The sequence below is a fragment of the Halorientalis brevis genome (assembly GCF_023077655.1).
Map to the genome: position 1 here is coordinate 1 of NZ_JALLGV010000014.1, position 56573 is coordinate 56573.

Genomic DNA, 56573 nt, shown 5'->3' on the forward strand with positions numbered 1-56573 from the left:
ACGGTGCGACGGGCGTCGCGCTGGCCGAGAAGATCGGCTACGAGTGGGGCGCGGTCGTCAACGACCTCGAGCTCGACATCGACGGGGGCGTCGCGAGCGTCCACCGCGAACTCGAAGGCGGCGTCGAAGAACTCACCGACATCGAAACCCCCGCTGTGCTGACGATCCAGTCGGGGATCAACGAGCCCCGCTACGCGAGCCTGCGCGGCATCCGCCAGGCTCAGCAGAAGCCGCTGGACGTCCAGACGCTGGAGGATCTCGGTCTGGACGCCGACGTCGTCGAGAGTCCGCTGGCCCAGACGTCGATGTACGAGCCCGAATCCGAGGGCGACGCCACCATCTGGAGCGGCGACCCCGAGGAGGAGGCCGCACAGCTTGCTGAATTCCTGCGGGACAAGGGGGTCGTTGACGCATGAGCGACGTTCTGGCAGTTACGGAACACCGCCGTGGCGAACTGCGCGACGTAAGTCTCGAGATGATCTCTGCCGGCCGAGAACTGGCCGACGAGACCGGCGGCGACCTGCACCTCGCCGTCATCAGCGGCGACGTCGATACGTACGCCGACGAGGTCAACCGCGAGGGCGTCGACGCCATCCACACCGTCGAGTACGGTGAGGAGTTCAACCACGACGTCTACGCCCAGGCGCTCGAACAGCTCGCCGACGAGCTGGACGCTGCGTACCTCCTGATGCCGAACTCGGTCAACGGCCTGGACTATGCGCCGGCCGTCGCCGAAGGACTCAACCTGCCGCTGGTGACCGACGCCGTCGACTTCTCCGCCGACGGTAGCCTCGAAGTCACGCGCGAACAGTACGGTGGGAAGGTCGAGACCACCATCGAAGTCGAAGAGGACCGCGCAGCCGTCACCGTCCGCCCAGCCGAGTGGCCCCAGGCCGAAGGCACGGGCGACGCCGACGTCTCGGCGTTCGACGCCGACATCGACGAGAGCGCGATCAAGTCGACCGTCACCGGCTTCGAGGAAGTCGCCGGCGGCGACGTGGACATCGCCGAAGCGGAGTTCCTCGTCTCCATCGGTCGCGGGATCGAAGAGGAAGAGAACCTCCCGCTGATCGAGGCGCTCGTCGAAGCGACCGACGCGACGCTGTCCTCGTCGCGTCCGATCGTCGACAACGGCTGGCTGCCGGCGAACCGCCAGGTCGGCCAGTCCGGGAAGGTCGTCACGCCGGATGTCTACATCGCGATCGGCATCTCCGGCGCCGTCCAGCACGTCGCTGGCATGAAGGGTGCTGACACGATCGTGGCGATCAACACGGACCCGAACGCGCCGATCTACGACCTCGCGGACTACGGCATCGAAGACGACCTCTTCGACGTGGTGCCGGCGCTGATCGAAGAGTTCGGCGGCGACGTGCCAGACGTCTAAACTCGGCAATTTTCTTTCGTTTTTCTAGCATCCGTGCGAGCGGAGCAAGCCCAGTTCACGCGGCCGAGTAACGCGAGGCCGCGCCTTTTTGGTCCATCGGAAGAGCAAGCTCTTCCGAGCTCCCGCTCGCAAGCTCGCGGGAACAGATTTTTTCGGTTCGGGTCGCTCTGCGACCCACTCACCGAAAAAGGTGGGAGTCCGACGGCTTATATACGAGTAGTGAAATATACCACCCTACTGTGGGTTCACTCGCCGCCCTCTTCGGGAGAGACGCTGCCGTCCTCCGCGACAGGAGTTTCCAGTTGCTCTTGCTGACGAATCTCACACCGCCGCTCGGCGTGGCGCTCATCTCGCCGCTGTTGAACACGCTCACAGGGCCCTTCGCCGTCTCCGGTGCGGAGATCGGGTTGCTCATCACCGCCTTTTCCGCACCGAGCATCGTTTCGATCCCGCTCGTCGGGACCCTCGCGGACCGCTACGGTCGGAAACCGGTGTTAGTGGCTGGATTGCTGGTGTTCGGCGGGGCCGGTGCGGCCGTCGGATTGACGACGGAGTTCCGCGTCGCACTGGCGCTCCGGTTCGTCCAGGGGATCGGGTTCGCCGGGTTGACGCCAGTTATCGTCACCAGTACCGGCGATCTCTTCAGAGACAGCGCTGAGGCGACGGCACAGGGCATCCGGTTTGCCACGTCCGGGGTGACGATGATGGTCTTTCCCCTCGTGGCCGGCGTGCTGGTGGCGGTCGCGTGGCAGCTCCCGTTTTTCTTCTACGGGATCTCGATCCCCATCGCAGTCGTGTTGCTCCTGTTTCTCGACGAGCCACGAGAGCGAGGGGTGTCGAAGGAAGTCGCCGACCGGCCGACCGTTCGCGACCTCGTCGCCTATCTCGACGCTCGCATCACGGCACTGTTGATCGCGCGAGCGCTCCCGAACGCGTTTTACACGGCGTTTTTGACCTACAACTCGCTGGTCATCGTGCGCGTCCTCGATGGCTCGCCCAGGCAAGCCGGGCTGTTAGTCGCGGCAGCGAGTCTGGCACACGCGGCCGCAGCGACTCAAAGCGGTCGCATGACCGCTTACTTCAGCACTCGGTTCCAGCCGCTCTTCGGCGCGACGCTCGGAATGGGCGTCGGCCTCTCGTTCGTGGGGTTCGCACCGTCGTTCCCCGTGGTCCTCCTCGGCAGCGTGCTCGTCGGCTTCGGGTTCGGAACGACGCTTTCGCTGTACAGAAGCGTCATCACGAGCATCTCGGAGACGTTCCGCGGCAGTCTCGTGAGCCTCGGCTCGTCACTCGGTCGCGTCGGATCGACGTTCACGCCAGTGCTCCTCGGCGCCGCGATCCATCGGTTGCGGCCGATCGTCGGGGCCACAGGAGCCATCAAGACCGCAATCGTCGTATTGAGTATCGTCGGGGGAGCGCTCGGAGTGCTCTGTTTGGTCGCCGCTGGTCTCCACCGCCAGCCGCACCGCTCTGTGAACGAAACTGGCGCCTAAGTCTCCGTACCGAACGCAAGGGTAACGGGTTCTCTCCCCTGAATGGGGCGAACACGTGTGCCAGAACCGCCGTCTGTTCCACCGTCTGACGATTCTGTTCGCGGCACCGTCGGATTCGAAGGTAGTAGTCCCGTCGCTCCCTCCCTTTTCGGTATTGCCACAGTTTGATAGTTAAACAACAACGAATGAAAGTTGTATTTGGTACCTTCCACATTTGACGTGAGCGTGCAGTGGAAATATCAACACTCCGGGTCCGTTATACAGCATCGAATCACCGCCGTAGTCTCCCCGGCCTGGGGAGCCGTTCGGACCCCCTAACGGTGAGTGTTCGAATAACTGTCTCCGGGGCGCTGGGAAAATCGAGCCGAGAGAGCCATCGTCGCCAGTTCTGTGGCAGGTTGCCGGCTACTCCTCGTCGATAAACTGCCTGCCACGGTACGAGAGCCACCACACGCGCGATGCACCTTTCATCGCAGTGTTGATGAGGCCATCTTCTGCGAGTTCTCGGAGCCGCTTGTCGACGCCCTGTTGACTCATCCCGACCCGTTCGCCGACTTCAGTCGCCGTGAACACGGGCTCTGGGACGTCTCTCCCGGCAACGAGGAGTTCGTGGTCAGAGACTTCCCGATCTCTCCCTGATCGACTCATCAGCAAACAGTCGTCGTTCGACGTGTAAAATACACCACCACTGATTTTCGTTGTTGTGTCACACCTTTTTGTTGCTTCACAACCGATTGCTATCGGCGACTCGGATGCCAGAACGACTTCGGTGCGCTGGCCGTGGTACACACTGCCAGGGCGATTGCAAGCGACTGGGTCGACGGTCGGATAGCATACCGGACGCAGACGACGGCCGGGCTGTGCAAGTCGATCGGGTGCAGTGACGGGAGCTAGCTCTGCTCGGCGCGAAGGGTTTCGAGATCAGCCTGCAACTGCTTCGATTTCGGACCGTCACCGGTGTAAGCGCGCTCGACGACGCCCTGCTCGTTCGCCAGCACGACGAGGCCGAGATGGTTGAACATGTATTCCTCCGCGCTGGACTGCTGGGTTCGCTCGAAGGTCACGCCGTAAGTTCCCTGCACCACGTCTTTCGCCCGATCGCGACCGTCGGGCCGGAGGAAGTACCAGTTCCCCGCGTCGCGGTCGACGTTCATCGTGTCCGCGTACTGTCGCAGTCGCTCGGCGTCGTCGCGTTGCGGGTCGAACGTGACCGCCAGGAACGCGACGTCGTCGGCGAACCCGTTCTCCGATGCGAAATCCTGGACTCGCTTGAGCGAGGAGATGAGAATCGGACAGACCGTGTTACAGTTACTGTAGAAGAACGTCATCACCACGTTTCGGTCGTCGAACTCGGTCGTCGTGACGTCGCGCTCCGCCAGCGGTGCGCGCAGCGTCACCTCGGGCAGTTGCTGGCCGTACGCGGGGTACGGGAGGTCGGAACTACTGAACTGTCGGCCCTCCGGTTCCTCGAGGATCGTCTGTCCGTTCCCGCCGTCGCCGAGAACCGAGCCGAGACAGCCAGCGGTCCCGATGACGCCTGCCGTCGCGGCCGCCGTGAGATACGTGCGTCGGTGCATTAGCGTGCGCTTCGAGCGAGAGCTACGAAAACCCCGTAGTACACCTCTCGAAACCCATCACTCCTGCCAGACCGACCGCGTCGCGACGGCGAAGCCGCCGCCGATCCAGGCGAGGAGTCCGGCGACGCTCGCGAGCGGCGCGGCCGCCTGCAGGGTACCGCCCGTGGCGACGTCGACGACGGTCTGTAACACCAGTCCGCGGTACGCGCCGCTCGGCGAGAGAGCCAGCAGCGCCAGCACGCCCTGCGTTCCGACGAGGTCAGCGCCGAGCGCCTCGACGAGGCCAAGGTCGACGACTGCCGTCAGTGCGATCCAGAGTCCCACGAGGGCTCCTGCAGCGTGGCGCGTGCCGCTCGCGACGGCCGACACGGCGATGGCCACCGACAGCGCGGCCAGTCCGAAGAGGGTCGTCGCCGAGAGCAACCGCATGAACAGGACCACGGAGTCGGTACTGCTGTGGGTGGCCACGAGGAGCGTCGTCGGCTCGCCGAGGACCCACACCAGCGCCATCGTCGGGAGCAGCGCCGCGACGATGCCGACCGCTAGCGCGATCCCACGGCCGACCAGGACGCTCGCGACGACCGTCGCCCGCGAGACGGGAAACGTCGAGAGCACGGCGAGTTCGCCGCGCCGGCGGTCGTCGAGCAACGCGCGATAGCCGACGGTAAAGGAAAGGAGCGGCACGAGCAGTTCGAGCGCTGGCAGGAGGTCGACGGCCGTCGGCAGATACCCACTGGCGGCGGCCCCGCTCACCCAGACCAGTCCCGCCAGGAGTCCCGCGAGCGAGACGACGAACAGGCCGAACGCGCGCGTCGACACCACCGTCGCAATCTCGCGCCGGGCGAGTGCCTGCAGTCGCGTCAGCGGATGCTGTGCCATCGAACTCACACCCCGTGGCGAACGGTGACGCCTGCATCGTCGGCCACTGTCGTCTCGAACGCGTCGCTCAGCGATCGCACGTCCAGATCAGCGAGAACTGTCGCAGCCGGCCCCTGTGCCTGGACCGTCCCCTGGTCGAGGAGGACGACCCGGTCGGCGTTGGTGCCGACGGCGTCGAGATCGTGTGAGGCGACCAGCACACCCCGGCCAGCGGCGGCCAGGTCGGACAGCACGTCGAACACTCTGGCGGTCATCGCAGGGTCAAGCCCGCTCGTCGGTTCGTCCAGGACGAGCACCGGCGGATCGCCGACGAGCGCGATGGCGACGCCGAGCAGCCGGCGCATCCCCCCGGACAGTGCGTCGACCCGCTCGTCGGTGACCTCGTCGAGCCCGACCGTCGACAGCACGTCGTCCGTCCCCGGCCCGCCGTCGACGAGCGCCGCGTACGTCTCGACGGTTTGTCGAACGGTGAAGCCGTCACGGGGACGGAGCGACTGCGGGAGGTAGCCGACAGTCCGCGGTGCGTCCGCGTCCGGAAGCGTGATCGTCCCGGACTGTGGCGCCTGGACGCCGGTGACGAGCCGCAACAGCGTCGATTTGCCGCTACCGTTCGGCCCGACCAGTGCCGTCACTGCGTCCGTGGGGACCGACAGGGAGACGCCGTCGAGCACGCACAGCCCGTCGTAGCCGTGTTCGAGGTCCGTGACAGTCACTACGGGTGTCGATTCCGCTGCTCGCCGTCGGGTGTCGTCGGTCGCAGTCATGAATGAGAATCCTCCTGTCTCGCATCGGCGTAACCTGCCTGGCCGAGGCGCACCGGGTTCAGCGGGGTCGTCGCCGGGTGCCGGTCGACGATGCCCTGTGCTCGCATCCCGGGCACGAGCTGCTGGAGCAGCCGCCGGCCGATGTGAATCGGCGAGTGCGCCAGCGTGAGCCGCCCCGGTTCACGCAAGGTCGCATCGACGGGGTCGAGCGGGGCGTACGGCCGCATCGACTGGTTCGAGCCGACGGAGATCGCACCGTCCCAGTAGTTCCCGCGCCCGGGCGTCGACCACACGCGTGCCATCCCGGCCGTCGCGTGCACCTGTTCTCGATTGTCGACGAAATCGTTGCCGACCACTCGGTTCGAGGCGACGTAGTTCTCGGCGCGCACGCCCAGGTCGTTGCCGGCGACGACGTTGCCGACGTACCGCGAGGTGCGCGAGCCGATCGTGAGCCCGACGCCGTTGTCGACGAGGACGTTGTCGGCGACGTACGACCGCGTGCCGGCCGTGACGATCCCGTGGCGACTGGCGCGCACGTCGTTGCCGACCAGGGCGTTCCCCGTAGGACGCGTCATGATCACGAGCCCGGTCTGGGCGTCCCGGACGGTGTTGTCCGCCAGAAGCGTCTCTGAGGTGAACATGACGTGGACGCCGAACCGGACGTTCGACATCGCGGAGTCGCGGACGACCATGCCGTCCGACCGATGGGCGTAGACGCCGTCGAGCCCGCCGCGGAACGTCGAATGCTGGACCACGACCGGCGACCCCATCGCCATTACGCCCATGTACCCCTGGTTCGGCGTGGGGTTCCCGCGGACGGTGACGTCGCTGGCGACGGCTCGCGAACTGTTGCGATAGAGCAGGCCGTTGGACGGCGTCTCGACGGTGACCGACTGGACGAGCGTTCGCGTCCCGCCGAGCACCGCGACGCCGGCGTCACCGCGGCCGTACGTCTGCTCGACCTTGCTGTCCCACTCGCGCGTCCGGTCGGAGTCGTCGCTCAGGTTGATGCGGGTCGTCCCGACCCCGGAAATCCGGAGGTCGGCGACGGCGGCGTCCGACGACGCGACCGTGACGACCGTGCCGTTGCCCTCGCCCGCGAGATGCGTCCCTCGACCCGCCCCCTGGAGCGTGATAGGCTTCGCGATGCGAACTTGCTCCTCGTACCGGCCGGGCGGCACGCGAACCGTCGTGTTCGGGGGCGCGTCGCGGATGGCCGCCTGAATCGTCGGGGCGTCCCGCCCGACGACGGTCGACACTGGCCGATCGAGGAGCGGCCTGACCGCTGCGACGGTCTCGTTCGCGCGCTCGCTCCGGCGCGTCGGCCACTCGGGACGATCCACAGCCGCCCGCTCGTCGAACTCGTCGCGTACCGCCTGCCACGAACGGACCTGCCCGTCGTGCCGAGCGGCGAACGACCGGGCCGCGGTCGCGTCGGTAAAGGGGACGACGGCCGTGCTCGTTGGCGTGGGGACGACTGCGTACTGGGCCGCGGTCGCGCGAACCCACGTCGCCCGGGTGTCGATGGACGCGTTGACGAACCCGTCGGACGTCAAGCGGGGACTGGCGTCCGGGAACGCGGACACGTAGATCGCGACCGGCGGCCCGAACCGCTGGGTCCGTCCGTCTCGATTCGCCGACCGCGCGAACGACGAGACGCCGTAGTAGCCGACGACGAACTCGGACTGGGCGTAGAACACCTGGACCTTCGGAATCGTGTGTCCCTTCGCCTGTGCGACCCGCACGGTCTCGCTCGACAGGCCCGTCTGGATGGTTTCGCCGAACCGCACCGGGTCCGGCGTCGTCCCGCTCGGACCGATCGCGAACGGAACGAGAAACGCGCTCACGGCGAACACACCGACGAGGATGACTGTGCCAGTACGCATCGGGAGTTTCGACCAATCGTCCGTATCGTCAGCGTCGGACCGCCTTCACTCCCGTAGTATAATTCTCGAACGCGGGAACGGCCTGGTTGTCACGGCGTGCGATCGACTCCCGCCCCGCCACTGACGCGAGACCGACCGCTCGTCTCGTCGGCGTCGCGTGGGTCCGTCAGCGCGGCGTGAGGCCGACGCCGTCGGCCAGCAGTTCGTGTGAGCGCAGCGCGTCGTCGTGGTCGGGGGCGATGTGCTGGATCATCACCTCGTCGACGCCGACGCGCTCCGTGAGCTGCTCGAAGAGTCCGGCGAGCGTCTCCGGGCTGCCGGAGATCGCACGGGGCCACTCGTCGGCGTCGAGGGTTTCGGGAGTCGGATCGGGCACGCCACCCAGTTCGTCGATGGCCGCGTCGATGGACGGTCGCGTGCCGATTTCGCCTCGCTGCATGCGTTTGTACGTCGCCTCGGCCACGGCGCGGAGCCGCGCAGCGTCGGCGTCCGTCTCGGCACAGATCGCGTTCACCGCGACGATTCCCTCCGGTTCGTCGACGCCGCCGGCCAGCCGCGACGGCTGGAACTGCTCGCGGTACGTCTCGAACGAGCGGGTGGCGAGCTGCGGGCGGATGAACGCCGCAAAGCAGTACGGGAGGCCGAGTTCGCCAGCGATCGCCGCGCTCGACGGACTCGATCCCAGCACCCACGGCTCGGGCGTCGCCTGATCCGAGCGTGGGAGCGTGAGGTCGCTGTACGGATGCTCCGCGGGATAGTCGTCGTACAGGTGCGTGACGACGGCCTCGATCTTCTCTTCGTGGTCCGCGTCGGGGTTCTGGACCCGCCGTTCCGTCCCGAGGGCGCGATCCGCGGCCGGCGAGCCGTTCGCCCGCCCGAGACCCACATCCATACGCCCCGGGGCAAGCGCGTCGAGCGCGCCGAACTGTTCAGCGACCTTGAACGGGCTGTAGTGGTTGAGCAACACGGCTCCAGACCCCAGCCGGATCGAGTCGGTCTTCCCCGCGAGGTGGCCGAGCAGGACCTCGGGCGTGGTTCCGGCGATGGTGTCCGCCATGCCGTGATGTTCGGCCACCCAGAACCGGGAGTAGCCGAGCCGTTCGGCTTGGCGTGCCGTTTCGACTGTGTTGGCGTACGCGTCACGTGCGGTACCGTCGTCGGGAACTGGAGAGAGGTCGACGACAGAGAGATCCATACCCGGGTTCAGAGGGAGCGAAAGATAACCGTTGGGCTAGCGGAATCCACGTGTGCCGCTCGCAGTTGCCACTTCCAGTGCGGTCGCTGTCACGCGATCAATGCGGTCGCTGTCGACGATCAGAGCGGTCACTGCCACGCGGTCAGTGCGGACGCTGCCAGCGATCGTTCGGCCAGAAGCGCGTCGGTCGTGGCGCCGCCCTGGGCCGGCTCGTCCAACTCAGTTCAGCGACGACGTCACTCCGAGGCTCACGCCCATCAGTACCGAACCCACCGTGATCACGGTTCCAGTCACGCCGAGAAGGACCTGCGTTACCTCCGGAGCGAGCGCCGCGAGCTCGACGAACATCCGCACGTCCAGGGCCACGACGATGATCGCCCCGACGAGATCGAACGCGAGGTCGAACGCGGTGTCCCGCCACCCATAGTGAACGAGCATCGGTTCGATGTCGTAGCGCTCGCCCACGGCTCGTGCGACCAGTTCGACGAGTTCCCAGAAGACGCCGATGACGAACGTGTAGATGATCGTCGCCCCGGCGATCGCGGCTGGGGAGAGCGCCCGCGTCGTCCCGGTGCTGACGGCGACGATGAGTCCAGCGTACACCAGTGCTGCGACGATCGTGGCAGAGACGGTGTGGGTGAGGTGATCCCACCACCAGCACGAGTCGTAGGGGCCTAACATCCCCACCGAATGCAGGAGCCCGGCGGCAGTGACCCACACTGGGAGTTCTGGCGTGAGGAACGGCCCCCGCAACGGCGACAGTGAGCCGGTCGCAAGCGAGAGCGAGAGCAGGGCGAGGACCAGAGAGACCAGCGCGTTCACGGACGCAGAGACGTCTCGGCGGTGCAGCGCGACGAGCAACGTGCACGCCAGCGCGCCGAGAAGCGCTGTGAGGACCGCTGTCAGTATCCAGGCCATCGGTGGTAACGGTTGTTGTCAGGGAGTCGAAACCGCATCGGCATGACTCTTGGGCTTGCTCCGCGGCAGTGCATCGCGGCGGGAACGGAGCGGCAACGGAATCCGGCTACCGCTCGATGTTGGTGCCTGCCAGAGTCATCGCGAGTGGGATTGCAGGTACCGGTCCGGCACTCGTTCGTGCAGACGGCGTGGAAGAACCGGGAGGAGAGTGCCGAAGAGGACCTCGGCGAGGTCGGGCAGGAACCGTCGAACAGCGGTGTACAGCACGCCCACGGCCACGCTCGCGACGACGGCGTCGCGGAACACGCCGTCAACTCTGAGTAACAGCGGGCCGGCCAGCGCCATCGACAGGACGAGATCGCCCGGAGAGCCATCGTAGCCGACCCAGCGGCGGGGGGCGATCCACTGGCTGCGGTAGTGATCGTACACCGCGCGGTCCGACGTCCCTTCCCAGGGGCGCAGTTCCAGCCCGCCACCGAAGACGTCAGCGAGGCTGTGCGTGGCTGCACCAAGAAGGAACACGGCACTCCCGACCGTAGCGGGAGACGGGACCAGCAGTGCAGGCACCAGGGCACCGAGAGCGAGCACGGAGTAGTACACTGGGAAATGGAGGGTTTGGCGGTGCCCAGCGTACATATCGAGATCCGGGAGGATTCCGCCGAACAACCCCGCCACGAGGGCAATACCAGCGAACTCCGGCACGACGGCACCCACGACGAGCCCGAGTGCCATTCCGCCCAGCGCATGGGTTGGCAGCATCATCGTGTCGCATCGTAAGACACAGAATTAATTGAACCTGTCGGTCACTACTGATGTGGTCGTACGGGTGTATTCGTGCTGCTCGACTCCCGATTCAGCAGTGGTTCGGAGCTGATGAGAAGCATTCGCGACGTTGCCGAGCGAATCCAACAGGAAACCCGCTGTCTGTCGAGTAGTCGTGGCCCTCCACGGTTGCCCACGCAAGCGAGAAACCCCGAAAGGATCCCGGAACTGCGTCTCGTGTCCTCGGGACTCGGGAGTGCTGGCGATCGAGAATGAGAGACTACTCGGCGTCGAGTTCTGTTCCGCATTCGGGGCAGACGAGTGTGAACCCGTCGTCACCCGGCACCGCTCGCATGTTGTCGTTCCCGCAGTCCGGACAGTCCTGTGGCACGCGAACGTCTTCGCTGTCACGCGGGGCACCCATAGCGTAGGCAACCACTGGCTCGTCGGTTTCGTTCGCCCCAGTCTGGTATTCCCCGGGCGCGAACCGGATCGCCTCACCCTCGCCGACGACGACCTCGTCGTCCATCGTCGTGAACGTGGCTTCGCCCTCGACGACGACGAACACCTCTTCTTGGTCCAGATGGGTGTGCATCGCGTTGGAGAACCCCTCGCCGGGTTCCAGCCGGAAGTAGTTGATCGAGAAGTCGGTCGTTCCCAGCGGTTCTGAAAGTCCACGACAGTCGACGTCTCGGCCGAACGCGTTCGGTTCCACGTCGTCGATGGATGCTTTCTCCATATTGCTCCGTTCGGACACGACCGCGATATATTTGTATACTGCCGCCCGCACTGGGGCGTGTTACTACATCTCGTGTCCATTTTGGGAGTATGCCTTCGTGCCCGTGTTTTGAGTCCTCGAGAGGTGTGAAGATGGGGCAAGATCGTCGAATGGGGTGTCGCGTTCGTCGGAGTGAGAAGTGTGCAACTCCGACCAGAGTGGAGTCCCTTCGACGTCGGAGTCAGAATCACCACCGATCGACGGAAGGTGGTCAGGGCAGACGAGCATCGCTTAACCAACACACAGCAGCCAAACGGAGGTGTTGGTTAAGCCGTTAACCGAACGTGTCCCGTCGAACGCCGAAACATCACGGGGAGCTATCGAAGTGAGTGGTTCTAGGGAGGTCTGAGGCGGCTACCGAACGCCAGTAGCAAAACTGGCCTTTTATGCGGGAAAGACCGCTATACAGCCGATTTTGTATCAGTCATCGTCACGATACTAGACGAACACATCGAGACAGAGTAACGACGATGCCGTGTGTTAGGTGGGTGAGAGAAAGAACAGGGACACACACACCTAGTTTCGAGTTATAGCCGCTGCGGAGGTGGGGAGAATCTCTCTGTGCTGTGAGAATGGCTGTTTCGTTCGGAAACCAGCAAACTATAACTCGAAACTAGGTGTGTTGCCACTAGTCTAGCTAGTCTAGTAGTACTAGAAGAAGAGCTAGAAGAACTAGAAAGAAGAAAAGAAAGAGAGAGAAACAGCCTCTAGTAAGGAAAGCACAGCCCACAGCGGGGGGACCCCCTCTCGAAACCCTATAACTCGAAACTAGGTGTGTGTCCCCCCTTTCCTGTGGTGATTCCGCTTGACTCTCGTCAGCCACAACATTTCTTGCCACCTTTCGAGACCCCGATCCGACAGATCCTGTCAGTCTCCCGTCCTGATTCACCAGTGGCTTTCAGCCCATCGTCGACTGTCGCACCTAGGGTCTGGAAACAATCAGCCAGCTCGCGACGATTTCCCTCCTCGACCAGATCCCGATAACCGCGTTGTATATGTGTGATCACACATCCATCTCCCTCCGCACAGGGATGTCACTCCGACTGATTCCGGACCCCTCGGTTCGCAGGGTTTCGATGACTGCTGATCGCCGTCGCTTCCCGACGACGCTACACGCCCTGTCGTGAGTAAAACTCGAAACCGGGTGTGTTTCGATATCCAGTCCTCACTCGTACTGCCAGTGTATAACTCGAAACTGGGTGTGTGCCCTCGAGATCTTCCGAAACGAACCGTCGAAATATAACTCGAAACCAGGTGTGTGACCGTCGGGGCGCCAACACGACTCGTCACCCTATAACTCGAAACTGGGTGTGTTCGTCGCTCTCCCACCGGATACGAACCCAGATATAACTCGAAATCAGGTGTGTCCGTCGCCGCTTCTCCCCCGGCGAGAGTATATTCTGAGTAACACCTCATCTGCGATTAACGAACGATAGAGGCGATATAACTCGAAATCAGGGGGGTGTGTACACCATTTCGAGTTAACCCTAACTGTGTATATTTCCGTCTTTCAAGCGCTCTAGAAATGAACATAACTCGAAACCCGGTCCCAATTCTTTTATGTGATGCACGAACAGGTGTACGTATGGCCCCCCAAGACGGGCTGGACACCGAGCCAGACCCGCTTTTCGATTCCGTCGAGCTCACCGGCGGTGATCCTATCTTCGAGCGGCGGGAACTCGTTACGATCGACCACCTCCCGACCGAGGACCGGATCGTTGGCCGTGACGATCAGATCAAGATGATCGCCAACGAGATCGGCCCGGCCGTCTCCGGTGCTCCCCCCAACTCGGTGATGATCTACGGGAAAACCGGGTCCGGAAAGTCGCTCGTCGCGAAACACGTGATGAAACGGAGTGAACAGGAAGCAGAGCGACGCGAAAACGATCTCGCGGTCGCGTACGCGAACTGCTCACAGGCAAAGGGCAACGCCGATGCCCTGCAGCAACTCGGCCAGCAGATCAACCCCTCCGAGAGCAGCATCTCGTTCCCCGAGCGTGGGATCTCCGAAAACGAGTATTTCAATCGCGTGTGGGACGTCCTCGACGAATTTTACGACGCTGCGATCTTCACGCTCGACGAGATCGACCGCTTGAAAAACGACGACCTCCTGATGATCCTCTCGCGTGCGGGCGAGACCGGCAGCGTCGAAACGCCGATCGGCGTGATCGCCATCTCGAACAAGATCAACTACCGTGACCAGATGAGCGAACGAACGAAGAGTTCGTTCGGTCACAACGAGTACATCTTCGATCCGTACGACGCGACCCAACTGCGGGAAATCCTGGACAATCGGAAGGACGCGTTCAAAGACGGCAAACTGGGGGACGCCGTCATTCCACGCGCAGCGGCGCTCGGTGCGAAAGAACACGGTGACGCCCGGAAAGCGATGCGCCTCCTCCGATACGCCGGTGACTACGCCAAGAACAACGGCGCGGAGATGGTCAAAGAAGACCACCTGCTCGAGGTTCGGGCCTCGGCCGAAGCCGAACGCCTCCGAGATCTCGTCTCCGGGCTCCCGAGCCACACCAGGCACGTTCTCAGTGGCCTGGCTGCCCTGACGAGACAGAACAACGACCAGGAGTGGTTCAGAACCACCCAGATCATCGACGCGTACGAACGAGTGTGTGAGAAAGAGGGGACGGATTCGCTCACGAAAGACCGGATTCGACAGCTGCTCAAAGAACTCGCGTTCCTTGAAGTGACGGAAAACCGCTCGAACCACGGCGGCAAAGGGACCGGCTCGTACAAGGAACACCGGCTGATGTGGGACGCCGAAACCGTCTCTCGGATGCACACCCGGCAGTGAGCGCACACACCCGATTTCGAGTTATAGCGCGACCATCACGTTTCCGGTGCGCGCGACTCCCTGAGTTACCGACCAGTCGATTCAGTCGGCGCTCGTCGATACCTTCTTGGGGGCAGCCGTCACGCAAACTGTTTCCGGGCGACCTCAGTCGAGACGCCGTCGACGGTCACTGTCACGACGACTTCGTCGCCGTCGGACGCGAGATACACCGTCAGATACGAGACGACTCCCGGTGTCGTCGTCGACGTCTCGCTGCCGGAGTTGACTGCGCGAACCGTCACTTCGTCCGCCTCGACCGCTTTCACGAAATTGACCCGAACGGTGCCTTTCTCCTCCTTGTAGGAGAACTCGAAGGCGTTGTCGGGAATCGCATCCGGTTTCGAGCGAGACCCCGGGGGTCGCTCGGGCGCTGTGGTCTCCTCCGGGGTGGCAGTCTGTCTGACGAAGTCGATATCGAGGTCACTGTCGGCGTACGTACTCGTTGCAGACAGTCGATCGCCGTCGGTGGACAGCGAGGCGTCTGCCCCCGCAATCCCGAGTTGCGTCTTCAGGCGGCCCGTGGTCGACTGACTGACGGTGTCACTTCGGAGCGCGAGGTCGGCCGTGATCCGTTTGTCCTCGGGGGAAAACGTCACCGACGAGCACACGTCGTCGCGTTGTGAGACGACCGCTGTTGGTGGGTCGGCGTCACTGCTTCGCCAGTAGTACCCGTCGAGATCCGCTGGCCCGAGCCAGCCGACCACGACATCGCCTGTGCCAGCAGTGTCGACCAACCACTCGACGGTGTTTTGCTGCTCGACGGCTCGATCGTGATCGCCCTGCCCGGTATCGATGACCGTCTCGACGTTCGTCCGTGACTCGGACAGCACCACGGACGATTCGCTGACGGCAACGAACTGTGAGACATCCGGTTTCGGCTCGTAGAGCGTGTACTCGTCACCGTCAGTCACGACCTCGAATCTGATCTCCCCGAGGAAGTCCGTGCCGCCAGCGCGAAGCGACTCGTCGGCCTTGGTCACGTCGATGTCACCGGTGCCGACGACAGTGTCGTTCACTCTGAACAACTCCGTCACTCCCTGCGTCGGCTGTGCGGCATCGATGAGATAGGTGAGGCCGGACGCGGCGAACGAGATGGCCGAGACGCCGATGACCTGTCCACCGGTTTGAAGCGGGAGTTTGAGCAGGGGTTCGTCGATACGATCGAGCGCCGAGAGGTCCGGGGCGATTCCGGGCGGGTTCGAGTCGTCGCTGGACGGGAGAATCAAGGGCAGCAACGGATCGATCTTCGACGTCTTCTGCGAGAACGTCAGGTCGATGTACGCGGTCAGCATCGGGTCGTCCGTCGCCGGGAGCCAGTCGGCATACGTGGCCGTCTCCGTCGTGCCCCAACAGCCTGCGAGAGCGCCAACTGTCGTTGCGGCACCGAGCGCGAGGAATCGACGGCGGGTGTGAGGGGACATGGTGGGGGACGGCGGGCACTCGCACCGAACGTGTGATGCGATTTATTGTATACTGAGTGCCAGGATTTTTAAAATCCACCGGCTTGGATCGTGATCCGACGGGGTACGCGATCGCTGACGGGACACAGTGCTGTCACGGGATCTCCTGGCAGGAAGCGCCGCTCACACCAGAAACCGGTGTCTCAGTCCGATTTCGCAGGGTGGCGCTTGGCGGCCGTCGCTTTCCGACTCCCCGTCGCCCGGAGGGTACACCACACGAGGATGGCGAGGAGTCCACCGAGTGGCAGCGAGACCACCGTCAGTACGACTCGGACGGCAGCGACGACGGCACTGGCGATCGGGACCGGAACGGCTCCCAGTGACAGGACTGCGCTGACCTGTGCAGGCTGCACGGGGAACGTAATCAGAACGGTCCCGAACAGCAGCAAGGAGTGGCCGCGACTTGGGACACCGACGTACAGCAGACAGAGCAGCGGGAAGTACACGTACACCACGTACAGCGCGTTCGAAGCAGGCGAGACGAGTAACATCGCCGTGAGCGCAACGAGGTACGTCGTCAATCGATCGGTGAAACGCCGCCTGCGAGGAGCGACGAGTATCACCGTGGGTGCGAGCGCGAGCAGTGACAGCGGTGCGTACAGGGACGGATCGAGATTCGGGAGCAACTGGGAGAACGGGCGATACAGCGACATCGCAAAGAAGTTTGGCGAGACCGTCCCGGCAAACTCGGCGAGCCGACTGCGGCCAGCCAGGACGTCGAGGTATCGGCGGTAGGCGTCGAGGCCGAACAGCAACGCACCCAGCACGAGGCCGCTCACGCCCGTCAGGACGGCGGCGACGAGCGCGCGCCAGGCCCGGCGCCAGACGAGCCAGAGGCCGAGGACGACCGGAAAGACCTTGATCAACGCCGCGCCCGCGAGGGCGACGCCAGCGAGCACCTGGCGACCGCGTTCGACGGCCAGGAACGCCCCGGCGAGTGCGACTGCGATCAACACGTCCAGTTGTCCCTGTCCGAAGATAGCCATGATGGGGGCAGTCCCGAGACAGAAGCCGGTGACGAGAACGCGATCGACTGGCGGTAGCCGACCGCTGTGGCGCTCGATCGTCCAGACAGTGAGTCCAGCGAGGAAGAGGGCACACACGACGTTCAGGATCGTCTGCACCGCGAAGGCACGCTGCCAGCTTCCTGCCGCTGTGTGCGGCAGAAACAGCGTAATGGAGACTGGGGGATACACGTACGACACTCCGGGGAGGCCAGGAGACAGTCCGATGAAGGGGTCGCCGTGCAGCGCAGCCTGAGCGGCGGTGTAGTAGGCGCGGAAGTCCCACGCGAAATGCGAGACGTCGGCGATCCCGAGGAAGTACGTCGGCACGAGGAGACCGCCGGCGAGACAGAACACCAACGTTCTGCGCCGTGTGCGGGCGTCCTTCGCCGACCGCTCCCACGTTTGGAGGGAAAGTGAGGGAATGGGCGACATCGAACGACGTGTTCACTGGTCCGGCACTTAAGGGGGTACTGCGAGTTTCGGACCCAGAAACTGCTCACTTGCTGTCATCGTCGGTCCCTTCAGCGCGATCGGGGACGGTGAGACGGACCTCGCTCCCGGCGTCAGCGACGTCCTCGAACGAGAGGTCGCCGCCGAGACGCGTGATGGCCCACGAGACGAACCACAGTCCGACACCCTTCCCGTGTCGGAGTGGCGTTTCTTCACCGTCCAGCAAGACGGCCTGCTCGCGGTCCGGAATGCCGGGACCGTCGTCACGCACGGCGATCTGCCCGCTGTCACCGGCCCGCGAGATCTCGATCGTCACTGTCGGGACGTCCGCGTCGCTGTGTTCCACGGCGTTCTCGACCACCTCGAAGAGCGGCATCCGGAGGACCGCACGGTCAGTCCGAACGAGAGGGTCGGTGGCGGTTGTCACAACCGTGATCTGACAGTCGTAGCGCTCCCTGATAGCAGCGGCCACCGCGTCACACAGGGTTTCGAGATCGACCTGCTGGAGCGTGAGGGTGTCCTGGGTCATGACCCGGTCGGCCCGCTCGACCGTCTCACCGATCTCAGCCAGGTCGGTGGCGGTTCGCTGGATGCGAGAAGCGACGTCAGTCGGATCGTCGAGTGAGCCGTCGGACAGGACTTCAGCGAATCCGCGAACCGCGTCCAAGTTGTTCCGAAGGTTGTGTCGCAGGACCCTGTTGAACACTTCGAGGCGTTGTTTTTGGGTCTGCTCGTCGGTGACGTCCTGCAGGAGATACGACGTTCCGACCGTCTCGTGGTGCTGGTTCGTCAGCAGGGACTCACTCACGTCGAACTGACGCCGTCCATCGGGCGTCGGAACCGTCGTCGTCCCAGTGTCGATGCCATCGAGGGACAGTCCGAGAATCGCCGCTATCGGGCGGCCTGCGTCACGGGTGGGATCGATTCCGAGCGTCGCTTCGGCAGCCTCGTTTGCGTCAACGAGACGGTCCTCGCGATCGACGACGACGACCGATTCGCTCATCGCCTCGAGCACAGACCGTCGTGCGAGTGGTCCCGTTCCGGGAGTGTCACTGAAGAGGCGATACCGGAACACGCCGACGGCGAATCCGCCGGCGATGACGCCGAGGAAGCCCGTGACGACTGGCGGGAGCGTCGTCGGCTCCGCCGGGTCGACGGTGCCCAGGGAGAACAGCAACAGTGAGACGCCGGTCCCGCTGAGCGAGAGGACGCTCGCCTGTGCGTTCGGAAGGTCGTCGTACGTGACCGCGGATTGCACGAGCAGGAACACGCCGAACAGTCCGACGCCGACGAGTCCGGTCTGGAGGAGCGAGGACCCAACGCGAAGCAACTGCGCGACGAGGCCGTCGAGCGCACCTGCAAATTCCGTCGTCGCTCCGGTGACGATCACGTACCCGGTGCCGAGGCCAAGCCACCGACGGGTCACAGCTGGCCCGAGACCGGTGTACTCGAAGACGAACCCGGCCCACAGCGGAACGAGTACCAGCCAGCCGATGACGAGCGCAGCCACGACTGTTTGCCGAGACAGGATCGCCGCACGACTGGCGGCGAGCAGACAGGTGAGCAGCGCGAACACGAGCCAGAGCAGCCCGGCACTGAGTGCACCGGGCCGATCCCGATTCTGGACTGCCACGACAGACAGCCCCACGAACACCACAGTCACAACCAGTTCGACGCCGAGGAGGGCCGTCGTCATGCCTGTTCCTCCGGCGGTTGCGGGCCGCCCGAGCGACGGGTAGCCGTGGGGAGGCGCACGATGACTGACGGGTCCCCAGCGTCGGTGGGCTGTCGAACGCTCCACTCGGTCTGTTCAGTTGCGAGACGGGCGATCCGGAGTGACACGTCGGCAACTGTCCCGTCGGGCCCAGGAGCAAACGGGGAGAGCGTCACTGTCACCGCGTCGTTCCGATCCTCGACTCGCAGGGTGGCCGGCTCGTCCGGTGTCCCCGCGGCTGTGGTCAGTGTGTGAAGTGTGGCCGTCAGGAGATCCGTGTCACCTCCCACCACCGGCGATACCTGCGCTGGCGTCGTCACGACGTCGACAGCCGTTGCCTCCCGCAGCTCGGACAGGACCGCTTCCAGATCGGCCGACGTACTCGTGTTCGGGTGCGCGGCCAGCGCCTGCTCGATCTCGCGCACGCGAGCGACCAACGTCGCCACGTCCGTCGCCGTTTCGTGGATGTCCTGCCCACTGTGTTCCGGACTCTCTTCGCCATTGGCGACCGCGTCTGCACGGTGTGCAACATCGGTCATCTCCGCCTGGAGCGCCCCGACGAGCAACTGCGTGAGGACACCGAGTCTGCGTTCCCGTTGCCGCGCTTCGGTGACGTCCCGACAGACGAGCAAGGCGCCGAGTTCCCGACCGTGGTCGTCGGTGACCGTCTCTGCGCTGATGGCGGCAATCCGGCCCGAATCGAGGCGGACGTCGGTCGGTTCGGTCGCCGCGACGGCTGGCTGTGGGACGGCCGGCGCGACGGTTTCGAGTGGCGCACCCACTGCGTCGGCGTGACTGACGGCCAGGAGGCGTTCGGCTTCGAGATTGAGGTCGCGAATCCGGCCGTCTCGACCGACCATGACGACGCCGTCAGCCATCTCGTTGCTGACGCGGTCTCGACCGATAACCGACGCGACTGGGAGCCTCTCGAAGAGGCGGTACCGGCGGACGGCGGCTGTGAAAAGCAGGCTTGACACTGTCACAGCAACGGGCGTCGTCATCGGGGCCTGGAGCGTGGTGGCTGCGAACGGGAGGGTCAGGACGGCGCCGACTGCAGCAGTCAGGACTGCAGTCTGTCCGGCAGGAAACGCCTTGTGCCGGAGGGTCGTCGCGAGGACGAAGAAGACGCCGATTAACGCGAGCGACTCGGCGAGCACGATCGTACTCCCGAGGAGCGCGTTGAACGTCCCAGTCGGAGTGGCGACCACGGATCCGAGAACCGTGAGTGCGACGGTCGGGGCGACGAGGCAGACGAGAAGGACGCCGACTGCGGACAGAGCGATCGGGGACGTCCGTCTGTCTCGCCCCGTGTACTGGAGTGCGAACAGGAACCAGAACCCGCTGACGACTGCCTGGAGGTCGAACGCGAGAAGCAACCACGGGCCACCGACCAAAGCCGTGGGCTGCCACTGGATTCCCAGTAGCTCGCGGATCGGTGCGAGGTCCACGACGCCGACGTGGACGACGGCCCCGACGAGGAGCGTGACCGCCACTCCGATCAAGGGCCGCGTCGTCGGGTCGTCCCGGTAGCGAACCATCGTCGCCAGGAAGACGCCACTGGTCGCGAGTGCCACCAGACTGGCTGCGAGCGCGGCTGGTGAGGTCGCGACGATCATGGCTCCGTGTTTCCGGCCGGTTTCTCTGACATGACTGGCAGGGCCCACGTCGGTGCTGAGGGATTCAGGTGCGTGACAGTTTACGCTTCGCTCTCAAAAGGATGGGTGACCTCGGAGGCCGGCGGGTCGATGGGCGACGACTCGCGTCAGTCGTCGACACTGACCATCGCCTCGATCTGTCCGTCTTCGAACGACACCGAGAGCGACTCGGCGACGGCCTCGTATTGCTCGCGATGGTGGCCGTCCTCGCAGAGGGCCATCTCGGTTCGCACGAGCCCGGCATCACGGAGATCGTTGAGCCGCCGGTAGGCGGTCGCCCGCGATACGTTGGCGACTTCAGCGACTGCACGACCTCCTCGTGGCTGTTCGGCGACGGCTTCGAAGACACGCCGGGTGTACTCGTCGCCGAAGAGATCGAGGAGTTCGGCCCCAGCGGGACCGTCGTTCTGCATCGGTTCGTTCGAACGCGTCGCCTCGGGTGCCTCGAGGTGGGCGGACATAGTCGTTCGAAAGCCCCCTTCCGTCCTGGATGCCGATGCTAGCTATCCCGATCGCTTCGGTCACGGGACTCTAGGAGTGCAGACGTGGTCTCGCCGAGAAGCCACCAGTTATAGGGATTCAGCTACGAATCAAACGTGAGTCACCTGGACAGATGTCAGACACCGATGCGTCAGCGGACCTGCGTGCGCTCGTCGTCGACGACGAGCGGGAAGTGGCGGACGCGTACGCGCTCCGAATCCGGGGCTTCTGTGACGTGGAGACGGCCTACAGCGGTACTGACGCCCTCTCGATAATCGACGACGCTGACATCGACGTCGTTCTGTTAGACCGCCATATGCCGGGGATGTCGGGCGACGACGTGCTGGCTGAACTCGACGATCGGGGGTATTATGGCCGCGTTATCATGGTTACAGCAGTGGACCCCGGCTTCGACGTGCTGGAGATGCCCTTCGACGACTACCTCTGTAAGCCGGTCGACCGCGAAGACGTGCGTGCCGCTATCGACCACCAGCGTCAGGTCCTCGCCTACGAGACGCTCGGAGCGTACTTCAGCACCGAATCCAAACGCGCCGTGTTAGAAGCCGAAATGGGTCCGGACGCGGTGCAGGACCACGATGGCTACAGCGAGCTCGCCGACCACGCCGCGCGGCTCGAACGACGCGCCCGGCGGCTGCTCGCTGACGACGCTCTCATCGATCAGTTCGACCAGATCGGCCGCGAAGAACTCTAACCGCTCACGAGCGATTCAGTCGCCGCTACTGGTCCTGGAAGTACGCGTCGAGGAGCTTTCGCTGACTGGCGCGGAGATGGTGCAGCAGCGTCGAGCCGGTGATGTCGAGGGAGGTTGCGACTTCTTCTGCGGTGCTGCCCCGCGGGGACTCGAAGTAGTCCGCGAGGTACGCGGTCCGAAGCACGACGCGCTGGCGCTCCGTCAGTCGCTCGTCCAACTCGTCACGGAATTCGCGAGCGGTCGTCACCGACCGCTCCCGTTCACGTTTGGCGACGACGTCAGCGTCGTAGGTGCGGCTGACTGCGTCGCTCATTCGATGCACGTCCGACTCCGGTGGGAGATCCACGACGATCTGGCCAGTCCCGTCGTCGAACCGCGCCCGCCGTACCGTGCCGCCGAGCGACGAGACTGCGAGCAGCGGTGTCGACCCCTGGATCTCGAGTTCGACGGTGGGATCGGACTGCGAGTCGCCGATGGCTCGGACGTCACCGATGCACTCCATGTCGCTGGCGACAGCGGCGATCTCGTCGAACGCTGCGCCCTCGATCACGGTATAGCAGAGGAGCGTCTCGTCCCCGCGCGGGACCATCCCGTCGAGCGTGTACTCGGTGTCGAGTGCGCCACTGAGCGAGGCCATGACCGAGTCGGCTCCGACGCTGAAGGTGACTTCCGTCACGCTGTCGGAGAGCAGCAGGTTGCGGTTTCGGGCAGCGGTGACCGCGAACCCGGCGACTTCGCCGAGCGTCTCGAAACTCCTGCGCTCCCGGTCGGAGAACGCGTCCGTGCCGTCCGCGTAGACGCCGACGACGCCGTAGACGTTCGCGCCGTACACGAGTGGAATCGCCAGCGCCGATTGGACGCCATCAGCAAAGCCCGCCATGCGAACGCGCTCGGGCACCGCCGCGTCGTCCGCGAGCGGATCGGCAGCCTGGAGCTGTCCGCTCTCGACGGCCCGCTCTTCCGGCGTCGGTGCTGGCCCCGTGAGCGCGTCGCGGACAGCAGCAAAGGTCTCACCGGTATCGCCCGCCGCAGCGCGGATGGTGAGGTCGTCACTCCCGATCTCGCGTTCGCCGACCCAGGCGAACTCGTAGAGTGCCGTGTCACCGAGTTCGCGACAGATGGTCTCCGCAATTTCCTCCCGCGTGGAGGCGTCGACGAGCGCCGCCAGCACCTTCGAGAGCACTTCGTCGATGAGCGTGATCCGTTTCCGCTCTGTCCGGAGCCGTTCGACCGATTGTTCGTACCGCTGTCGCCGCGTCACGTCCTGGAGGTAGACGACGACGTCGGTGTCGGTCGGGACAACCGAGACGGCGAGCCACAGTTCCAGATCGGGGTAGTACTCCTCGAACTCCACCGCACACACGTCCTCCCCCTCGAACGCACCGAGGAGCGTATCCTCGACAGACCGCGGAAACACCTCGGCTATCGGGACGCCAGACGGGTCGGCTGTGACGTCGATCAGCCCGCGAGCAACGTCGTTGATGGCGGTGACAGTCCCCTCGGGCGAGACTTCGAGAACGCCGACGGGTGCGCGCTGGAGCCGATCGTCCATACCTGCTAGCAGCCGTACCCTTCGATATCGGTTTGTCGGTTCTGTTACTGGGTTGTCCACTTTTTTCCTCTCAAAATCTGATCTCGAAGCGCGCACCCCCGTCGTGAGCGGCCGTGAGCGTTACGTCCCAGTCGTGTGCCGCCACGATCCGCTCGACGATCGCGAGCCCGAGCCCAGTTCCCCCGTCTGCCGTGGAATATCCGGGGTCGAAGACGACGTCGTGGTCGTCGGGCGGGACGCCTTTTCCATCATCGGCGACGTAGAAGCCGTTCTCCAGCGCACCGACCGTGACCGTGATCGGCGAGTCAGCGGCGGTGGCCTCACTGTCGTGTTCCGACGATGATAGGGTTGCTGCGGAGCCGTGTTCGACGCTGTTCCGAAAGACGTTCTCGAACAGTCTTCGGACGCGATCCGGGTCGGCAGTGGTCGTCGGAAGCGGCTCCTGGACGTCGAGCGTCGCGTGGGTGGTCTCGACGGACTGCCACGCGTCCTCGGCGGCGTCCCGGATCGAGACGTCTTCAGCGGGCTCGACGACGCTGTCACCGCGCGCGAGCACGAGTACGTCACGGATGCGCTGACTCATCCGGTCGTGTGCACTGGCAACCGCGTCGAAGTGCTCGGTCTCACCTGTCTCCCGTGCAGCCCGGAGGTGGGCCTTCGCGACGTCGAGCGGATTCCGGAGATCGTGGCTGAGGACGCTCGCGATGTCTCCGACGCCTGCAGTCTCCGCCACAGCCGGATACTCGTCTAGGGCGGTGAACACGAGGTAGCCAGTCCCGTCTCCGGTCGCAACGATGCGTGCGACGTACGCCCCGTGCTCGCCGACCCCGTCGAGATAGATACCGACGTCGTCGCCGCGAACGAGCTGCGTTGCTGGCTCCTCGTCGCCGGTCGATTCGACGACGCCGAACTGCTCGAAGACGCTCGCGACGGGTTCCTCGGTCGAGTTGTCGTCGAACGCAGTCTCGAACGCGTCGTTCGTCGCCGTGATGTAGGCAGTCCCGTCCTCGCTGGCGTACGCGAGCACCGGATCGGGGTGCATGTCGAGTGGGATCGCGGCGTTACTCTGGTTTGTCATCGATCGTATTCCTCGGGAGGGCAGTCGGCCGACCTGTGAGCGAGACACCACCGTCGGCGGAGGCGGACCGGGTATCTGCAGCGATGCTTTCTAGCTATGCAGCGGTGACCGCGTTCGGCCACCTGCGGTGGATCGGTTGGTTGGTAACCATTCCCGTGAGTGCCCTCGCATATGAGAGCGTTGTCACTCGGTTCGGTTTAGTGTTACCCAGAGTTACTGTGTGAGAAACACCGACTCACCATTGACGTCTTGTCTCGGTCATCCGTCACAGTCAGCCGATCACACTCGGCTTTCAACGCATGGACTTGCTCAAAAAGGTCATGGATGCGGGAGTCGAGCCCCGCCATCACGGGACGCCACGCCTTAGGGGGGAAGGGAGCATGGGGATACGTCCCGCGACGAGAGAATATCAGTTGCCAGTGAAAGAAAGCGTACCGAGCATTCTCATCGTGTGAAAATGTAGTGTTGGATGAATTATATTATGGGGCAATGGCTGGGGGATACCAATCGGACGAGCGTCCAGTCTATCCCATCGGATTGTGGCGGCGCGAGCCAGGACACGTCCACGACTCTGTAAGCATGTGATCACACCGCCAAGCGACGCCGTCCACCGTACGAGAGGGCCGATTCCGTCCGCGACGCATGGATCGGGCAATCTCACCGTTAACTGATGACGACCGAGACGCAAACAGTAAGAATTTCGTCGGATGACTGTTCAAAATCACTAGATGGATCTCGACGGTGGCTACTCCACGTACACTTCTCGCCTGTTATTGGCCGCTGTGGGGTGTGTCGCGCTCTTTCTGATCCAGCTGCAGAACTATCTCCTCTTTCACAGTCTCGTGGAACTGTTCAGCATTCTCATCGCGTTCGCGGTGTTTATCGTCGCCTGGAACGCTCGGGCGGAACTCGAGAGCACGTTCCTGTCGGTGCTCGGCGTCGCGTATCTGTTCATCGGTGGGATCGACTTGTTACACACGCTCGCCTACAAGGGGATGGGCGTGTTTCCTGGATACGGAGCCGACCTCCCGACGCAACTCTGGATTCTCGGCCGCTATCTCGAAGCCTTCACGCTCGTCGGGGCGGGCGTGGCCGGGCTGGTTTCGAGTGACGACGACTCCTCCCTCGGACAGTTGTGTAACCGGCTCGTGCCGGGCGTCGGGGTCGGATACACTGTCGTCACCGCGCTCGGTCTCTCCTCGATATTCGTGTTCGACGTCTTTCCACGAGCGTACGTCGAGGGTAGCGGTCTGACGCAGTTCAAGATCGGCAGCGAGTATCTCATCGTCGCACTGCTCGTCGTCGCGCTAGTGCTCCTGTACAAGCAGCGAGAGAGCTTCGAGCCGTACGTCTATCGGCTGCTCGTCGTTTCGATACTCTTGAGTACGGGGTCGGAACTCGCTTTCACGTTCTACGTCGACGTGTACGGGCTCTCGAACGTGGTCGGTCATCTCTTCAAGTTCGGCTCGTTTTCGTTGATCTACTTCGCGGTCGTGCAAACCGGGATCACGGAGCCACAGAAGACGCTCTACCGGACGCTGGCGGCGCGGGAAGCCGAGGCGCGAAAGTTCAAGGAAGCGGTCGAACACTCGGGGCACTCGGTCGTCATCACCGATCGGGACGGCGTGATCCAGTACGCCAATCCGGCGTTCGAGGAGGTCACGGGGTACTCGCTCGAGGAAGTGCGCGGCAACCGGCCGAGCATACTCAAATCCGGCGAGCACGACGAAGCGTTCTACGAGGATCTGTGGGCGACGATCACTGCCGGAACGGTCTGGGAGAGCGAAATCGTCAACGAGCGGAAAGACGGCGAGCAGTTCGTCGTCAACCAGACCATCGCGCCCATTACCGACGAGGAGGGGACGATCCAGAACTACGTCGCCGTCCACATGGATATCTCCGAGCGCAAGAAACAGGAGCAGGAACTCCTGGACCGCTACGAGTCGCTGTTCAACAGCATCCGGGACGGCATCCTGATGACCGATACCGACCGTCGGATCACCGACGTCAATCCGGCGTTCACGGACCTCTTTGGCTACGACCTCGCAGAGATCGAAGGGCAGTCGACTAGAGACCTCTACGAGGACGACGTGGCGTTCGAGCGGATGGGGACGGCGATCGAGAAGCACGAAGGTGACCAGCGATTCACCCGGACGACAACCTGCCAGAAGAAATCCGGTCAGTGCTTCCCCGTCGAAGTTACCATCTTCTACCTTCGCGACGCTGACGGGGACGTCGTCGGCTACATCGGGCTCATCAGGGACATCACTGACCGTGAAAACCGGATCCAGCAGTTGCAAGTCATCGATCGGGTTCTCCGGCACAACCTCCGCAATGCGATGAACGTCATCGAGGGGTACGCAACGGTCATCCGAGAGTCGGAGTCTGGGGACACCGCCGCGAACGCACGACAGATCGTCGCAACGAGCGACGATCTCCTCAAGACCGTGAGCAAGGAGCGAGCCATCATGAACTTCCTCACCGAATCACAGTCCGTGGAGACGATCGATCTGGCCGAGATCGTGAGAACGATCGTCTCGACTGCCCGCGAACGGCACCCGGACGCCGATATTTCGCTGTCGGTTTCTGCGCAGTGTTCGGTCCGCGTGGTCGCCCCGATCTCTCGAGCTATTGGGGAAATTCTCGAAAATGCCGTGCTCCACTCGGATCAGTCGACCCCAACGGTGTCGGTTGCTGTGGAACGCGCGGACGGCATGGTCGAAATCAGCATCACTGACGACGGTCCGGGAATCCCGGAGATGGAACGCCAGGTGTTGACGAAACAGTCGGACATCGATCCGTTGTATCACGGCAGCGGTCTCGGTCTCTGGTTGGTGACGCTCATCGTCCAGCAGTCCGACGGCACGGTGGCGTTCGAAGACAACGACCCTCGCGGCAGCGTCGTCACCATTCGACTGCCGACTGCCTGATGCTCTCTGGAGAAATATGGAACCCATCGCTCTGGGAGGCTGCCAGCTGTTCTGAAAGTCTCGCGGACGCAGGTGCTCGAAACGTGTTTCGGAACCCATTCCAGCAGGCTCACAGAGTCTAAAGAAAACACCACGACCACAGAAGCTGCGACAGACGGTCCGAGATAGCGGTTCACTGCTGCAGACGCCACCGTGACTATCGTGATCTCCCTACGCACGGACCACTCTCTGACCCCACTCTCGCGGCGCAGACTCTTCAGCCGGGAGTGGACTGCGGACCACGTCGTTGAAGCGCCCAGCCCCGCAATCCTCGCGGCAATGAGACACGGCACTGACGACACGGACTGGCCACTGTCCGAGCGGGAGGCAGGTAGGCACGAGCACACCCACCTCGCCGAGCGCATTGCAACGACGCCACACGACGACCTCTCGCTAACCGACGTCGAGGCGTTCGGGCAACTGCTCGAGACGGTCGACGAGGCTCTGGGCGACGGTGACGCGACGACAGCGGCGGCCCACCTCGCTGCGTTCTGGGAAGCGTACCTTCGGGCGGGACTCCAGGCGGAACGCGACGACGTCCCGTCCGAGCCGCGTGCACTCGTCGAGGCAGGGAACGAAGCTGGGCTAGTTGGCATGGATCTGTACCAGGGCCTGCTGCGGTTTTTCGACGTGGTGGCCGACGCCACCGCCAGCGACGCGGACACCCCGTCCACGCTCGAGAACTGGACGCGACGCATCCTCGATCTCACGGGCCAGTTGTCCGACCACGTCGACGACCATCACTCGTGATCCGTCACCTGTCGGCTGATGCGTTCGGTGGACGGTCCCCCTGTCAGGGCCCCCGGACGACTCCCAATCGACCAGGGCGGAGGGAGAATACAGGACCTGTGCAACACCGTAACAGCTCCAACCGGCAGGGAGGGGAACCCTGGTGACGGTCTTGTCGAGCCCGGAAGTAATCTCATCAATCCAATAGCTAACATCCTCACTGAGTTACTCCTCGAATGCCTGGCTGCGAGTCTGCAAGGATGAAAGAAAATTATAACTAAACGTAGTAGCTAGGGACTGAAAATGCCGTCTGTCAAACAAGATCTTGCATTATTACAAGATGAACACAAGGGATTTCTTACAGAACTCCTGAATGCTGTGCAGGATATCTTCTACGTGTACGACTTGGACGGCAACTTGCTATTCTATAACGATCGGGTGGAGGAAGTAACTGGATACAGCCCCTCTGAGCTCCAGTCGATGCAGCCCTGGGACTTCGTCGTCGAAGCGGATCGTGACCGGGTCATCGACGAAATCGCTCACGTCGTTGAGAACGAACAGGAAGTGCAACTCGACACCCGGTATTTAACAGCAGCTGGCAAATCAGTCCCGTACGAGTTCACAGGCTCGCCATTGTATGACTCGGAGGGCAATGTGGTCGGCTTCGCAGGCGTTGGGCGAGATATCAGCGATCGGAAGGAGCGCGAACAGGAACTCGAACGCAACCGTGAGTTCCTCAAACAGACCCAAACAGTCGCCGAGATCGGTAGCTGGGAGATCGATCTCCGAACCGAGACGTTGCGCTGGACCGACCAGGTCTACAACATTCACGGGGTCGATCCCGATACTGACGTCAGTATCGAAGACGCAATCGAGTTCTACCACCCGCAAGACCAGGATACGATCCGAACTGCGCACGAGCGCCTGACGACCGAGGGTGAGCCATACGATTTGGAGTTGCGAATAACGCGGACTGACGGGGAAACGCGCTGGGTACGAGCGCTTGGAGAGCCCTGGTACAAGGACGGCGACTTACTCGGCGCTCGTGGCACGTTCCAGGACATTACCGACCGCAAGCAACGAGAACTCTCCGTCAAAGAACAGCGGAACAACCTCGAAGTGCTCGATCAGATGGTCCGACACGACATCCGCAACGATCTCCAGGTCATCACTGGGTACACTGAAGCCCTCAAAGCGCACGTCGACGAGACCCAACAGGAGTACATCGGGCGGATCCTCTCGAGTGTGGACACAGCAGTCGAACTGACCAAGGCTGCGCGTGATCTCGCGGAGGTAATGCTCCAGACGGGGGAGAAACAGGAGTCGCTTCGCCTCAAACCCGTCCTGGAGGCGCAACTCGACGAGATCCGGACAGCGAACGACGACGTGGCGCTCACGGTCGAGGGGCAGATTCCAGATACCCATATTTTGGCCGACAGTATGCTCTCGTCGGTGTTCCGGAACCTCCTGAAAAACGCCGTTCAGCACAACGACAAGGAGGTCCCAGAGATCGTCGTGTCGGCGACAGAGCAATCCGGGACAGTCGTCGTCCACATCGCGGATAACGGACCGGGTGTCCCCGAGTCCCGGAAAGACGACATCTTCGGGAAAGGAGAGATGGGACTCGAAAGCGAGGGGACTGGCATCGGCTTGTATCTCGTCAAGACGCTCGTCGAGAACTATGGGGGAGAGGTCTGGGTGGAGGACAACGAGCCGACCGGGGCAGTGTTTACTGTCGAGCTGCTGTCTCCCACTGAGAGATAACGACTTTCTCGAACGTACTACGTACCCCATCGCCAATCCGCCACCGGAGGACGCAGAGCTCCATCTCAGCACTCGACGCTCGCTAGCGTACTATCTCGCCTTGTCCCGTCTTCTGTTCCTGTGTACGCGGGTGGAGCTGGCAACTGCAGCCGGCCCGCCGAAGAGTGAGTGTCACTGTGCAGGACGGGTCATTGCCTCGTCCCGTGGACGGTCAGGAGGGGATCAGTCGTAGTAACTCAGCCGCTCGGTCACCTCGGCAAAGGCGACGTTCTCGCGGACGTCGCTAATCTCGACTGCGACGCGCTCCCCCTGGTCAGTATCGGGTACGATGACGACGTACCCACGCTCGACTCGGGTAATCCCGTCGCCTTGCTCCCCCAGATCCTCGATTTCGACCCGGCGGATCTCACCTTCTTCGACCGGTGGCCGTTGTGACGCGCGGTCTCGGGATGGCTGTGTCTCCGTCTTCGTCTCTGTCTCCGTCTCCGTCGCCGTCTCTTCGTCGTTCGATGGCGACGGCAACACTGCAATCCTGTATGTCTCGTGCTGTGCAATCTCGCCGAGCTGAACTTCTCTGTCTGGTACCTCGATAACGTACGAGCCGTCTCGTTGTTCGACCTGGGCAGTAAACAGACTGCGAAGCGTGTCCGGTATCTCCATCTGATGTCTCTCTTGGACGTTACGTGCCGTAGCGCACTTGACTCTACTGTCCGAGACGGCCGATCGGCTCACTCTCCTCGCTCGGTCTGCATTCTCCCACAGCGGATCTCTGTCGTGGCTCGAACGCTGGTGGATAGCGACAGCGCCCCCGTTTGGGTGGTCGTCCCTGCTGCGGTCGTCCTCGTTGCGACCCCGTTGTCTCTCGACGGGTTGTTGACGTACCCGGGAGCCGGTGACACGAGCACGAGTGAGACACAAGTGGCTGTTTGAGCATTGGCTACACCTTTCCGAGTGGGCCTGTTCGGATTTGATATGAACCGGCGGACGTATCTCACGGCAGTCTCTACTGCTGGCGTCACGGTCACAGCAGGCTGTCGCACGCCTGCTGGGCAGCAGACCCTTTCAGAGCCGACTGTGAGCACTGACTCCCCTGGACGGAAGACGCTCACATTTCTGGCGAACGAGGAGGAAGTGGGCCATGTCGGTGTCGATGGGAGCGTTGACGCCGACCACATCCGGCTCTCGACGGAAATCTGGCGTGACCTCCTCCACGACCTGAAGGCCGTGGCATCCGGCCACCGGATGACTACCGTGTTAGACTACGGCATTCCGGTTCCAACCCGCACTCAGAGGGAACCGGCAGCATACCGGCGAAACTCTCGTTTTCTCCCTCGCTATAGGGCTGTGGCCCGGTCACGCAGGCCCCATCGGATCGATGTCATTGCCGTGTGACGAACAGACCGCGTTCGTCACCGCCCCTTGTCTGTTGGGGGCCGGCGTCTCACCGATTCCGTAGCAGTTTCAGGTACGTCGGGCCACAACAAAAATATTCGGTTGGTCATCCAGTCCGGCCACAGTTCGGTGGTTTTCTCCCACGGAGTGTCCGCTCAACCCCCGCCTGTTCGCTCCTCGGTTCCGACAGGTGTCGGAACACTCGTCACTCACGAGAAGGCGGGGGTATGCGCTCGTATCTCTATCAGGACGGAACGGTTGTGACGTCGATCAAATTGCGACTCTGGATGCCAGCAATCGCAACTGACTCGCCTGCGGAGGTCGCTGTCGTCTCTCCAGTTCAGGGAGACAGCTCACCGCCGCCATCGGTCTCCCTCTATACACCCGCTCGGGAACTTGGGACGGTCGTCGAGATCACCGACCTAGACGACCTCGCGGACGAGACGATCAGCACCCTCGATCTCATCGTCATCCCGGGAACAGACACGGCGACAGACCTCACGATCCACGCAACTATCGACCTGTCGGGTGGAACTGCCTTCAGCAGTGATTACACGCTCGCCGGTGAACTCCAGCTTTCCTATCCAGCACTCGCGGCCCAGTAAGTGGCCCTGCCGCCTGCTGATGGCGACCTCGCCACTCCCACTCTGTTCACAGACACGCTGAACTGCCCGAACGGTCCCCCACCGCGTGGCTGCCCGGATGCCCGCGGCACCTGCTACGATTCCGGCCAGTTCGGTTCTGTGTCGTCGGTCGTCAACTCGCAGAACCGTCTGAGGAACGTCTTGCGGTCGGTACGGCCGGCGTCGGCCGCCACGAGCGTCGCCTCGAGGCCGTCGCGGGGCTGGTGGCAGCACGCACGGTCGCAGGGCTTACAGAGGTATTCGAACGTCTTGTCCTCGCGGTTCCAGCGGTCGCCGTGTTTGTCGTACTCCCGAGCGTCTTCGCGGGCGAGCGTCTCGCCGCAGGCGATGCAGGTCACCTCCTGGTCGGCGTCGCGTCCCCATGGCGTCGAACTGGGCATCGTTACCCGTCTCCCTCCCTTCCGAGCGTGTCGCGGCTCACTGCAACCGCCTCCATTCGACAGTACCCCACTGCCTGCCGGGCGTCGAGAGCACTAGGCGCATGACAATTGAATCGTTGACACGGAGACGAGAAGCGAGTTGGGTCGTATGCGTTCGCCTCTTTTTAAGGCTGCTGTGAGGCGGACGGTGGCGCATCGGCCACCCGGTTTCTACGGAGCAGTGCGGCAGTGAATCGCTCAATACAGACTCATACGAGAGCGGACTGCTTGCTCTGAAACGTAATGTTCACCGGTCTGTGGGATGGCTCATTGATATGGTTGCGCTCCCGCGAGCCTCTCGCCCGGCAGTATTGCTCACGGTTGCAGTGCTGTTGACTGGCTGTTCGGGTCTACCTGTCGTGGGCCAACAGACGGCCACACAACAGCCGACGGTAGCGGAGTTTTCGTACCCAGCAGGGTGGTCACAAGCGGGGATTACGGACTTCTCGGCCGCGCTGGAAACGCACGATGAGACGGTCGCAAATGTTTCCCGGGAGAGTCGGCTGGTCATTACCGACGAGGACGCGAATCGGACGGTAGTCAGAACGCTAGATACCGAGGCTGGGACCGGCTCGCTACGCTTTGTCGACACGCGATTCAATAACGACGTCCATGCATACTACAGTGCTGCGGGTGTCTTCGAGTATGATCGGACGACGGGAGAGCTGCGTCGCAGCCCTGATGAGAACTGGACGGCAGCCGATGTAGCCACGGTGGCAGGGCTGGAACGACCACTCCGGAACCTCGAACTGACCGCGACTGACACTGTCAGCGTCGAAGGGACGACGGCTGTCAGATATACCGTGACTGGTATTCAACACCCTGACTCAGTCCCGTCGAACACTGCAACGGGGCACGTTACTGTTGCCAGAGAGGGATTCATCGCCGCATACAACGTCACGAGAGGCAACGAAGAATTCACGCGCCAGACGCGCTATGACCTCTCTGCGTTGGGTACTGCAACGGTGACACGGCCAACGTGGATGCCCGATGGGTGACCGCCAGTGTTGGTGAGGAGTCATCAGAACCGGTATGAAACCACCGGTGGCTGGCTGCTCTTCTCTCCCTTGAGAGCCGCACAACATGGTATGCAGAAAACATATACTTCCTTGTCTTTGTTCTGGGATTAATGGGAACGGATCGAAATTGGGGCTTCGTGGCGGGCGGACTGTTTTTCCTCCTGATCGCTGTGGCAGGATGGCAACAAGGTGGGGCGACCACGTATGTCCATACACTGCAAAGCGAGGGGGATACCACGTTTAACGAAACCCGCGAGGGGCACATCCGATATACGAGTCTTTCAGCCCACGGACAGCGTGTCGTGGCGAACACGATCGAGCGTGGCGAATACGTTGTCGACACCGAAGACGAGACTGTCTCGCATTTCGACTATCCGACGGACACGAGTGATCTCGGGTCAGGGTGGTACGTCATCCACCGTGGCGAGTCCAACTACACTCTCATGACGCACAAACAGAACGACGGCGTCACTGACTTCCTCTCTATCGTCGTTCTCGCGGCCACAGCATCCGTTGGACTCCTGCTCTGTTACTTGGGGATCGCACCTCTCTAACGGAGTATACATGAGATGAGTCCAGAATCCAGGGGAATGATTCAGGAAGCTGACCGTGACACCAGCACAGGGATGAGAATTGGAATCGCTCTTGGAGCAGGGCTCGTGTCGACTCTCCGTCCGGTTCCAGAAGACGGCGGCGACTGGGTGGACGAGACCCGAGTGCGTCAGTGCCCCGGTCGCCGTGATCTCCCCGAGACGTGGTGCTGTCCGCGTCCGTGGGGGTGTTCGGATCTGGCATCAGTCTCGGGCCTCACGACGGGTAGCTCGAGGGTCTTCTAAGACACACCGAGCTCGAACACCACTCTCTGGCTGTCGTTGTCCAATCTCTGATGGAGACAGCCATCACCCCGACCGAATGAACTTCGCGCTACTAAGAAGAACGATCAGGAGACCGATGCCTGCGAATTTCAATGGTGCATTTGACGTCTTCTCTTTGAGGAACGCGTTTCCAGGCGAAGACCGGGAGACGTACGCAGTCACCGTCTCGTTGATCTCGTAGTCGTCCAGGACGGCCTGGGCCTTCGATTTCGTCTCGTAGTTTGGTGTGACAGAGGCTGGATACACCTTCGTTCCCGTGTACGATTCACCCTCGTACCGATAGGTGAACGTGACTGTCGGTTTGTACTCGACCCCACCGCGGCGCTGTGAGACGGTGTCGACGCCAGTCTCAGTAACCGTTGCGTTGACCGTCACTGCGTTCGAGATGGCGTCGGATTGCTGTACATAGTCGTATCCGCCGTACCCAGCGAGGGCGAGACCGATGCTGATCATCAACAGCACACCACGAGCCGAGTCACTCCCCGTACTCCCGATCGAGAGTCCTGACTCTGGAGACATACGCGAGGAGTTCCGTCGGTCCATTAATAAAAGACCCCAGTGATCTTCAGATCTAGAAGGTTGGCGTCATGGAAGGCAGGATGGGTGGAAGCCGATCCCGACATAATCGGGATCGGCGCTTCCAGTCACGGGGACCATGCGGGAGTGACACTGCACCGTTGGAAGGGATGGTCACATTGGGGAACCATCTCCGATGTCTCCCGTGACATGAGAGATTCCTGCTCAGGACAGAATTATAAGTTACGGTATCTCTTCGATTTGTAATTCAAATGTATTATCCCGCTGTTGTTGGAAAACGTCAAAAACGGACTAGTTTGTGATACTTAAAGAATAGGCGCCCCTAACTGAACAGCAGGTCGGACAGTGCCGTTATCCCGGTTGTACGCCCATTTTCGAGTGCCGTTCGAGACGACGACGTCCGGTCCAGGGACAGCCGATATCGCTCGTAGTCGAATGTGTGCAGTCGTTGGCCGCCGTGTTACCTGCCAGTCCGTTCGCTCCGTCTCGCCACCTCTCGTGACGACGAACGATCGGCGGCTGACGCTCGGCGCACTCACAGCGTACGTGGTTTTAGTCAACCTCTACAACGACATCCACACCGCAACGCTGCTGTTCCTCCACCGGGGTCAAGCTCAGGTTCTACTGAACCTGCCCGACTGGGCGTTCCTCTATCGCCTCTTCCAGCCTAGCGAGGCTTATTAGCGCCTGCTTCAGCTTGGATTCGATATCGAGCGCGCGAACCGGTACCGGGCAGCTGGCACGCCATTCTACGTCGATTGGTGGATGGGGATTTTCGTCCTCAGTATCTACTGTGTGTGTTCACTCGGCATTGGCTATCGAAAATTCAAGGTCGGCGACCTGTGACATCCCACAGGCACACAGCCTGAGATTCCGCAACGAGTCACAGGTGGTCGGAACAGTATGACAGTGGTAGCGAGGGAAAGCCAATCGGCGTTTGCAGTGCGGCGGCAGTCATGTCTGAATCAGGCCGTAAAAAATCACTATGAGGCCACTGATACTGACCGTTTGAATGACCAACTCGGACTGTAGTGCAGTGAGAATCCGCAGGTCGAGTAAGACAAGATCGATGATCGAGGCGATCGGAATCATGAGCACGAGCCCGAGTGCGAGTGTCAACATTGGGCGACTGTCGTTGCGCCGGTACCCGCGATAGCTCTGATACGCAACGTATGTCCCAACAACGATTGTTGCCAGGTGTGAAATAATCGAGAGCGACGTAATCAGACTCGTCATCCGTGATCACCTCGAGACGGGTCAATCACGTAGAGGATTATCCCTAATCCGAGGAGGCGGAGTCCATTTGTGACTATCGTGATGAGCCTGTTATCTAATACCGTGAAAGTCGAGAGGGAGGTGTTCATGACAATTGGAAGGCCGCTAGTGAATGCAATGCCGATGGATAACCCGAGTAACGCCGGATTGTGGGCCCGCCGAAAACCCTGAATCCCTCTCAGTAGAATGATAGCAGAAATGATAACCGCGACAAGTAATCCCAAAAATAGCACAACACTAGCTACAGTGTTGGTCCCGCTGGTTGATGCAGTTTGGAGTGGACTGACGATCATTAGAGTTCCTCGAATAGTTTGGTGAGGCGGTCAGCGGCATCCGTCTCTGTGCGCTCAACAGTGAGGGCAAAGTGTCCGTTCTCGAGATCGATCGTAACACTGGAGAGCGTGGCGTAGTATTCCTTGGCGTGGTGTCCATCCAAGTCCACGCGTTGTCGAGTCTCAACCAAATCTAATTCACATAAACGCTCAAGCCGTCTGTAGATGGTTGGTTTCGACATATCATACTTCTCTGTAATTTCCTCGGCGGCGAGTGGTTTAACGCTCGTTGCCCGGAGAATCGAACGAGCGTACTCATCAGCGAGGATATCAGCGATGTCGTCGAACTCTGCGTCATCGCTCATGCCAAGTGGTGAACATTTGAGCTACCGTTCGACCGGTGTTGTCGAACACAGTCGTTCTATTGCAGGAATCATATATAAACCAAATGCACAACTTCTGTGTCAGTAACGACGCGAAAATATTGTATGTGTAATATGTAATCCTTTTTCAGGAGGTGCCAAAGAGACTGCTAGCGAGGCGTGCGTCGCATGATCCTATAATTGTAAGTCACAAATCATTTCCGGCGTAACCAGGAATATTTAATTGCCTTGCCCAAACACGTTCAGTCGTGCCGTATCGATCTCTCCTAACGAATCCTCGTCAATTCTTTCGGGGGCAGGTGGGGGAGCCAGACCGCCTCTTCGTACTGCTGATTCTTCTGGCAGCGGGTTGTGTTCCGTTGATAGCACAGCTATCACTCACCTCAGCCATTGTCCTCGAGTCAGATAACAGTCTGACACTATCGTACGTTGTTGGTGGGGAGACTGCAAGTGTCGCTGTCTCTGCAGTCGGATCCTCACTGGCTAGCTTTGCCAGTGCACTGGTTTATTGGATTGTTGCAACGATCGGTGCGTACCTGCTAACGGCTCCGTTTTCCGACTCCGGGGACCTCCGCACGACATTGTGGATCGTGGGCTGGGGGTTCGTTCCGCCTCTTTTCTCGGGCGTACTCTGGCTCCTCGCAATGATCGTGAGTATTCAGGCGACGCCAACGCCGACCACCGTTGCTGCGAGTTCTGAATTCATCCGTGCCGTCCAACAGACGCAGCTGGTGAGAGCAACACACTATCTGGATTACGGTGCGACCCTGTGGGCTGGTGGGCTGTGGACGGTTGGAGTGAGGGTTGTTCGAGACGTATCGTGGTGGCAGGCAGCACTGGCCGCGGTACCGGGAGTTGCGATCCAGTTAGCTCCATACCTGCTGCTTTGAAAGGATGGAGAAGCTGGCCACGATGCCCTCTCAGCAGCGGGACGGTGAAAGAAACTCTCTCGTCGAGTCTCTGCAGGAGAGCTGAGTCTGGCGTACTCCGAGGCCTGGTGGCAACTAGCGTACTGACTACTCTGCGGCCAGTGTGGGTGTCGGATTCTCCTTCGCAATGACGATGGTGGCGACGAGGAGGACAGTTACAACGGGAAAGATGTATACCCAGAGGACGGCCTGCCAGAAACCAATCACAAGGAGGCCACACACCCCGACAACCGCCACTAGTTCTCGTTGAAAGATGACTCCGGCTTCCCCCAATACTGCCAACCCTCCGAGACCTGCGAAAAATATCACGCGTGTCCGTGAGTATCCCAGTTGCATCAGAAAGTACCCTAACGTACCAAGAAACGCCAGGACACTCACGGTCGATAAGCCCCGCACGATGGATAGGCGATCGATCGACATCACGGTGGAAGTATCGCGTTCATGTCGTTAAATCGTTCCCTGAACCGATGCGGACGAGGAAACGACAGTTCACTACGCTTGTGGTCTCACTGCTGAGCGACTCAAAGCGAGGATTGTTCTTGATTTCGCATTAGGTGGGCTCCAACTTACTCGGACTGTTTTCGGCTGCGGTCCGCATTGGCCGGCGCCCGTGTCGGACCCAACAGTGACACTGCAATCGAGGCGTTGGTTCTGGCGTACGCGTTCAGAATATGTACCGCGACGATCCCGAGAACTACACCACCTGGGACTGCCAGCAAACGTTGAGTCGGAGTCTGGAAACTGTGGGCGACCCGCCAGCCGACCACTTGGACATTTAACACACCGTCCGTGAACAGCGGTAGCAGGGTGAGTTCGATGGCGGTCCCCAGAAAGGTGATCAACAGGATCAGTGAGAGAATGCCGAGCCAGAACTTGAGCAACACGAATCCAAGCCCCCGCCATGTTGAGGAGGCCTCGAAGTACGCTGTGACGGTCTCGATGAGTCCATCGGTTGTCTGCTCGACGTCCGTTGGTGCGGTGATCTCCGTGCCAAGAAGGGTATTCGCCAGTCGCCGCTCGAATGATGCGATGACTCGCAGTCCGATACCAGTCGCAAGCAAAATTCCTAGTCCGACGAGTAGTACCGACAGTCCCAGGCCCAGAGCAAAACCCACGACTACGATCACGAAGTACGCCAGTCCGAGCGGAAACGTGAGCACGAGGTACAGCAGGTTCTTATACGTCTGTGCCTCCGTGAGAGGGCGAACACCGTCTGCGATAGTGGATCCGCTTACTGTCCCATCGGTCCTCGGCTGATCCATCGTACTCTCACTTAATCGGACACCGGGGAAAAGAGAGGGTGCGGGACTTCTGTCTCAGAAACCCCGAGGGAGTCCATTCAGCATTTTCGAGGTGGAGCCTCCGGCCTCAAGGAGCGACCGAAGCGTAGCGAAGGGAGCGAGTAGGCCGGAGAGGATCGCGAGGGATCGAAGCTCCCTCTGACCATGCGAACCGTCCTGTGGCCCGTGAGCAGAAACCGACACAGTACGACGCAACCGACATACTACGACCGCTCGACTCTCGAATACGTAAGAACCGTCGGGCACACATCTGAAATATGGAGGTCAGGCGTACCGCGCCCGTCAAACTTGTCGTTCCCAACGAGCGCCGCGATGACCTCCACGAATCTGCCCGGCAGTTCCTACAGGTCACTCATATACCAGGCACTGCAGAGAGAACAGTTCCAAGCAGACTCAGACAGGCGGCACCGACGAACGCAAAGAGGGTGGCAGTGGAGATTTCAAACTCATCAGGATCGGTTCGCAGTGATTCGTAGCCAGCACTGACAATCATCCCACCCCCACCGATTGTCATAAGCAGTACCGGAATACTATGGTCGCCAGCAATGAGCGATCGCACCGCTGGGAACCCAAGCGAAAGCCCGATTACTGAAAGAGCGCCGTTGTAGACGTACAACCGTTCCATAGGCCTTTTTCCCAACTCTTGCTTACTCAATCAGCACGCGCATCGAGCACCGAATCTGCTACCCGCCCGGTCAGTATAGGTAGTTCAAATACCGACACAGATCACGGATCTACCCACACTCCGTCAGAAACTGGGTGCGGGATAGAGCGTGACCTCAGCGAAGAAACGTGCCGACAGAAGCGGTTGAGCCTATGAAACAGCGGTCGAACATTTTTACCGATTGGTGGCAACTCCGATATCAAGGAGTTCGTCGTATGCCCTCCATTGAGTCCTTTCCGACAAAGCGCGGCACAGCACGGTTCACTGAGGATTCTATACACTTTGAGGAGTCGTTTTCCGGCTACATTCAGTCCCTCTATCAAGAATTCTGGCAGCGCGGGACCTGGTGGCACAACGGAATCTTTGTCGGGTACATACTTGCATTTCCAATCGGACTGGGGTGGGTTGTCAGCGCAGTCCGCGGTGGTGATTTCTTCTTCTTAGCTGTCGTTGTTGGGTCGATAGCAATGTTCTGGGTGATGAATTACGCGCGCGGATTCCGATCGCCAGATCGGATTCAGCTTGACACAATCGAGAAGGTCTCTGCGACGGCTGGCATGAAAGGACTGACACGCCCACGGCTCATTATCACTTACATCGACGGGGAAACCACCTACAGGCGTCGGGTGAACCTCCAGCCGCTCTACACGAGTAATGGTGAGACAGCATACGAACAGGCACAGGCAGCGTTTGCGGAGCGCGGATTCTGAACCGTTTCCTATCGGGCGGGAACTTCCTCTCCACGGTGGTTATTGGTGCTGGATATGCAGCGGCGGTTCGAGTGCCAGGCACTATGTCCATGACAACTGACGGCCACCCGTACCCTGCCGCCCCGCAGCAAGAGGGCGGTCTCACAGCCCTCGCACAAGTCGAGACCGCACTTTTTCGGCGGCTGGGCGTGGGCAACAGGGTACTCGATGCCACGCCGTGATGCAGGCTCGCCTGCTGTGGCGGGGCTGGCGGTAGCTGGCACTCATGACTGCGGGCACGGAGCAGGCACCACCAGTCACGGTGGTATCCGTCTGTGAACGCCGCCGAAGCTGCGCTGACGGAAGTCACCTCGGGACAAGCCCTGTAGCATCTGCTTCGATACCGTTGCGAACTGAGCGGTGGCGTTCTGGAATCGTGGCCAGCCCGCCTCAGTAGTACGTGATGGCGCCGCTGGATGGTTAAACACGTCCTTGAGTCACCACAAGTTGTTTTCCTGCTGGAATGACTGGTTCGTCCATGCAACGCCGAACAGTCGTTCGCGCTCTTGGCACAGGTACCGTCCTGTTCACTGGCTGTCTCGACCGCTCGCAGTCGGGGCCTGCCGAGCCCAGCACCAAGACGACGTCGAGCGAGCCGTCGACGGCTTCCGCGTCCCCCCGCCTGTCGATCACGGACGTTCGCTCCTACACGCATGCGATCCGGCTCAACGACCTGGGGGAGTCACCGCGCGGCGACGTGCCCGCTGTCGAGTCGTTCAGTGATCGCGAGCAGTCCGTCGTCACGTCGGCGATCGACGAGACGTATACCACTCGGTCACCGCCGGAGTGGCTTCTGCAATTCGTCGCCGAAACTACCTACGTCAGTCAGGAGGACCAGTACTACCGGCTGACAGCCACGATGCCGACGACGACCATTACTGCGACGCCTGTTTCGCGGGACGACGTGACGGGCGAGATCGCCTCATACGAGGCGTACGAACAGGCCGTGACGCATGATGGCGTTGTCATGTCCGGCCTGCTGCGCAGTGCCCAGCAGGGCGGTGAAACTCTGCCCTACGTCTGGCCAACACTCGACTCGTTCCTGTCCACGTACGACGCCGTCGAGTATCACGGCGACGTGCTCGCACTCTCGACGACGCGGAACGACCCAGGCTCACCCTACAGCGTCGACGCAACTGTGGCCTCGTTGTCGGACCTCGCAGGCGGGTCCGTGTGGCGTCTTTCCGCTGCGTCCCCGGCGGTCCAAGACGTGGTTCGGTCCGCCGCCGCGAAGAGCGGGTTGTACGCGTTCGAGTCCCCACCCGATGGACTGCTAGCACAGTTACGAGAGCACAAGTACGTCTACGTCGGCGGGCGGTTTTACACGACGTACGTCGAGCAAGCCGGTCCCCAGCCGCTCGAGATCGATGCCACGGTCGAAGATGCGACGCTCGACGCCGACGGGGCGCGAATCCGATTGACGCTCCGGAACACAGCGGACAGTGAGCTCGACATCTCCAGCGGGGCTCCGAAACCGTTCGGCGTGCTCCGGTATCAGCCCGCGAAGTCGACGGCGGACAGTGGGCTCCTCTGGTCGCCGGCGTACGAGGACTCATCGCACGTGCACACTGAGGACGGTGAGGTCACTGCGGTCAACTCGATCGCGCTCCAAACGTCGATCGAGCCAGACGGAACGGTCGCACGGACGTTTACCGTGGATGATCCCAGCCTCTCCCCGGGGCGCTATCGCATCGAGAACGACGTCGGCTACTCAACGGCAGCAGCGCGTGATGGGACCTTTCCCTACGTCGTGCGGTTCGCCGTCGAGGTGTGAGTGCCGTTTGCTCTGCCCTAACGGTGTGCACTGTTGCTGGAGCCTAAGCGTGAGCGCCGAACAGCTGGACGCGAAGGTCGGAGCAGTGGCCGAGTCGTCACTCGCTGCTCGCTGGTGAGTGGAGTGTCCTCGAACGTGACCGCTACGCTCGGCAGTCAAATCGGGAGATGACGCATAAGAGCAGGGAGGCGCTTCCGAAGGCGCACGCGAAGGGGTCCGGACCGAGCACTGATTCGCGTCATTTCCTCCGCAGTCAATGCAAAATCGAAGACGTCGAGATTCTGGTGCAGGTGATCCGGCGTACTCGCCTTCGGAATCGCCACGACGCCGTCCTGTTGGACGAGCCAGCGGAGGGCAACGTGGGCTGGACGCTTGTCGTACCGCTCGCCGATTCGTTCGAGGACAGCATCGGACAGCACGTCTCCCCGGGCCAGTGGACTGTAGGCAATGAGGGTGATGTCGTGGCGGGCGCAGTACTGTTGCAGAGTGGACTGGTCCGTGTAGGGATGATAGAGGACTTGGTTCGCGACGATGGGCACTGCAGCGGTTTCCTGTGCCGTTTGCAGCTGTGGAAGCGTAAAATTGCTCACGCCGATCTGTCTCACCAGCCCTCGGTCGCATAGTTCGGCCATCGCGTCGAGGGTCTCTTCGATCGGTACTCGGGGGTGCGGCCAGTGGATCAACAGGAGATCGACGTACTCGACCTGTAATCTATCGAGACTATCCGTGACGGATGCAATGACGTCTTGATACTGGAGATTTGAGCGCCAGACCTTGGTTGTGAGGAAGACCTCCTCTCTGTCTACGTCGGCTTGTGCGAGCCCGCGCCCGACTGCACGCTCATTCTCGTAGTGTTGCGCGGTATCGATATGCCGATACCCTGCGTCCAACGCGGTTTGGACAGTCTGCGTACACGCTTCCCCGGTGTTCTGCCAGGTCCCAAGTCCGAGCTTGGGAATGCGGGCGGTCGCTGTCTCGACAACCTCCATGTCTCTTTGCGAGTCTTTCAGGAATAGAATAATAAACCGGGCGGCTCGGACACTACGGCAGTTCTCAGAAGTCCAAAATCGATCACGGAATGTGCTTACTCTGCCCTCTGAACTGACCGGGACAGGTCCCCTGTCTTCCTCGTCTTTTGCCGCAAGGAGTCCCATCAGGCCGAGGTTGCAACAGATGACGACCGCCAGAGATGGCTCTCGAACGGCGCCCCGGCAAACGCCTGCCACGCCTCGTAGCCGAAGATAAAGGCGGTCACTCCGAGGAGTGCGACGAATACGGCGAATCGGTTTTCGGATCGCATCCACTCCATCCGGGTTTCGATGGCTGCGTCCCTCGACATATTATATTCTAAACTGACACTTTCGTCAACTCATTCGACCGGTGTAGACGTGCGTTGGCGTCTCGCGATCCTGGATCCGCTCGTAGACAGCGTCCTATCTTGTAGTACACGCCAATCGTGAGTCAGCGTCCCACGTCCCCTGAATCCCACAGAAAGAAGAGCGTGAATACTGCAAAGAATACGATAACCCAGACCAACCGTGGGAGGCTCCCAGGTTCGGGATCTCCTTCGAAGGGCAGGGTTACAACGGTAGCAACGAACAGTGAGCCGAGGAGAGCCAAGACGTATTTCCCGCCTGCTCGGTTCGTGTTCGTCTCGCTATCCATATTCTATCTATCTACTCATGAGCAGAAAAACAGTGTGCACATGCAGTGGACAGCGTTGGTTCGCACGTCATGATCTGTGCCACTGACAGGTGATGTCCTGTCCCCCCGCAGCAAGACGACGGTCCCCAGTCCCTCCGACGGTCGCGCGGCGCTCGAGCCGGGCCGGTCCCACGGCCCGCGCGCACGTCGAGCCCACGCTCGGTCGGTGGCTGGGCGGAGGGCAGTCGTGTGGTGCTGGTCTGGCTGGTGTAGAGACGCAACTGCTCATCAGCGTCGTGCGCAGGCGAGCTGCTCCTGGAGCTGTCGTGACGGGTTCGAACCAGCGCCGGACGAGACGTCCAGTTCCCCACCTGCTCGTGGCTCCCGGAATCAGTCCCTGGCACAAATCGGCTGCTGCAGAGAGTAGGTGTCGTCAGTGAGTGTCTCCCGGTCGGTTCACAGCTCCAGTCGTCACCCCTGCTTTGAGGTCGCTGTGTGAACTTCATAACCACTAAGCGTCCTGCGAGAACTCTCTGGCAGCAATGCCCTCCACCGTCGGTTCCCTTGCCCGCGAGCTCTCGCGTCCGTACTACGAGGATGCCTTCCCCGCACACGATATCTTCCACGCGAAACGAGTGCGTGACGTGGCCCTGCAACTGGCGGCCCAGCATCCCGACAGTGTCGACCGGGAGGTGCTGGCTGGCGCTGCGTGGTTCCACGATATTGGCCGGCCACTCGAACGCGTCGGCGAGATCGAAAACCACGACGCGTGGGCGGCCACCGAAGCCACGACCCTCCTGCAGGCTGAAGCGGTGGCACCCGACCGGATCACGGCTATCGAGCACTGTCTGCGGGCCCACAGCATCCGGGCGAGTTCGCCCGAGCCAGAGACACTCGAGGCGAAATTACTCTTCGACGCTGATAAGCTCGACGCGGCGGGGGCTGTCGGGCTCGTTCGCCTCGCCTGTATCGTCGGTGAGCGCTCAGGGCGCACCGGGGAGCAGTATGCCGTGATCGATGACGCGTCCACACTCGACGGCCCGAGTCCCGAACTGCCGGACATTGACCTCGTCCGCGAGTGGACCCGCGAGCGGCTCGACGCGTTGTACACTGAACCGGGCCGCCGCCTTGGCGAGTCCCGATGGGCGTTTATGGAGCGCTTCTTCGATCAGTTCGCTCGTGAAATCGACGCGGGGCCAGGAGCGTCACCCGCTGTTCATCACGACGACGGCGAGTGAGTTCCCAGGCCGAGCGACGCTTCGTGGGTCCTCCTGCGTGATCACTGGCTTCGATGCTGCTCGCACGTACCGTGCGCACGAGGCAGGTACCGGGTGCATCCTCGTCTCGTCTGCCATGGAGCCGCCCGAGGGCAGTACCTTTCACTTGTTGCCAACGCCAATGCGACCGCTTCGAAACAGGCGAGCGGTCCCACGGCCCGCGCGGGCGGCGAGTCCGTGCTCTCCCGGCGAGTGGGCGGTGAGCCCAATCACGCTCGTTATTCCAGAGTGGACTGCTCCCCTCGCTCCGCTGTTTGCGTGTCGCGCCACGTGAAGTAATTTGCCAGTGCCGGACCGCTGACGTTGTGCCAGACGCTGAACAGCGCCGGAATGAGGGCAGCCGCGGGTTCAAACAGCGACGCGGCGAGGGCGACGGCAAGGCCACTGTTCTGGAGGCCGACCTCGAACGCGTTCGTGCGTTTTCGGTCCTCGGGCATCCCAGTCGCAGCGCCGACCCCGTAGCCGACGCTCAGGCCGAGGCCGTTGTGGAGCACAACGGCAAGCAGCACGAAGATGCCGGCAGTGAGGATATTCTCGACGTTAGCGCCGACGACACCCGCAACGATCGCGACGATCGCGGCGACACTGACGACCGGGAAGATGTCGACGCCGATCTCCGCGACGCGAGGCGCATACCGATCCAGGATGAAGCGCAGTGTAAACCCGAGTACGACGGGGATGATAACGATCTGGACGATGCTCGTAAACATCTGGGCGAACGTCACATCAATGCTCTCCCCCAGGATGAACAGCGTCCACGCTGGCATCACGATGGGCGCAGCCAGCGTCGTCACCGTCGTAATGGCGACCGAGAGTGCGACGTCCCCGCGGCCGAGGTAGGTCATCACGTTCGACGCGGTCCCACCGGGGGCCGCTCCAACGAGGATCAACCCGACGCCGATGGCATCTGGGAGATCCAACAGGAGATACAGGACATATGCAGCCAGCGGCATCACAAGCCACTGGGTGACTGCACCAATCCCCACGTCGATGGGGCGGTCGACGAGGCGCTGGATGTCTTCGGGTTGGAGGGTCAGCCCCATGCCAAGCATCACGAGCCCGAGCAGCGGATTGACGTACTCGAGGATCGGGACAAATGTCGATGGGGCACCGAGTGCAAGAGCCGCAGCAACGACGATCCAGACGACGAAGTACTTCGTTGCTACTGCAGCTGTCTTGGAAATACTGTTTTTATGACTCATAATTGGCAGTACGTGTCGGTATGAATATGCCCTTCGGAACCGCACACGGGCGACGGGTCTGTATCGGTCACCAGCTGTCCAGAGTGCCATCGAACTCGCATAAATAATGGTAGAATTACATTTACCACCACACCTCCGACACCCTCTCGGAGAGAGGGCTCCTGCATGGTGACCGGGTGTTGTGCGTCGGCCAGGGTTTCACTCGAAACCCAGTGTGTTCCGGGCGATCGGGGTTTGTGCCGTCGTGTCTCACCGGTCTGCCGGCCCTCGTGTCCTGTGGGCAGTGGTCCGTACGAGACTACTGTGCGGAGTCATTGGAGGCAATCCACGCAAGTACCCGATCAAGAACGTTGACTAGGGACGGCTCTCGGCCCTCAATGCGACCCGTGTATGAACTCATCTCCTCGCCAGCTGGAACAAATACAGCGATGTCGTGGGCTCCTCGTCCGGCCGACAAGTAGTCGCCGTCGAAGTGCTCCGTGACATCTCCGTCTCGAAGTAATTCCAGCAGTCGGGAGATCGCAGGTTCACCATAGACGCCGGTTGGAATCCCTTCGACCAACCAGCCCACTACGCTCTCCCCTGTGATGGGGGTGTCGTTTGCGAGAATCGCGACATCGGCCGCCGTCGCACTCTCGACAACCGTGACATAGGGTGGGAGATCGGCCGTAATGTGTGGCCCGAGATACACCGCCGAGTCTCGAACTGCGGTGTGTCGTGGTGTCTCGTCTGTCTCAGTCGCCGGTTCTGTCTCCAGGTTACACCCCGCGAGGCCCGCCGTGGTAGCGAGGCCAGCCACTGTGAGGACTTGGCGGCGAGAATAGCTGTGTGTCATCGCACTGGGCTGCTGCTCGTCGCTACTGATGGTAGAGTGAAATATCTACCCCTGTCGTTCGGCTGGGCTTCGTGTACGGGTGGTGTCTTTGTGGGCCACTGCTGGGGGTGTCGGTTTGCTGGCGGTGTGGGCCACTGGGCAATTTTCGAATAGTGGTCGTCAGGGAGAGTACGCAGCGACCGCTCGCTCGCCAGGTTCCGTCCACAGTGCTCAGGGACTCGCTCCCGCGTGGCCCCCGCACCGCAGCAGGAGGGGCGGTCCTCCCGGACGGTCGTCCCTCTGACGGTCGCGCGGCGCTCGGGCCGGTCCCACGGCCCTCGCGCAAATCGAGATCGCGCTCCCTCCCGGCGGCTGGGCGCTGGGCATCGGTGTGGGATGTCTCACTCCGTTCAGTATTTTCATCGATTTCAGCCCTAACACTCTTTACAGTAAGCGGCGTATCTCCATCCACCGATGTCTATCGACCGAGACACCTTCGAGAACACGAGCGAGGAAGAACTCGAAGCCCTATCGGTCCCCGATCAGGTACTCGGATTTCTCGCTGCCCACGATGATCGGGCGTTCAAGGCGCGCGAAATCGCATCCCAGATCGGCGTCGACGAGGGCGCGGTCAGTACTGCGCTCTCGCGGCTGAAGGACCGTGATCTGGTCGACCACAAGGCAACGTACTGGGCCGTGACTGACGACACGGAGCGACTCGACGGATACAGCGGGTACGAGCGAGCGACAGCCCTCTTCAACGAACAGTTCGGTGATGAAGACAAAGAGGCGTGGCGCGAACACGCCCCCAGCGAGCCACATCCGAGCGTGGAGAACGACCGGTGACCGACGAGAACACGCCACTCTTCCAGCGGGGCGACGTCGTTTACGGTGACGACCCGTTCAAAGGTGACGCCGCCGCTCGCCCGTGGCTCATACTCTCGAATCACGATGGGAGACCGTTCCACGGTGAGCAGTACATCGCGCTGACGTTGACGTCAAAATCCTGGATGGACGGGCTGATCGAGATTCCAGCAGCGAGTTGGCTGCGTGGTGGAACGCCGGAAGAGAGTCGGATCGTCCGTGGGGCGTGCAATCAATCGACCACGAGGATATCGACTTCTGGCAAGGCCGGGTAGAGGTCGGACTCGTCGACGACGCTGTCGCTGCCCTCGTCGACGAACTGCGATAGGCGATCAGCTTGGCATGTCTCGATGATCAGTGCAGGCTGTGCAGTGACCAGGGAAGCATCCACCGAGCGAGCACCGCGAGCGAGGTGGTTCACCGGACGCGAGCGAACGAAGTGAGTGAGTCGTCCGGGGGTTTTAGTCCAGGTTTTGCGACTGAGCGGTGCCCGCAGCGAAGCGAGGACACCCGAGGGAGTAAAAAGTGGGCAGGCACAGTGAGCAGCGTCAATTTCAGGCACCATGTCGATGACAAATGACGGCTACCTCCACTCTGCCGTACCGCAGTAGGAGGACGGTCCTCCCGGGCGGTCGTCCCTCTGACGGTCGTGCGGCGCTCGGGCCGGTCCCACGGCCCTCGCGCAAGTCGAGATCGCGCTCCCTCCCGGCGGGTGGGCGGTTTGCACTATCGGCTGTCGCAAATGATAGTAGACTTCGGTGTGTGGACGGTGTCCGAAGCGTGACAATGTGTCGTAGAACTCATGTATCAATGGCACATTATGGGTGAATCGCGGGTACGATGTCTTCTGGCGTAAACAGGGACACGTCCGCACGGTCAGCGGCCGCCTGCTGCAGGTCATCGGAAAACCCGGACCGACAGAAGCAACAGTACACGTCCTCGCGATCAGTGCCGCTTGGTGGCGTCCACTGAACCACCGACGTGGCCCGTTTGCAATGTGTGAGCTCGCCGTTGGTCAGCTCTCTGATGGTGTATTCATACGCTCGGGTATCTAAATCACGATTTTACTAATCACGATTTTACTATTCGGAGGGCGTCCCGCTGGTGATTTCTAGAATGACACCACCAACAGAACCAGCCCATACGCACCACACCAAGCTTGTAACACTACCCGAAACCAATTTATAAATGAGTTTCGTATAGTGTTACAACGTGCTCGGGAGAATCGAACTCGAAGTCCTCGCCACCGGTGAGCGTGGTGATACGATCTCCGAGCTTTCGGAGAAACTCGACCACAGTGAGAGCTACGTCTCCCGTGCGGTTTCGACCCTTGCAGAAAAGGGGCTCTGCTACACTGAGCGGGATGGCCGTCGAAAGCGAGTCATTCCGTCTGATGCTCGCGCTGTGGAAGTGTACCAGGATCTCGTCCGCGAGTATTCACACATCGATTTTCCGGACCTGCTAACCGGAAAGACCCTCGAGATACTCTACTATCTCGACCAGCCACGCACAGTCGCCGAGATTTCGGCTGCGAGCGACAACTACCGAAACACCGTCAACCGCGTCCTGAAGCGTCTTCGGGACCGCGGACTCGTGAGTGCAGACGATGGCCGCTACCGATTCACCAAGGATTTCCAGCGACTCCATGCGTTCGCCCGCGAGCTCGCACATCATCGGCATCGCCAGCGCCTCGACGCAGTCACGTCGCGAGGGACGATTCTCTGGGAGGGATACGACGAGTTTCTCGCCCAGACCGAGACGACGGTCGATGCTGACGCGTTTCACGAGACTGGGCTGGCCCGGTTCGCTGCCTACGACCTCCAGTTTCTCGTGACCAGCAAGCGGTACTACTTCTACTCGGAGCATCTCGACGCCGTTGAGCCAGCGGAGTTGTGCTGTCACACACTGTTGATCGACGATGATACCCGCCATCGCTCGTACTGTCTGCTCCTCCTCAGCCACGTCGACATAGACGAGGAGACCCTCCGAGACGCAGCGTCGAAATACGGCCTGGCAGACGAAATCGATACTCTGCTGCGATATTTACAGAATGACGGAGACGTCGAGGACAAGCGGCTTCCCGAGTGGGCCGAATTCGAGGACTTGGCGGCTGACTACGAGGTGACTCTCGCAGAATGAGACCAACATTTGGGCGTGCGTACGTCGAGGCCGAGTTCCAGCAACTTGCCGATGAGCTCGCCGATCCGCTCACGGTCTACCTGATTGGGGGCGGTGCGATGTCCCTGCGCGATCTGAAGGGTGCAACGAAGGATATCGATCTCGTGGTCGCTGACGGTGACGCGTACGCTCAGCTCTGGGCTGTACTGATGGAGCTCAGCTATACAGAAGTCCAATCATTGGATCCTGACTACCGTGCTCTCGGAGCGACGAGCTGCGTCGAAAACGACGACGGATGTCGCATTGACATCTTCAAACTAGGTAGCGAGGCGGATTCCCCGCCCCACCGTGGGCGGGGTTGAAGCCGACACTCGCTGCCAATAACCACGATCCATTAAGTACCTCTATCACCTATTGAAACTTGTGGCGGACGACTACCTGAGGCGCACCGCAATCACTCGCCCCACCCTCACCGACGAGCAGAAGCAGCTGCTCGATACCACCATCAACGAGTGGCAAACTGCCTGCAACATCAGCAGCCAGATCGGATGGGAACACGGTGAAACGCGGAAAACGTACCTCCAAGACCTCGCCTATGACGAGGTACAGGAGGAGACGCGTCTCGGGAGTCAGCACGCGATCCTCGCCACCCACCAAGCCGCAGCCGCCCTTTCTGGCGTCGAAGAACTCGAAGAACTGGACGAGGAGTACAAGACCTCACGGCCGGAGTTCACCGCCGAAACGGTGAAATACGACACCCGGACGATGACTCTATTCGACGACGGGACGGTCTCACTCGCAACAGTCGATGACCGTATTCGGTGTGACCTCGCGTTACCGGACGACAAAGACGGCTATCAATACCAGTACCTCAACGATGAGGACTGGGAACTCACTGAATCCACGCTCACCCGACACGGTGGAGACTACTACCTGCACCTTGGGTTCCGCAAACCGAAGCCCGAGAAACAGGTCGTACAACAGGGCGACGACGAGGACAGGACAGTTCTCGGCGTCGATCTCGGCATCGTCAACATCGCCACCACCTCAACGGCGTACTTCGCGTCCGGCAGAGAACTCAGACATCGACACCGGGAGTTCGAGCGGATTCGCAGCAGTCTCCAACAGACCGGTACGCAGTCCGCCCACCGCACCATCCAGCAGATGAGTGGCAGGGAATCCCGATACGTTCGAGATGTCCTACATCGGGTGGCCAACGACATCATCGAGGAAGCGTTGACACACGACTGCGAGTACATCGCGTTCGAGAACCTGAAACACATCAGGGAACGTGCGCCCCCAGTGAAGGAGTTCCACCAGTGGGCGCACCGCCAGCTCGTTGACCTCGTGGAGTACAAGGCGGAAGAGGAGGGCATTTGTGCGGAGTACGTCGATCCGGAGAACACGAGTCGGCGGTGTCCCGAGTGTGGACACACGAGCGAAGGGAACCGCGTCAGGCAGGCAAAGTTTGAGTGCGAGAAGTGTGGTGCGACGGCGAACGCGGACTACGTTGGGGCGAAAAACGTTGGGTGGCGGTACGTCCGTCGCGGCCTACAGTCGTCGCGGCGGACGGGCGACAGTCAACTCGCCCTGAAGTCAGGAACGGTGACGCCGAATCGGGGGTTTGTCCCGTCCGACTAACCACGGTCGGCAGAGGCCGAGTTCACTGACAAGCCCCGCGCCACCGTGCGCGGGGCAGTTGACTCAGCAGGTTGCAAACAAGCTCGTGTTGACTGAGGGGATGGTTAACCGTAGTGAGCCGTTCCTCACGACTGATTCGCTGACCGTTCGCCTAGTCAGTACCGAGGACATCTTCCTGTTCAAGCTGATTGCCGGCCGTGACGACGATATCGAAGACATGAGTGTCCTCGTGGAAACTGGGCTTGACTACGATGTTGTCGGGACTGAACTGGAGGTGCAGATCGAACAGCTTGGCGACGATCAGTTCGCGACGTTTGCAAACGAGGCACTACTCGACCTCGAAGAGCGCTATGGCGTGACGATGCCGATTGGCGATCGAGTCGAAGAACTGGCGACCCGATACTATCGCGGACTGGAGGTCTTCCAGGTGCTCGATGAACCGAAATCGATCGAGACTGTGGCAGACGAACTCGGTCTCGATGTCACAGTGGTCAGAGAGCGCATCACGTATCTGGAAGTGTTCGACCGTGTTACTCGGGAGGACGAGACGGTGCGGCAGGCTAAGAACGAGACAGAGTGACGCAGATCAAAAGACAGGATCAGATAATTTGCTCAAGCACCCGCTGGAGCTTGTCGTCGACCTCCCCTGCCTGCAAGATTGTGAGTTCGCTCTCGGCCTGGTCAGCGAACGACGCCGTCTCCTGCTCTACGTCCTGGACGACGAGCAGGCCGTTCCAGCCGTCACCGAAGACGCTCCCGGACTCGTCGGTGAAGACGAACTCGTCGTCCATCCGGAGGAACGCCACGTACTCTAGCGTCTCTTTGATCCCCTGTCTGATCGTCTTGGTGCGCGAGCTGTTCTTGACCTCCGTGATGAGATACTCGTAGCTGCCATCCGGCGAGATGATCTCGAGGGCGATGATGTCCGGCCGACCAGTATGGTTCTGAAAGTCCTTCTCTGTGAAGTAGTTGTTCGCGACTTCCCGGGCGACGAGTTGGACCCGATCCGTTCGTGACAGTGATTCAGGATCGGCGTCGTCACTGGCGGCGGCTTCAGTCCGGAAGGACAGATCGCGATCGCGCGCGGAATTGTCGTGATAGATGACGATCTCTTTGTCGCCATCGAAGCGAGCGATTTCCGGGCGATCCGTGGCGATCGTCTGCAGCGAGAACGATCACCAAACGGTACACCGCGACCGCCCCGCAGCAAGAGGGCGGTCCTCCCGGGCCGTCGTCCCTCCGACGGTCGCTCGGCGCTCGGGCCGGTCCCACGGCCCTCGCGTAAGTCGAGACCTCGCTCCCTCCTGGCGGCTGGGCAGTGGGCAACAGTATGCAGTAGTGTGGTCGGTACCGGTCCGTGGTCCGTGGTTCAGACCTGTCTGTTGTGGCAGTTCTGGATACGAGTATTGCCCGTATCTGCAGCCATCGTAGATCAGCATCGCAGTCTCGGTGTAGTATCTGTGTGTGACCACAGCTTGCTCTACACCGGTTGTGTACACCGGTCGCTGGTTAGCGTTTCACCGGTTGTGGGTAGATTTCGACCATGCCGTCGGGAGAACCAGTCCGCGATGGAATCTTGCCCCTGCAAAAAAACGGGTGACGAGGGTGACTACCGGTCGACGACGGCGAGCCCGTGCCACCAGTCGCCGCGCGGCCCAGCGTGACTGAGCGTCAAGCTGTGTTCTCCGAAGATCCCGCTGACGACCGGGGGAATGCCGTCAGTGCGGAGCGTCACTTCCACGGTCCAGCGGTCGGTCGGGTCGACGCTCGGTGCCACCACGTCGACGCCGACCACGGCAGGGATGGCCTCCAGTTCGTTCACGGCGTTGTGGGCGCGGTGGCGGGCTTCGACGCGGCAGCTCATGCCGTGGCCTCCTGCGCGACGTTCTTGGCCAGGTTGTAGCGAATGTCCGCCGCCTGGGCTTTCGCGTCTTGGTGTCGGTCGTGCGCTGGCATCTTCGTGTTCCACCACTCGTCGATCCAGCCGCATTTCTCCTCGCGAACGTAGTCGATCCAGTGCTGGACGGCCGGCCGGGCGAGTTCCTCTGTGTGGACGACGTCGCCGTCGACGGTGACGTACAGCGTGGCTCGCACGGGGTCCCAGCGGTGACAGCGACCGCGTTGATCGTAGCCGATGACGCCGGCGCGCTGTGCAACAGATTTTTCTCTCGAAGTGTCGTAGCTCTCAGCGTTGGTTTGCATGGGATGGTTCCTACGCAAACCCGGCCCGCCGTGTTGTGACCACGGTGGGCGATTCTCATTCATCCGGTGAAATCACCCAAAAGCGCCGGGTTTGCGTAACTAATAGTTAGGTCTGCAACCACTTAGTGCTTGCCCGGTATCGTGCAAAGTTGCGCGAATACCTGACTAGTCCCGGTCGTACGCAACGTCAATACCGTCGTCAGTTGCGATGAAATATCCCTCGTCACTCAGGTCTACTTCTTTGATTTCTCCCTCATCAAGGGCTTCGGCGTCTATCTTCTGAACTAACCCTTCCTCAGTCAGTTCAGTGAGATAGTTATTGACTGATCGCCGTTCGAAGGTAGCACCTCGAAGTTTCGCGTTCCGAAAAATAACGACAGGAGGGAGAGCAAATCCTCCGTCTGCGAGGACTTTGAGTATGAGCCGTTTCCTGTCCTCTTTTCCCATGTCGTCAGGATTGGGAACGCGCGATATATCACCACCGAATCTGTCAAAGCCGCTGAATAATGTGCAATTTTGCATTCTGGCGCACTCATTTGCTTAGTAGCTTGCAAACCACTAAGTGCTTGGGACGGTACGTCGGATAATACCGGAACTTCACAGTAGCAAATCATACCGAAGAACCGCGGTGCGACGACCTGTCACCACCAGGCCACCGCATGAGGCTCCTGAATTAGGCAGAAGCCATGATCATCTATCACACCGAGGGGCTTGAACCCTCTCACCGACAGCCAGCATTGCACACCGACTGGATCTCGTTAACCAACAACGGCCTGTATCTCTCGACTCTGTTGGTTAGGAATATTTTCTCGCTCTCCACGAACTGCCGATCGCATAGGAGAATCAAGCTTGCCGGCTCGGAGGCAGCATGACTGCCCCTTCCGCTTCCGTCAGTACACGAGACAGCTCCAGTCTTGACGAGACTGATGGCCACACAAGCGACCAGGCCACCCTTACCAAGCAACTCCTCGCCGAGTGCCGGCAACTCCGCGAGACCGTCGAGGCCCAAAAGCAAACCATCGAGAAGCAACAGCAGACGATCACCGACCAGGTCAGCCGGATCAACACGCTGGAGGACCGCGTCGACGAGCTCGAGGCCGACAGCGAGAAGACCAGAGACATCGCCCGGAGTGCCAGCGCCAAAGCCGAGCAGGCCATCGCCGACACCGACACGCAGGAGGACGCCGAAACCCTGCCCCAGGGCGTCGAGCCGTCCTCGTCGCCGCTGGATTTCTTCGCGAACTGCCGACAGTCGAAGATCAAGGAGCTGTTCGTCGAGCAGTCCAACCGGTCGAACACCTATTGGGCGATCTGCGTCGCCAAGCGCTGGCCGGAGTTCGCCCAGCGGCGGACCGACGGCAGCGGCATCTTCTTCACGCGAGATCATTTGGAAACTGCGCTGACGGCGCACCTGGGGGAGTCGCCCCACCGGCAGACGATCCATCGCGTGTGGGATCAGTTGCAGGATCTTGGCGGGGAGGACGTCCGGGTGAAACGCCGGCAGGTCGGGCGGAGCCAAGAGCCCAAGGAACTGCTGACGATGGACATGGACACCGCGGAGGGGTTGCTGGACAGCCGGTATCTCGGATTGGATCTACTGGAGGCGACGGCCGGGAAAACACGGACCGGTGGCGTCACGCCCGTTGTGACGGGGGTGACGGGATGACCCCGTGACGAACCCGGCATAGGTCAATCAAGTCGACCAGCAATCCCAGTTGGTGCTGTTGGCCCCGCTCCGCAGGCTAGCTATTGCCTGCTAATGTGTAGCTGCAGGACTGTACGGCCCCCTTTCGTTCTAGGAGCAGTGAGCGTGGTCGACACACGCGAATGGGCCTGGCGCTCGTGCCCCACGTCACAACGCCTGTGACTTACTCCGAAATCCAGCGTGATGGGTATGGGTACGGATCGTTTGCGGCTTTTTCACTTGTTTGGGCACTCTGATTTCTACTATTGGGCCACCGTAGTTGTCTGGCGTTACAACGGATTGGGTATCGAAGTTCTAGCTTCTCAATTCATTGTATCGAACTACTGTAACTTCCGCCAATACCTATACAGAGGAGTATGTATTCAGCAAAGTGTGTTATTTAAACCATTATTCGATCCGGGTGGCTGCCCACTCAGCTTTTTCACGGACTTCTTCATCCGGGTCATCCTCTGCGATCCGTTTGAGACGGGTCATAGAAACCGGGGCTTCCGTGTTCCCAATCAGCGTACATGCGTTCGCACGGACGGCTGCCCGCGAATCATCAAGCGCCGCTGCTAGGTGCTCAGATTCAGCTCGAATAGTCTCCGGGTTCGCTTCCCCAGCCCGTAGGAGTGCGATTGACGCATTGATCCGCGTTTGGTCATCGTCGGCTGTCAGACATCCCGCGATAACGGACGCATAGTCGACAACGATGTCGGGATGGAACTGTGCGATGTCACCGAGGAGGCCCGCCGCGTTTGCTCGAACCTTTGGTTCAGCACTATCGAGACACTCAACAAGGGAGGCCACAACAGTGGTTGCTGTGTCAGGATAGGATTT

55 protein-coding genes and 4 pseudogenes (1 of these 59 running past the window's edge) are annotated in these 56573 nt (G+C 61.4%); 24 read left to right on the forward strand and 35 right to left on the reverse strand.

The annotated features are described in order from the left end of the window. From MU553_RS22995 to MU553_RS23005, 3 genes are all read left to right on the forward strand, one after another. A partial coding sequence (locus MU553_RS22995; RefSeq protein WP_428222023.1) for an electron transfer flavoprotein subunit beta/FixA family protein occupies positions 1-416 on the forward strand: 416 nt, incomplete at its 5' end. Continuing rightward, entirely contained in the window at positions 413-1384 is a 972-nt protein-coding gene (locus MU553_RS23000) for an electron transfer flavoprotein subunit alpha/FixB family protein (RefSeq protein ID WP_247382082.1), read from the forward strand. The genes MU553_RS22995 and MU553_RS23000, both read left to right, overlap by 4 nt. A gap of 239 nt (positions 1385-1623) precedes the next feature. Further along, complete coding sequence (locus tag MU553_RS23005) at positions 1624-2877, forward strand: MFS transporter (RefSeq protein WP_247382085.1); 1254 nt, start codon at positions 1624-1626, stop codon at positions 2875-2877. Between the two features lie 405 nt (positions 2878-3282). Here MU553_RS23005 and MU553_RS23010 read toward each other — a convergent pair whose 3' ends face one another. The 9 genes from MU553_RS23010 to MU553_RS23050 all read right to left on the reverse strand — a co-directional run bounded on the left by MU553_RS23010 (position 3283) and on the right by MU553_RS23050 (position 11597). Next, positions 3283-3525 (reverse strand): winged helix-turn-helix transcriptional regulator, encoded by a 243-nt coding sequence (locus MU553_RS23010; protein WP_247382088.1) that lies wholly within the window; start codon positions 3523-3525, stop codon positions 3283-3285. Positions 3526-3767: 242 nt separating this feature from the next. Then, on the reverse strand, positions 3768-4454 hold the full coding sequence (locus MU553_RS23015; protein WP_247382090.1) for an SCO family protein: 687 nt from the start codon (positions 4452-4454) through the stop codon (positions 3768-3770). A gap of 57 nt (positions 4455-4511) precedes the next feature. After that, positions 4512-5333 (reverse strand): ABC transporter permease, encoded by an 822-nt coding sequence (locus MU553_RS23020; protein WP_247382091.1) that lies wholly within the window; start codon positions 5331-5333, stop codon positions 4512-4514. A gap of 5 nt (positions 5334-5338) precedes the next feature. After that, positions 5339-6097, reverse strand: coding sequence for an ABC transporter ATP-binding protein (locus tag MU553_RS23025; RefSeq protein ID WP_247382092.1), 759 nt, complete (start codon positions 6095-6097; stop codon positions 5339-5341). Beyond that, entirely contained in the window at positions 6094-7983 is a 1890-nt protein-coding gene (locus tag MU553_RS23030; protein ID WP_247382094.1) for a NosD domain-containing protein, read from the reverse strand. The genes MU553_RS23025 and MU553_RS23030 overlap by 4 nt, the downstream gene beginning before the upstream one ends. Before the next feature lie 166 nt (positions 7984-8149). Continuing rightward, positions 8150-9178, reverse strand: coding sequence for an LLM class flavin-dependent oxidoreductase (locus MU553_RS23035; RefSeq protein WP_247382096.1), 1029 nt, complete (start codon positions 9176-9178; stop codon positions 8150-8152). 219 nt (positions 9179-9397) lie between these two features. Next, complete coding sequence (locus MU553_RS23040; protein ID WP_247382097.1) at positions 9398-10096, reverse strand: DUF2238 domain-containing protein; 699 nt, start codon at positions 10094-10096, stop codon at positions 9398-9400. Between the two features lie 135 nt (positions 10097-10231). Then, on the reverse strand, positions 10232-10858 hold the full coding sequence (locus MU553_RS23045) for a metal-dependent hydrolase (RefSeq protein WP_247382099.1): 627 nt from the start codon (positions 10856-10858) through the stop codon (positions 10232-10234). A 280-nt stretch (positions 10859-11138) separates the two neighbouring features. After that, on the reverse strand, positions 11139-11597 hold the full coding sequence (locus MU553_RS23050; protein ID WP_247382101.1) for a cupin domain-containing protein: 459 nt from the start codon (positions 11595-11597) through the stop codon (positions 11139-11141). Between the two features lie 1624 nt (positions 11598-13221). Here MU553_RS23050 and MU553_RS23055 point away from each other — a divergent pair. After that, complete coding sequence (locus MU553_RS23055) at positions 13222-14445, forward strand: orc1/cdc6 family replication initiation protein (protein WP_247382103.1); 1224 nt, start codon at positions 13222-13224, stop codon at positions 14443-14445. 119 nt (positions 14446-14564) lie between these two features. Here the strand turns inward: MU553_RS23055 and MU553_RS23060 are convergent, their stop codons facing one another. From MU553_RS23060 to MU553_RS23080, 5 genes are all read right to left on the reverse strand, one after another. After that, positions 14565-15905, reverse strand: coding sequence for a hypothetical protein (locus MU553_RS23060; protein WP_247382107.1), 1341 nt, complete (start codon positions 15903-15905; stop codon positions 14565-14567). A gap of 182 nt (positions 15906-16087) precedes the next feature. Continuing rightward, on the reverse strand, positions 16088-17383 hold the full coding sequence (locus tag MU553_RS23065; protein ID WP_247382110.1) for a glycosyltransferase family 87 protein: 1296 nt from the start codon (positions 17381-17383) through the stop codon (positions 16088-16090). A gap of 64 nt (positions 17384-17447) precedes the next feature. Beyond that, the gene (locus MU553_RS23070) at positions 17448-19097 is read right to left on the reverse strand and encodes an ATP-binding protein (protein ID WP_247382111.1); all 1650 of its coding nucleotides are present in this window, start codon (positions 19095-19097) and stop codon (positions 17448-17450) included. Further along, positions 19094-20731, reverse strand: a complete 1638-nt coding sequence (locus MU553_RS23075; RefSeq protein WP_247382113.1) for a histidine kinase N-terminal 7TM domain-containing protein — start codon at positions 20729-20731, stop codon at positions 19094-19096. Before MU553_RS23075 ends, MU553_RS23070 begins: the two co-directional genes overlap by 4 nt. A gap of 146 nt (positions 20732-20877) precedes the next feature. Beyond that, positions 20878-21231, reverse strand: a complete 354-nt coding sequence (locus tag MU553_RS23080; RefSeq protein ID WP_247382114.1) for a winged helix-turn-helix domain-containing protein — start codon at positions 21229-21231, stop codon at positions 20878-20880. A 152-nt stretch (positions 21232-21383) separates the two neighbouring features. Between MU553_RS23080 and MU553_RS23085 the strand changes: the two genes are divergently transcribed. After that, entirely contained in the window at positions 21384-21962 is a 579-nt protein-coding gene (locus MU553_RS23085) for a response regulator transcription factor (RefSeq protein WP_247382115.1), read from the forward strand. Between the two features lie 25 nt (positions 21963-21987). On the opposite strand, the gene MU553_RS23090 is transcribed toward MU553_RS23085, so the two are convergent. Continuing rightward, entirely contained in the window at positions 21988-23514 is a 1527-nt protein-coding gene (locus MU553_RS23090) for a bacterio-opsin activator domain-containing protein (protein ID WP_247382116.1), read from the reverse strand. A 70-nt stretch (positions 23515-23584) separates the two neighbouring features. Further along, on the reverse strand, positions 23585-24592 hold the full coding sequence (locus tag MU553_RS23095) for a sensor histidine kinase (protein WP_247382118.1): 1008 nt from the start codon (positions 24590-24592) through the stop codon (positions 23585-23587). Positions 24593-25320: 728 nt separating this feature from the next. Here MU553_RS23095 and MU553_RS23100 point away from each other — a divergent pair. From MU553_RS23100 to MU553_RS23110, 3 genes are all read left to right on the forward strand, one after another. Beyond that, positions 25321-27522, forward strand: a complete 2202-nt coding sequence (locus tag MU553_RS23100; protein ID WP_247382121.1) for an MASE3 domain-containing protein — start codon at positions 25321-25323, stop codon at positions 27520-27522. Between the two features lie 318 nt (positions 27523-27840). Next, positions 27841-28311: a hypothetical protein gene (locus MU553_RS23105; RefSeq protein WP_247382123.1), complete on the forward strand. Its 471-nt coding sequence runs from the start codon at positions 27841-27843 to the stop codon at positions 28309-28311. Positions 28312-28593: 282 nt separating this feature from the next. Further along, positions 28594-30054 carry a sensor histidine kinase gene (locus tag MU553_RS23110; RefSeq protein WP_247382124.1) on the forward strand — a complete coding sequence of 487 codons (1461 nt, stop codon included), beginning with the start codon at positions 28594-28596 and terminating at the stop codon, positions 30052-30054. 222 nt (positions 30055-30276) lie between these two features. Here the strand turns inward: MU553_RS23110 and MU553_RS23115 are convergent, their stop codons facing one another. Further along, a complete protein-coding gene (locus MU553_RS23115; protein ID WP_247382125.1) occupies positions 30277-30714 on the reverse strand; it encodes a TRAM domain-containing protein in 438 nt (145 codons plus the stop codon). Between the two features lie 312 nt (positions 30715-31026). On the opposite strand from MU553_RS23115, the gene MU553_RS23120 reads away from it, so the two are divergent. Both MU553_RS23120 and MU553_RS23125 read left to right on the forward strand, forming a co-directional pair. After that, positions 31027-31446, forward strand: a complete 420-nt coding sequence (locus tag MU553_RS23120; protein ID WP_247382127.1) for a DUF8121 family protein — start codon at positions 31027-31029, stop codon at positions 31444-31446. 227 nt (positions 31447-31673) lie between these two features. Continuing rightward, a complete protein-coding gene (locus tag MU553_RS23125) occupies positions 31674-32051 on the forward strand; it encodes a DUF8121 family protein (RefSeq protein WP_465262024.1) in 378 nt (125 codons plus the stop codon). Between the two features lie 113 nt (positions 32052-32164). Here the strand turns inward: MU553_RS23125 and MU553_RS23130 are convergent, their stop codons facing one another. Further along, positions 32165-32470, reverse strand: coding sequence for a DUF7562 family protein (locus MU553_RS23130; RefSeq protein WP_247382131.1), 306 nt, complete (start codon positions 32468-32470; stop codon positions 32165-32167). 398 nt (positions 32471-32868) lie between these two features. On the opposite strand from MU553_RS23130, the gene MU553_RS23135 reads away from it, so the two are divergent. Together MU553_RS23135 and MU553_RS23140 are read left to right on the forward strand one after the other, a co-directional pair. Next, positions 32869-33507, forward strand: coding sequence for a hypothetical protein (locus tag MU553_RS23135; protein ID WP_247382132.1), 639 nt, complete (start codon positions 32869-32871; stop codon positions 33505-33507). Positions 33508-33638: 131 nt separating this feature from the next. Further along, positions 33639-34082 carry a DUF7979 domain-containing protein gene (locus MU553_RS23140; RefSeq protein ID WP_247382133.1) on the forward strand — a complete coding sequence of 148 codons (444 nt, stop codon included), beginning with the start codon at positions 33639-33641 and terminating at the stop codon, positions 34080-34082. 345 nt (positions 34083-34427) lie between these two features. Here MU553_RS23140 and MU553_RS23145 read toward each other — a convergent pair whose 3' ends face one another. The 4 genes from MU553_RS23145 to MU553_RS23155 form a co-directional block, all read right to left on the reverse strand. After that, positions 34428-34922, reverse strand: a complete 495-nt coding sequence (locus MU553_RS23145; protein ID WP_247382134.1) for a DUF3592 domain-containing protein — start codon at positions 34920-34922, stop codon at positions 34428-34430. A gap of 972 nt (positions 34923-35894) precedes the next feature. Continuing rightward, complete coding sequence (locus tag MU553_RS23935) at positions 35895-36176, reverse strand: DUF7521 family protein (RefSeq protein WP_428222024.1); 282 nt, start codon at positions 36174-36176, stop codon at positions 35895-35897. Further along, positions 36173-36508: a hypothetical protein gene (locus MU553_RS23150; protein ID WP_247382136.1), complete on the reverse strand. Its 336-nt coding sequence runs from the start codon at positions 36506-36508 to the stop codon at positions 36173-36175. The genes MU553_RS23935 and MU553_RS23150 overlap by 4 nt, the downstream gene beginning before the upstream one ends. After that, complete coding sequence (locus tag MU553_RS23155; RefSeq protein ID WP_247382138.1) at positions 36508-36852, reverse strand: ArsR/SmtB family transcription factor; 345 nt, start codon at positions 36850-36852, stop codon at positions 36508-36510. Before MU553_RS23155 ends, MU553_RS23150 begins: the two co-directional genes overlap by 1 nt. Positions 36853-37118: 266 nt before the next feature. Here MU553_RS23155 and MU553_RS23940 point away from each other — a divergent pair, with 266 nt between their 5' ends. Beyond that, positions 37119-37760: a YIP1 family protein gene (locus MU553_RS23940; protein WP_379814726.1), complete on the forward strand. Its 642-nt coding sequence runs from the start codon at positions 37119-37121 to the stop codon at positions 37758-37760. 126 nt (positions 37761-37886) lie between these two features. Here the strand turns inward: MU553_RS23940 and MU553_RS23160 are convergent, their stop codons facing one another. Both MU553_RS23160 and MU553_RS23165 read right to left on the reverse strand, forming a co-directional pair. Beyond that, a complete protein-coding gene (locus MU553_RS23160) occupies positions 37887-38219 on the reverse strand; it encodes a hypothetical protein (protein WP_247382139.1) in 333 nt (110 codons plus the stop codon). A 146-nt stretch (positions 38220-38365) separates the two neighbouring features. Next, positions 38366-39061, reverse strand: a complete 696-nt coding sequence (locus MU553_RS23165; RefSeq protein WP_247382140.1) for a sensor domain-containing protein — start codon at positions 39059-39061, stop codon at positions 38366-38368. A 296-nt stretch (positions 39062-39357) separates the two neighbouring features. Here MU553_RS23165 and MU553_RS23845 point away from each other — a divergent pair. Then, positions 39358-39444 (forward strand): annotated as a pseudogene (locus MU553_RS23845) (transposase); the annotation flags it as partial. Positions 39445-39452: 8 nt separating this feature from the next. On the opposite strand, the gene MU553_RS23170 reads toward MU553_RS23845, so the two are convergent. After that, positions 39453-39725 carry a hypothetical protein gene (locus MU553_RS23170; protein WP_247382141.1) on the reverse strand — a complete coding sequence of 91 codons (273 nt, stop codon included), beginning with the start codon at positions 39723-39725 and terminating at the stop codon, positions 39453-39455. Positions 39726-39979: 254 nt separating this feature from the next. On the opposite strand from MU553_RS23170, the gene MU553_RS23175 reads away from it, so the two are divergent. Further along, complete coding sequence (locus MU553_RS23175) at positions 39980-40474, forward strand: hypothetical protein (protein WP_247382142.1); 495 nt, start codon at positions 39980-39982, stop codon at positions 40472-40474. A gap of 517 nt (positions 40475-40991) precedes the next feature. Continuing rightward, the gene (locus MU553_RS23180) at positions 40992-42287 is read left to right on the forward strand and encodes a DUF8130 domain-containing protein (RefSeq protein ID WP_247382143.1); all 1296 of its coding nucleotides are present in this window, start codon (positions 40992-40994) and stop codon (positions 42285-42287) included. 155 nt (positions 42288-42442) lie between these two features. On the opposite strand, the gene MU553_RS23185 is transcribed toward MU553_RS23180, so the two are convergent. The 3 genes from MU553_RS23185 to MU553_RS23195 form a co-directional block, all read right to left on the reverse strand. After that, on the reverse strand, positions 42443-43276 hold the full coding sequence (locus MU553_RS23185) for an aldo/keto reductase (protein WP_247382144.1): 834 nt from the start codon (positions 43274-43276) through the stop codon (positions 42443-42445). A 164-nt stretch (positions 43277-43440) separates the two neighbouring features. Then, positions 43441-43626, reverse strand: coding sequence for a hypothetical protein (locus MU553_RS23190; protein WP_247382145.1), 186 nt, complete (start codon positions 43624-43626; stop codon positions 43441-43443). A 122-nt stretch (positions 43627-43748) separates the two neighbouring features. Continuing rightward, positions 43749-43952 carry a hypothetical protein gene (locus tag MU553_RS23195; protein WP_247382146.1) on the reverse strand — a complete coding sequence of 68 codons (204 nt, stop codon included), beginning with the start codon at positions 43950-43952 and terminating at the stop codon, positions 43749-43751. 521 nt (positions 43953-44473) lie between these two features. On the opposite strand from MU553_RS23195, the gene MU553_RS23200 reads away from it, so the two are divergent. After that, positions 44474-45169, forward strand: a complete 696-nt coding sequence (locus MU553_RS23200; RefSeq protein ID WP_247382147.1) for an HD domain-containing protein — start codon at positions 44474-44476, stop codon at positions 45167-45169. A gap of 257 nt (positions 45170-45426) precedes the next feature. On the opposite strand, the gene MU553_RS23205 is transcribed toward MU553_RS23200, so the two are convergent. Then, complete coding sequence (locus tag MU553_RS23205) at positions 45427-46410, reverse strand: bile acid:sodium symporter family protein (RefSeq protein WP_247382150.1); 984 nt, start codon at positions 46408-46410, stop codon at positions 45427-45429. A 298-nt stretch (positions 46411-46708) separates the two neighbouring features. Next, positions 46709-47245: a hypothetical protein gene (locus MU553_RS23210; protein ID WP_247382153.1), complete on the reverse strand. Its 537-nt coding sequence runs from the start codon at positions 47243-47245 to the stop codon at positions 46709-46711. 453 nt (positions 47246-47698) lie between these two features. On the opposite strand from MU553_RS23210, the gene MU553_RS23215 reads away from it, so the two are divergent. The 6 genes and pseudogenes from MU553_RS23215 to MU553_RS23240 form a co-directional block, all read left to right on the forward strand. Beyond that, positions 47699-48070 (forward strand): MarR family transcriptional regulator, encoded by a 372-nt coding sequence (locus MU553_RS23215; protein WP_247382155.1) that lies wholly within the window; start codon positions 47699-47701, stop codon positions 48068-48070. Next, a pseudogene (locus MU553_RS23220) lies at positions 48067-48416 on the forward strand (type II toxin-antitoxin system PemK/MazF family toxin). Before MU553_RS23215 ends, MU553_RS23220 begins: the two are co-directional and overlap by 4 nt. Positions 48417-49300: 884 nt before the next feature. Next, entirely contained in the window at positions 49301-50227 is a 927-nt protein-coding gene (locus MU553_RS23225; RefSeq protein WP_247382162.1) for an ArsR family transcriptional regulator, read from the forward strand. Next, positions 50224-50520 (forward strand): annotated as a pseudogene (locus MU553_RS23230) (hypothetical protein); the annotation flags it as partial. The gene MU553_RS23225 and the pseudogene MU553_RS23230, both read left to right, overlap by 4 nt. A gap of 109 nt (positions 50521-50629) precedes the next feature. Beyond that, a complete protein-coding gene (locus tag MU553_RS23235; protein WP_247382168.1) occupies positions 50630-51847 on the forward strand; it encodes an RNA-guided endonuclease InsQ/TnpB family protein in 1218 nt (405 codons plus the stop codon). 64 nt (positions 51848-51911) lie between these two features. Beyond that, positions 51912-52427, forward strand: a pseudogene (locus MU553_RS23240) (hypothetical protein); the annotation flags it as partial. 19 nt (positions 52428-52446) lie between these two features. On the opposite strand, the gene MU553_RS23245 reads toward MU553_RS23240, so the two are convergent. From MU553_RS23245 to MU553_RS23260, 4 genes are all read right to left on the reverse strand, one after another. Next, positions 52447-52638 carry a hypothetical protein gene (locus MU553_RS23245; protein ID WP_247382172.1) on the reverse strand — a complete coding sequence of 64 codons (192 nt, stop codon included), beginning with the start codon at positions 52636-52638 and terminating at the stop codon, positions 52447-52449. An 818-nt stretch (positions 52639-53456) separates the two neighbouring features. Next, the gene (locus MU553_RS23250) at positions 53457-53711 is read right to left on the reverse strand and encodes a hypothetical protein (protein ID WP_247382175.1); all 255 of its coding nucleotides are present in this window, start codon (positions 53709-53711) and stop codon (positions 53457-53459) included. Next, the gene (locus MU553_RS23255; protein ID WP_247382178.1) at positions 53708-54049 is read right to left on the reverse strand and encodes a class-II aminoacyl-tRNA synthetase family protein; all 342 of its coding nucleotides are present in this window, start codon (positions 54047-54049) and stop codon (positions 53708-53710) included. The genes MU553_RS23250 and MU553_RS23255 overlap by 4 nt, the downstream gene beginning before the upstream one ends. Positions 54050-54214: 165 nt before the next feature. Then, positions 54215-54496, reverse strand: coding sequence for a hypothetical protein (locus tag MU553_RS23260; RefSeq protein WP_247382180.1), 282 nt, complete (start codon positions 54494-54496; stop codon positions 54215-54217). A gap of 421 nt (positions 54497-54917) precedes the next feature. Between MU553_RS23260 and MU553_RS23265 the strand changes: the two genes are divergently transcribed. Then, positions 54918-55715 carry a PspA/IM30 family protein gene (locus MU553_RS23265; RefSeq protein ID WP_247382183.1) on the forward strand — a complete coding sequence of 266 codons (798 nt, stop codon included), beginning with the start codon at positions 54918-54920 and terminating at the stop codon, positions 55713-55715. Positions 55716-56141: 426 nt separating this feature from the next. On the opposite strand, the gene MU553_RS23270 is transcribed toward MU553_RS23265, so the two are convergent. Then, positions 56142-56573 carry the 3' end of a HEAT repeat domain-containing protein gene (locus MU553_RS23270; protein ID WP_247382186.1) on the reverse strand. 1581 nt of this gene lie beyond the right edge of the window, so 432 of the gene's 2013 nt are visible here — the last part of the coding sequence; its start codon lies off the right edge, out of view — the gene reads right to left on this strand; its stop codon occupies positions 56142-56144.

Bases quoted from the DNA above. Each gene is read 5' to 3' on its own strand.
- MU553_RS23000 (WP_247382082.1), top strand. From the start codon at position 413: ATGAGCGACGTTCTGGCAGTTACGGAACACCGCCGTGGCGAACTGCGC.
- MU553_RS23010 (WP_247382088.1), bottom strand. From the start codon at position 3,525: ATGAGTCGATCAGGGAGAGATCGGGAAGTCTCTGACCACGAACTCCTC.
- MU553_RS23015 (WP_247382090.1), bottom strand. From the start codon at position 4,454: ATGCACCGACGCACGTATCTCACGGCGGCCGCGACGGCAGGCGTCATC.
- MU553_RS23020 (WP_247382091.1), bottom strand. From the start codon at position 5,333: ATGGCACAGCATCCGCTGACGCGACTGCAGGCACTCGCCCGGCGCGAG.
- MU553_RS23025 (WP_247382092.1), bottom strand. From the start codon at position 6,097: ATGACTGCGACCGACGACACCCGACGGCGAGCAGCGGAATCGACACCC.
- MU553_RS23030 (WP_247382094.1), bottom strand. From the start codon at position 7,983: ATGCGTACTGGCACAGTCATCCTCGTCGGTGTGTTCGCCGTGAGCGCG.
- MU553_RS23035 (WP_247382096.1), bottom strand. From the start codon at position 9,178: ATGGATCTCTCTGTCGTCGACCTCTCTCCAGTTCCCGACGACGGTACC.
- MU553_RS23040 (WP_247382097.1), bottom strand. From the start codon at position 10,096: ATGGCCTGGATACTGACAGCGGTCCTCACAGCGCTTCTCGGCGCGCTG.
- MU553_RS23045 (WP_247382099.1), bottom strand. From the start codon at position 10,858: ATGATGCTGCCAACCCATGCGCTGGGCGGAATGGCACTCGGGCTCGTC.
- MU553_RS23050 (WP_247382101.1), bottom strand. From the start codon at position 11,597: ATGGAGAAAGCATCCATCGACGACGTGGAACCGAACGCGTTCGGCCGA.
- MU553_RS23055 (WP_247382103.1), top strand. From the start codon at position 13,222: ATGGCCCCCCAAGACGGGCTGGACACCGAGCCAGACCCGCTTTTCGAT.
- MU553_RS23060 (WP_247382107.1), bottom strand. From the start codon at position 15,905: ATGTCCCCTCACACCCGCCGTCGATTCCTCGCGCTCGGTGCCGCAACG.
- MU553_RS23065 (WP_247382110.1), bottom strand. From the start codon at position 17,383: ATGTCGCCCATTCCCTCACTTTCCCTCCAAACGTGGGAGCGGTCGGCG.
- MU553_RS23070 (WP_247382111.1), bottom strand. From the start codon at position 19,097: ATGACGACGGCCCTCCTCGGCGTCGAACTGGTTGTGACTGTGGTGTTC.
- MU553_RS23075 (WP_247382113.1), bottom strand. From the start codon at position 20,731: ATGATCGTCGCGACCTCACCAGCCGCGCTCGCAGCCAGTCTGGTGGCA.
- MU553_RS23080 (WP_247382114.1), bottom strand. From the start codon at position 21,231: ATGTCCGCCCACCTCGAGGCACCCGAGGCGACGCGTTCGAACGAACCG.
- MU553_RS23085 (WP_247382115.1), top strand. From the start codon at position 21,384: ATGTCAGACACCGATGCGTCAGCGGACCTGCGTGCGCTCGTCGTCGAC.
- MU553_RS23090 (WP_247382116.1), bottom strand. From the start codon at position 23,514: ATGGACGATCGGCTCCAGCGCGCACCCGTCGGCGTTCTCGAAGTCTCG.
- MU553_RS23095 (WP_247382118.1), bottom strand. From the start codon at position 24,592: ATGACAAACCAGAGTAACGCCGCGATCCCACTCGACATGCACCCCGAT.
- MU553_RS23100 (WP_247382121.1), top strand. From the start codon at position 25,321: ATGGATCTCGACGGTGGCTACTCCACGTACACTTCTCGCCTGTTATTG.
- MU553_RS23105 (WP_247382123.1), top strand. From the start codon at position 27,841: ATGAGACACGGCACTGACGACACGGACTGGCCACTGTCCGAGCGGGAG.
- MU553_RS23110 (WP_247382124.1), top strand. From the start codon at position 28,594: ATGCCGTCTGTCAAACAAGATCTTGCATTATTACAAGATGAACACAAG.
- MU553_RS23115 (WP_247382125.1), bottom strand. From the start codon at position 30,714: ATGGAGATACCGGACACGCTTCGCAGTCTGTTTACTGCCCAGGTCGAA.
- MU553_RS23120 (WP_247382127.1), top strand. From the start codon at position 31,027: ATGAACCGGCGGACGTATCTCACGGCAGTCTCTACTGCTGGCGTCACG.
- MU553_RS23125 (WP_465262024.1), top strand. From the start codon at position 31,674: ATGCGCTCGTATCTCTATCAGGACGGAACGGTTGTGACGTCGATCAAA.
- MU553_RS23130 (WP_247382131.1), bottom strand. From the start codon at position 32,470: ATGCCCAGTTCGACGCCATGGGGACGCGACGCCGACCAGGAGGTGACC.
- MU553_RS23140 (WP_247382133.1), top strand. From the start codon at position 33,639: ATGGGAACGGATCGAAATTGGGGCTTCGTGGCGGGCGGACTGTTTTTC.
- MU553_RS23145 (WP_247382134.1), bottom strand. From the start codon at position 34,922: ATGTCTCCAGAGTCAGGACTCTCGATCGGGAGTACGGGGAGTGACTCG.
- MU553_RS23935 (WP_428222024.1), bottom strand. From the start codon at position 36,176: ATGACGAGTCTGATTACGTCGCTCTCGATTATTTCACACCTGGCAACA.
- MU553_RS23150 (WP_247382136.1), bottom strand. From the start codon at position 36,508: ATGATCGTCAGTCCACTCCAAACTGCATCAACCAGCGGGACCAACACT.
- MU553_RS23155 (WP_247382138.1), bottom strand. From the start codon at position 36,852: ATGAGCGATGACGCAGAGTTCGACGACATCGCTGATATCCTCGCTGAT.
- MU553_RS23160 (WP_247382139.1), bottom strand. From the start codon at position 38,219: ATGTCGATCGATCGCCTATCCATCGTGCGGGGCTTATCGACCGTGAGT.
- MU553_RS23165 (WP_247382140.1), bottom strand. From the start codon at position 39,061: ATGGATCAGCCGAGGACCGATGGGACAGTAAGCGGATCCACTATCGCA.
- MU553_RS23170 (WP_247382141.1), bottom strand. From the start codon at position 39,725: ATGGAACGGTTGTACGTCTACAACGGCGCTCTTTCAGTAATCGGGCTT.
- MU553_RS23175 (WP_247382142.1), top strand. From the start codon at position 39,980: ATGCCCTCCATTGAGTCCTTTCCGACAAAGCGCGGCACAGCACGGTTC.
- MU553_RS23180 (WP_247382143.1), top strand. From the start codon at position 40,992: ATGCAACGCCGAACAGTCGTTCGCGCTCTTGGCACAGGTACCGTCCTG.
- MU553_RS23185 (WP_247382144.1), bottom strand. From the start codon at position 43,276: ATGGAGGTTGTCGAGACAGCGACCGCCCGCATTCCCAAGCTCGGACTT.
- MU553_RS23190 (WP_247382145.1), bottom strand. From the start codon at position 43,626: ATGTCGAGGGACGCAGCCATCGAAACCCGGATGGAGTGGATGCGATCC.
- MU553_RS23195 (WP_247382146.1), bottom strand. From the start codon at position 43,952: ATGGATAGCGAGACGAACACGAACCGAGCAGGCGGGAAATACGTCTTG.
- MU553_RS23200 (WP_247382147.1), top strand. From the start codon at position 44,474: ATGCCCTCCACCGTCGGTTCCCTTGCCCGCGAGCTCTCGCGTCCGTAC.
- MU553_RS23205 (WP_247382150.1), bottom strand. From the start codon at position 46,410: ATGAGTCATAAAAACAGTATTTCCAAGACAGCTGCAGTAGCAACGAAG.
- MU553_RS23210 (WP_247382153.1), bottom strand. From the start codon at position 47,245: ATGACACACAGCTATTCTCGCCGCCAAGTCCTCACAGTGGCTGGCCTC.
- MU553_RS23215 (WP_247382155.1), top strand. From the start codon at position 47,699: ATGTCTATCGACCGAGACACCTTCGAGAACACGAGCGAGGAAGAACTC.
- MU553_RS23245 (WP_247382172.1), bottom strand. From the start codon at position 52,638: ATGGACGACGAGTTCGTCTTCACCGACGAGTCCGGGAGCGTCTTCGGT.
- MU553_RS23250 (WP_247382175.1), bottom strand. From the start codon at position 53,711: ATGAGCTGCCGCGTCGAAGCCCGCCACCGCGCCCACAACGCCGTGAAC.
- MU553_RS23255 (WP_247382178.1), bottom strand. From the start codon at position 54,049: ATGCAAACCAACGCTGAGAGCTACGACACTTCGAGAGAAAAATCTGTT.
- MU553_RS23260 (WP_247382180.1), bottom strand. From the start codon at position 54,496: ATGGGAAAAGAGGACAGGAAACGGCTCATACTCAAAGTCCTCGCAGAC.
- MU553_RS23265 (WP_247382183.1), top strand. From the start codon at position 54,918: ATGACTGCCCCTTCCGCTTCCGTCAGTACACGAGACAGCTCCAGTCTT.